General features: G+C 45.2%; 53 protein-coding genes, 4 tRNA genes and 1 pseudogene (2 of these 58 running past the window's edge). 55 read left to right on the forward strand and 3 right to left on the reverse strand.

Features of this window, described 5'->3' with window-relative positions; all coding sequences use genetic code 11:
* The 55 genes and pseudogenes from topA to oxyR form a co-directional block, all read left to right on the forward strand.
* Positions 1 to 221, forward strand: partial view of a type I DNA topoisomerase gene (topA, locus tag DQM57_RS08610; protein WP_111727534.1) — the 3' end only. The gene continues 2,086 nt to the left of window position 1, outside the view; the window shows 221 of its 2,307 coding nt (coding positions 2,087–2,307); its start codon lies beyond the left edge, outside the window; it ends in the stop codon at positions 219 to 221.
* Positions 222 to 329: 108 nt separating this feature from the next.
* The gene (rsmD, locus tag DQM57_RS08615; protein ID WP_107996484.1) at positions 330 to 899 is read left to right on the forward strand and encodes a 16S rRNA (guanine(966)-N(2))-methyltransferase RsmD; all 570 of its coding nucleotides are present in this window, start codon (positions 330 to 332) and stop codon (positions 897 to 899) included.
* A 121-nt stretch (positions 900 to 1,020) separates the two neighbouring features.
* The gene (locus tag DQM57_RS08620; RefSeq protein WP_003677924.1) at positions 1,021 to 1,272 is read left to right on the forward strand and encodes a YfhL family 4Fe-4S dicluster ferredoxin; all 252 of its coding nucleotides are present in this window, start codon (positions 1,021 to 1,023) and stop codon (positions 1,270 to 1,272) included.
* A gap of 101 nt (positions 1,273 to 1,373) precedes the next feature.
* A tRNA-Tyr gene (locus tag DQM57_RS08625) sits at positions 1,374 to 1,457 on the forward strand.
* Positions 1,458 to 1,487: 30 nt separating this feature from the next.
* Positions 1,488 to 1,561, forward strand: a tRNA-Gly gene (locus DQM57_RS08630).
* 9 nt (positions 1,562 to 1,570) lie between these two features.
* A tRNA-Thr gene (locus DQM57_RS08635) sits at positions 1,571 to 1,645 on the forward strand.
* A gap of 48 nt (positions 1,646 to 1,693) precedes the next feature.
* Positions 1,694 to 2,878, forward strand: coding sequence for an elongation factor Tu (tuf, locus tag DQM57_RS08640; protein ID WP_002215366.1), 1,185 nt, complete (start codon positions 1,694 to 1,696; stop codon positions 2,876 to 2,878).
* Between the two features lie 6 nt (positions 2,879 to 2,884).
* Positions 2,885 to 2,960: transfer RNA gene (locus DQM57_RS08645), tRNA-Trp, on the forward strand.
* Positions 2,961 to 3,075: 115 nt separating this feature from the next.
* The gene (gene secE / locus DQM57_RS08650) at positions 3,076 to 3,354 is read left to right on the forward strand and encodes a preprotein translocase subunit SecE (protein WP_003677922.1); all 279 of its coding nucleotides are present in this window, start codon (positions 3,076 to 3,078) and stop codon (positions 3,352 to 3,354) included.
* Between the two features lies 1 nt (position 3,355).
* Entirely contained in the window at positions 3,356 to 3,892 is a 537-nt protein-coding gene (gene nusG / locus DQM57_RS08655; RefSeq protein ID WP_003677920.1) for a transcription termination/antitermination protein NusG, read from the forward strand.
* Positions 3,893 to 3,993: 101 nt separating this feature from the next.
* On the forward strand, positions 3,994 to 4,428 hold the full coding sequence (rplK, locus tag DQM57_RS08660) for a 50S ribosomal protein L11 (protein ID WP_002220151.1): 435 nt from the start codon (positions 3,994 to 3,996) through the stop codon (positions 4,426 to 4,428).
* Positions 4,428 to 5,123: a 50S ribosomal protein L1 gene (gene rplA, locus DQM57_RS08665; protein ID WP_003677918.1), complete on the forward strand. Its 696-nt coding sequence runs from the start codon at positions 4,428 to 4,430 to the stop codon at positions 5,121 to 5,123. The genes rplK and rplA overlap by 1 nt, the downstream gene beginning before the upstream one ends.
* A gap of 223 nt (positions 5,124 to 5,346) precedes the next feature.
* The gene (gene rplJ / locus DQM57_RS08675) at positions 5,347 to 5,847 is read left to right on the forward strand and encodes a 50S ribosomal protein L10 (protein ID WP_003677917.1); all 501 of its coding nucleotides are present in this window, start codon (positions 5,347 to 5,349) and stop codon (positions 5,845 to 5,847) included.
* A 58-nt stretch (positions 5,848 to 5,905) separates the two neighbouring features.
* Positions 5,906 to 6,277, forward strand: a complete 372-nt coding sequence (gene rplL / locus DQM57_RS08680; protein ID WP_003677916.1) for a 50S ribosomal protein L7/L12 — start codon at positions 5,906 to 5,908, stop codon at positions 6,275 to 6,277.
* Between the two features lie 188 nt (positions 6,278 to 6,465).
* On the forward strand, positions 6,466 to 10,644 hold the full coding sequence (gene rpoB / locus DQM57_RS08685) for a DNA-directed RNA polymerase subunit beta (protein ID WP_107960880.1): 4,179 nt from the start codon (positions 6,466 to 6,468) through the stop codon (positions 10,642 to 10,644).
* A gap of 156 nt (positions 10,645 to 10,800) precedes the next feature.
* Positions 10,801 to 14,976 carry a DNA-directed RNA polymerase subunit beta' gene (rpoC, locus tag DQM57_RS08690; protein WP_107859603.1) on the forward strand — a complete coding sequence of 1,392 codons (4,176 nt, stop codon included), beginning with the start codon at positions 10,801 to 10,803 and terminating at the stop codon, positions 14,974 to 14,976.
* 257 nt (positions 14,977 to 15,233) lie between these two features.
* On the forward strand, positions 15,234 to 15,605 hold the full coding sequence (gene rpsL / locus DQM57_RS08700) for a 30S ribosomal protein S12 (RefSeq protein WP_002218431.1): 372 nt from the start codon (positions 15,234 to 15,236) through the stop codon (positions 15,603 to 15,605).
* Positions 15,606 to 15,722: 117 nt separating this feature from the next.
* Complete coding sequence (rpsG, locus tag DQM57_RS08705; RefSeq protein ID WP_002240962.1) at positions 15,723 to 16,193, forward strand: 30S ribosomal protein S7; 471 nt, start codon at positions 15,723 to 15,725, stop codon at positions 16,191 to 16,193.
* Between the two features lie 18 nt (positions 16,194 to 16,211).
* Positions 16,212 to 18,317 carry an elongation factor G gene (gene fusA, locus DQM57_RS08710; protein WP_003677908.1) on the forward strand — a complete coding sequence of 702 codons (2,106 nt, stop codon included), beginning with the start codon at positions 16,212 to 16,214 and terminating at the stop codon, positions 18,315 to 18,317.
* A gap of 85 nt (positions 18,318 to 18,402) precedes the next feature.
* On the forward strand, positions 18,403 to 19,587 hold the full coding sequence (gene tuf, locus DQM57_RS08715) for an elongation factor Tu (protein ID WP_002215366.1): 1,185 nt from the start codon (positions 18,403 to 18,405) through the stop codon (positions 19,585 to 19,587).
* A gap of 17 nt (positions 19,588 to 19,604) precedes the next feature.
* The gene (gene rpsJ / locus DQM57_RS08720; protein WP_003675871.1) at positions 19,605 to 19,916 is read left to right on the forward strand and encodes a 30S ribosomal protein S10; all 312 of its coding nucleotides are present in this window, start codon (positions 19,605 to 19,607) and stop codon (positions 19,914 to 19,916) included.
* A 186-nt stretch (positions 19,917 to 20,102) separates the two neighbouring features.
* Positions 20,103 to 20,263 (forward strand): annotated as a pseudogene (locus DQM57_RS10080) (GTPase family protein); the annotation flags it as partial.
* Between the two features lie 8 nt (positions 20,264 to 20,271).
* Positions 20,272 to 20,406 carry a hypothetical protein gene (locus DQM57_RS10000; protein WP_267894428.1) on the forward strand — a complete coding sequence of 45 codons (135 nt, stop codon included), beginning with the start codon at positions 20,272 to 20,274 and terminating at the stop codon, positions 20,404 to 20,406.
* 263 nt (positions 20,407 to 20,669) lie between these two features.
* Complete coding sequence (rplC, locus tag DQM57_RS08740) at positions 20,670 to 21,314, forward strand: 50S ribosomal protein L3 (protein ID WP_003675875.1); 645 nt, start codon at positions 20,670 to 20,672, stop codon at positions 21,312 to 21,314.
* Positions 21,314 to 21,934 carry a 50S ribosomal protein L4 gene (rplD, locus tag DQM57_RS08745; RefSeq protein WP_002218573.1) on the forward strand — a complete coding sequence of 207 codons (621 nt, stop codon included), beginning with the start codon at positions 21,314 to 21,316 and terminating at the stop codon, positions 21,932 to 21,934. The genes rplC and rplD overlap by 1 nt, the downstream gene beginning before the upstream one ends.
* Entirely contained in the window at positions 21,931 to 22,245 is a 315-nt protein-coding gene (gene rplW / locus DQM57_RS08750; protein ID WP_002231529.1) for a 50S ribosomal protein L23, read from the forward strand. Before rplD ends, rplW begins: the two co-directional genes overlap by 4 nt.
* 5 nt (positions 22,246 to 22,250) lie before the next feature.
* Positions 22,251 to 23,084 carry a 50S ribosomal protein L2 gene (gene rplB / locus DQM57_RS08755; RefSeq protein ID WP_003675876.1) on the forward strand — a complete coding sequence of 278 codons (834 nt, stop codon included), beginning with the start codon at positions 22,251 to 22,253 and terminating at the stop codon, positions 23,082 to 23,084.
* Positions 23,085 to 23,089: 5 nt separating this feature from the next.
* Complete coding sequence (gene rpsS, locus DQM57_RS08760; RefSeq protein ID WP_002215422.1) at positions 23,090 to 23,368, forward strand: 30S ribosomal protein S19; 279 nt, start codon at positions 23,090 to 23,092, stop codon at positions 23,366 to 23,368.
* A gap of 8 nt (positions 23,369 to 23,376) precedes the next feature.
* Positions 23,377 to 23,706, forward strand: a complete 330-nt coding sequence (gene rplV, locus DQM57_RS08765; protein WP_003675877.1) for a 50S ribosomal protein L22 — start codon at positions 23,377 to 23,379, stop codon at positions 23,704 to 23,706.
* Between the two features lie 9 nt (positions 23,707 to 23,715).
* Positions 23,716 to 24,411 (forward strand): 30S ribosomal protein S3, encoded by a 696-nt coding sequence (gene rpsC / locus DQM57_RS08770; protein WP_107996476.1) that lies wholly within the window; start codon positions 23,716 to 23,718, stop codon positions 24,409 to 24,411.
* A complete protein-coding gene (gene rplP / locus DQM57_RS08775) occupies positions 24,395 to 24,811 on the forward strand; it encodes a 50S ribosomal protein L16 (protein ID WP_003675880.1) in 417 nt (138 codons plus the stop codon). Before rpsC ends, rplP begins: the two co-directional genes overlap by 17 nt.
* On the forward strand, positions 24,811 to 25,002 hold the full coding sequence (gene rpmC / locus DQM57_RS08780) for a 50S ribosomal protein L29 (protein ID WP_003675882.1): 192 nt from the start codon (positions 24,811 to 24,813) through the stop codon (positions 25,000 to 25,002). Before rplP ends, rpmC begins: the two co-directional genes overlap by 1 nt.
* Positions 25,002 to 25,265 (forward strand): 30S ribosomal protein S17, encoded by a 264-nt coding sequence (rpsQ, locus tag DQM57_RS08785; RefSeq protein ID WP_003675883.1) that lies wholly within the window; start codon positions 25,002 to 25,004, stop codon positions 25,263 to 25,265. The genes rpmC and rpsQ overlap by 1 nt, the downstream gene beginning before the upstream one ends.
* 221 nt (positions 25,266 to 25,486) lie before the next feature.
* Complete coding sequence (gene rplN / locus DQM57_RS08790) at positions 25,487 to 25,855, forward strand: 50S ribosomal protein L14 (protein WP_002215434.1); 369 nt, start codon at positions 25,487 to 25,489, stop codon at positions 25,853 to 25,855.
* 11 nt (positions 25,856 to 25,866) lie between these two features.
* Positions 25,867 to 26,190 carry a 50S ribosomal protein L24 gene (rplX, locus tag DQM57_RS08795; RefSeq protein WP_107859601.1) on the forward strand — a complete coding sequence of 108 codons (324 nt, stop codon included), beginning with the start codon at positions 25,867 to 25,869 and terminating at the stop codon, positions 26,188 to 26,190.
* A gap of 9 nt (positions 26,191 to 26,199) precedes the next feature.
* Positions 26,200 to 26,739: a 50S ribosomal protein L5 gene (gene rplE, locus DQM57_RS08800; RefSeq protein ID WP_003675887.1), complete on the forward strand. Its 540-nt coding sequence runs from the start codon at positions 26,200 to 26,202 to the stop codon at positions 26,737 to 26,739.
* 2 nt (positions 26,740 to 26,741) lie between these two features.
* Complete coding sequence (gene rpsN, locus DQM57_RS08805; RefSeq protein WP_003675888.1) at positions 26,742 to 27,047, forward strand: 30S ribosomal protein S14; 306 nt, start codon at positions 26,742 to 26,744, stop codon at positions 27,045 to 27,047.
* Between the two features lie 14 nt (positions 27,048 to 27,061).
* Positions 27,062 to 27,454 (forward strand): 30S ribosomal protein S8, encoded by a 393-nt coding sequence (rpsH, locus tag DQM57_RS08810; RefSeq protein ID WP_003675890.1) that lies wholly within the window; start codon positions 27,062 to 27,064, stop codon positions 27,452 to 27,454.
* 13 nt (positions 27,455 to 27,467) lie between these two features.
* On the forward strand, positions 27,468 to 28,001 hold the full coding sequence (gene rplF / locus DQM57_RS08815) for a 50S ribosomal protein L6 (RefSeq protein WP_003675892.1): 534 nt from the start codon (positions 27,468 to 27,470) through the stop codon (positions 27,999 to 28,001).
* A 13-nt stretch (positions 28,002 to 28,014) separates the two neighbouring features.
* Positions 28,015 to 28,368, forward strand: a complete 354-nt coding sequence (gene rplR, locus DQM57_RS08820) for a 50S ribosomal protein L18 (protein WP_003675895.1) — start codon at positions 28,015 to 28,017, stop codon at positions 28,366 to 28,368.
* A 17-nt stretch (positions 28,369 to 28,385) separates the two neighbouring features.
* Positions 28,386 to 28,904: a 30S ribosomal protein S5 gene (gene rpsE, locus DQM57_RS08825; RefSeq protein ID WP_003675898.1), complete on the forward strand. Its 519-nt coding sequence runs from the start codon at positions 28,386 to 28,388 to the stop codon at positions 28,902 to 28,904.
* Positions 28,897 to 29,082 carry a 50S ribosomal protein L30 gene (gene rpmD, locus DQM57_RS08830; RefSeq protein WP_003675900.1) on the forward strand — a complete coding sequence of 62 codons (186 nt, stop codon included), beginning with the start codon at positions 28,897 to 28,899 and terminating at the stop codon, positions 29,080 to 29,082. The genes rpsE and rpmD overlap by 8 nt, the downstream gene beginning before the upstream one ends.
* Position 29,083: 1 nt before the next feature.
* Positions 29,084 to 29,518, forward strand: a complete 435-nt coding sequence (rplO, locus tag DQM57_RS08835; RefSeq protein ID WP_108044371.1) for a 50S ribosomal protein L15 — start codon at positions 29,084 to 29,086, stop codon at positions 29,516 to 29,518.
* A 12-nt stretch (positions 29,519 to 29,530) separates the two neighbouring features.
* Positions 29,531 to 30,841 (forward strand): preprotein translocase subunit SecY, encoded by a 1,311-nt coding sequence (secY, locus tag DQM57_RS08840; RefSeq protein ID WP_108044370.1) that lies wholly within the window; start codon positions 29,531 to 29,533, stop codon positions 30,839 to 30,841.
* A gap of 4 nt (positions 30,842 to 30,845) precedes the next feature.
* The gene (gene infA, locus DQM57_RS08845; protein WP_002215452.1) at positions 30,846 to 31,064 is read left to right on the forward strand and encodes a translation initiation factor IF-1; all 219 of its coding nucleotides are present in this window, start codon (positions 30,846 to 30,848) and stop codon (positions 31,062 to 31,064) included.
* 18 nt (positions 31,065 to 31,082) lie between these two features.
* Positions 31,083 to 31,196 carry a 50S ribosomal protein L36 gene (gene rpmJ / locus DQM57_RS08850; RefSeq protein WP_003697674.1) on the forward strand — a complete coding sequence of 38 codons (114 nt, stop codon included), beginning with the start codon at positions 31,083 to 31,085 and terminating at the stop codon, positions 31,194 to 31,196.
* 65 nt (positions 31,197 to 31,261) lie between these two features.
* Positions 31,262 to 31,624 carry a 30S ribosomal protein S13 gene (rpsM, locus tag DQM57_RS08855; protein ID WP_003675906.1) on the forward strand — a complete coding sequence of 121 codons (363 nt, stop codon included), beginning with the start codon at positions 31,262 to 31,264 and terminating at the stop codon, positions 31,622 to 31,624.
* A gap of 19 nt (positions 31,625 to 31,643) precedes the next feature.
* A complete protein-coding gene (rpsK, locus tag DQM57_RS08860) occupies positions 31,644 to 32,039 on the forward strand; it encodes a 30S ribosomal protein S11 (protein ID WP_002216249.1) in 396 nt (131 codons plus the stop codon).
* A 19-nt stretch (positions 32,040 to 32,058) separates the two neighbouring features.
* A complete protein-coding gene (gene rpsD, locus DQM57_RS08865; RefSeq protein WP_003675917.1) occupies positions 32,059 to 32,679 on the forward strand; it encodes a 30S ribosomal protein S4 in 621 nt (206 codons plus the stop codon).
* A gap of 25 nt (positions 32,680 to 32,704) precedes the next feature.
* A complete protein-coding gene (locus DQM57_RS08870; protein WP_039854078.1) occupies positions 32,705 to 33,691 on the forward strand; it encodes a DNA-directed RNA polymerase subunit alpha in 987 nt (328 codons plus the stop codon).
* A 23-nt stretch (positions 33,692 to 33,714) separates the two neighbouring features.
* The gene (gene rplQ / locus DQM57_RS08875) at positions 33,715 to 34,083 is read left to right on the forward strand and encodes a 50S ribosomal protein L17 (protein WP_081450749.1); all 369 of its coding nucleotides are present in this window, start codon (positions 33,715 to 33,717) and stop codon (positions 34,081 to 34,083) included.
* Positions 34,084 to 34,244: 161 nt separating this feature from the next.
* Positions 34,245 to 34,946, forward strand: a complete 702-nt coding sequence (minC, locus tag DQM57_RS08880) for a septum site-determining protein MinC (RefSeq protein ID WP_003675919.1) — start codon at positions 34,245 to 34,247, stop codon at positions 34,944 to 34,946.
* Positions 34,947 to 34,974: 28 nt separating this feature from the next.
* Positions 34,975 to 35,790, forward strand: a complete 816-nt coding sequence (minD, locus tag DQM57_RS08885) for a septum site-determining protein MinD (protein ID WP_039854081.1) — start codon at positions 34,975 to 34,977, stop codon at positions 35,788 to 35,790.
* A 3-nt stretch (positions 35,791 to 35,793) separates the two neighbouring features.
* The gene (gene minE / locus DQM57_RS08890) at positions 35,794 to 36,057 is read left to right on the forward strand and encodes a cell division topological specificity factor MinE (protein ID WP_003675921.1); all 264 of its coding nucleotides are present in this window, start codon (positions 35,794 to 35,796) and stop codon (positions 36,055 to 36,057) included.
* Between the two features lie 3 nt (positions 36,058 to 36,060).
* A complete protein-coding gene (oxyR, locus tag DQM57_RS08895; RefSeq protein ID WP_003675922.1) occupies positions 36,061 to 36,981 on the forward strand; it encodes a LysR family transcriptional regulator OxyR in 921 nt (306 codons plus the stop codon).
* 329 nt (positions 36,982 to 37,310) lie between these two features.
* On the opposite strand, the gene DQM57_RS09930 is transcribed toward oxyR, so the two are convergent.
* The 3 genes from DQM57_RS09930 to DQM57_RS08910 form a co-directional block, all read right to left on the reverse strand.
* A complete protein-coding gene (locus tag DQM57_RS09930; protein WP_111727535.1) occupies positions 37,311 to 49,064 on the reverse strand; it encodes a YadA-like family protein in 11,754 nt (3,917 codons plus the stop codon).
* Between the two features lie 565 nt (positions 49,065 to 49,629).
* Positions 49,630 to 54,960: a YadA-like family protein gene (locus tag DQM57_RS08905; protein WP_111727536.1), complete on the reverse strand. Its 5,331-nt coding sequence runs from the start codon at positions 54,958 to 54,960 to the stop codon at positions 49,630 to 49,632.
* A 529-nt stretch (positions 54,961 to 55,489) separates the two neighbouring features.
* A protein-coding gene (locus DQM57_RS08910; RefSeq protein WP_111727738.1) for a valine--tRNA ligase crosses the window boundary here: on the reverse strand, positions 55,490 to 57,671 show its 3' portion. It continues 656 nt past the right edge of the window; the window shows 2,182 of its 2,838 coding nt (coding positions 657–2,838); its start codon lies off the right edge, out of view; it ends in the stop codon at positions 55,490 to 55,492.

A 57,671-nucleotide genomic window follows, 5' to 3' on the forward strand; every position in this document is an offset into this window, starting at 1 on the left:
TCGAGCGCAAATCCCGCTACGGCAAACTGTTTTACAGTTGCAGCACCTATCCCGACTGCAACTACGCCACCTGGAACCCTCCCGTCGCCGAAGAATGCCCGAACTGCCATTGGCCGGTTTTAACCATCAAAACCACCAAACGCTGGGGTGTGGAAAAAGTCTGTCCGCAAAAAGAATGTGGCTGGAAAGAACAGATTGAACCGCCTGCACCGAAAGAGTGAAGCGGTTGGGATTGATATGAAAGAAAATGCCGTCTGAAAAAAGTTTTCAGACGGCATTTTCTTTGACAGGTCTTGTATAATACCGTTTGAACTTACAGGTTTTTGATTATGGCGGCAGGCAAACATACCAAACACAGCAACCAGGTACGCATTATCGGCGGGCAATGTCGGGGCAGGAAATTGAGTTTTGCATCCGCCGACGGTCTGCGCCCGACGCCTGACAGCGTGCGTGAAAAACTGTTTAACTGGCTAGGTCAGGATTTGACGGGTAAAACGGTTTTGGATCTCTTCGGAGGCAGCGGCGCGCTCGGTATGGAGGCGGCATCGCGTAATGCAAAACGGGTCGTGATTGCAGACAACAACCGTCAAACGGTACAAACCCTTGAGAAAAACAGCCGCGAACTGCGTTTGGGGCAGGTGCAAATCGTTTGTTCGGACGGCATTGCCTATTTGACAAACCTAAAAGAGAAATTCGATGTCGTCTTCCTTGATCCGCCGTTTGCGTGGCAAAGTTGGGAAAGCCTTTTCAATGCATTGGGCGCACGCCTGAATGACGGTGCATACGTCTATATCGAGGCAGGCAGGCAGCCGGACAAGCCTGCTTGGCTGACGGGATATAGAGAGGGGAAATCAGGGCAGAGTACATTCGAATTAAGGGTTTTCCAAGTGGCTGAATAATATGTGCTTGATTATCATTTTTGGTTTGTAAACATTCGTTTGCGTCAGCATGGTTTAAAAAAGCTTTGTGCTATAATCCGCGCCCGAACGGTTTTGATAATTTAGTGGAAAAGGAAAAGAAATGTCGCTCTTTATTACCGATGAGTGCATCAACTGCGACGTGTGCGAACCGGAATGCCCGAATGATGCAATCTCTCAAGGTGAGGAAATTTACGAAATCAACCCCAGCCTCTGTACGCAGTGCGTCGGACACTACGATGAGCCGCAGTGTCAGCAGGTTTGTCCGGTTGATTGCATCTTGATTGACGAAGAACACCCTGAAACCCATGATGAACTGATGGCGAAATACGAGAAGATAATTCAGTTTAAATAAATTAATTACTTTTAAAAACATAATATTATTTTTGTTTTAAGATAAAGTGAAAAAAAAACTTGACGGGGAAACGAGCCGCTAATAAACTAGCGCTCTCTTTTGGAGGGATTCCCGAGCGGTCAAAGGGGGCAGACTGTAAATCTGTTGCGAAAGCTTCGAAGGTTCGAATCCTTCTCCCTCCACCAAAATTCTTACTTGGGGCAGTAGCGAGTAATGCGGGTGTAGCTCAATGGTAGAGCAGAAGCCTTCCAAGCTTACGGTGAGGGTTCGATTCCCTTCACCCGCTCCAAACAATTAAGCCCATGTAGCTCAGGGGTAGAGCACTCCCTTGGTAAGGGAGAGGTCGGCAGTTCAAATCTGCCCATGGGCACCATCTTACTCAATTATTCATTTCTTTAAAGCTTAGATATAGGAAATTGCCATGGCTAAGGAAAAATTTGAACGTAGCAAACCGCACGTAAACGTTGGCACCATCGGTCACGTTGACCATGGTAAAACCACTCTGACTGCTGCTTTGACTACTATTTTGGCTAAAAAATTCGGTGGTGCTGCAAAAGCTTACGACCAAATCGACAACGCTCCCGAAGAAAAAGCCCGCGGTATTACCATTAATACCTCACACGTAGAATACGAAACCGAAACCCGCCACTACGCACACGTAGACTGCCCGGGTCACGCCGACTACGTTAAAAACATGATTACCGGTGCTGCCCAAATGGACGGTGCGATCTTGGTATGTTCCGCAGCTGACGGTCCTATGCCGCAAACTCGCGAACACATCCTGTTGGCCCGCCAAGTAGGTGTACCTTACATCATCGTGTTCATGAACAAATGCGACATGGTTGACGATGCCGAGCTGTTGGAGCTGGTTGAAATGGAAATCCGTGACTTGCTGTCAAGCTACGACTTCCCAGGTGACGATTGCCCGATCGTACAAGGTTCTGCACTGAAAGCCTTGGAAGGCGACGCTGCTTACGAAGAAAAAATCTTCGAATTGGCTGCTGCTCTGGACAGCTACATCCCAACACCTGAGCGTGCTGTGGACAAACCTTTCTTGTTGCCTATCGAAGATGTATTCTCTATCTCTGGCCGTGGTACAGTAGTAACCGGTCGTGTAGAGCGCGGTATCATCCACGTTGGTGACGAGATCGAAATCGTAGGTCTGAAAGAAACCCAAAAAACCACTTGTACCGGCGTTGAAATGTTCCGCAAACTGCTGGACGAAGGTCAAGCTGGTGACAACGTAGGTGTATTGCTGCGTGGTACTAAACGTGAAGACGTAGAGCGTGGTCAAGTATTGGCTAAACCGGGTACTATCACTCCTCACACCAAGTTCAAAGCAGAAGTATACGTACTGAGCAAAGAAGAGGGTGGTCGTCACACTCCGTTCTTCGCTAACTACCGTCCACAATTCTACTTCCGTACTACCGACGTAACCGGCGCGGTTACTTTGGAAGAAGGTGTAGAAATGGTAATGCCGGGTGAGAACGTAACCATTACTGTAGAACTGATTGCGCCTATCGCTATGGAAGAAGGTCTGCGCTTTGCGATTCGCGAAGGTGGCCGTACCGTAGGTGCCGGCGTGGTTTCTTCTGTAATCGCTTAAGTTTAGAGGCCAATAGCTCAATTGGTAGAGTATCGGTCTCCAAAACCGAGGGTTGGGGGTTCGAGACCCTCTTGGCCTGCCAAATAAAAAAATTAACCGGCCTTGTGCTGGTTAATTTTTTTGTATTTATAATTCGGTAAATTCTCTTGCCATTTGTATGGATCAAGAAAAGTCAGATACTGTAGTGGGTAAATAATATGACAGAACATACGTCTGAGAAAAAGACTGCCAAGGTAGGTCAGTTGGTCGAGGGGAATAAGGAGCCTTCATCCAATATTGGTAGGGAAGGGCTCTTCGCATATTTCTCAAACTCTTGGTTAGAGTTTAAAAAAGTAGTTTGGCCCAAGCGAGAAGATGCTGTCAAAATGACTATGTTTGTTATAGTGTTTGTAGCTGTGCTTTCTATATTTATCTATGCGGCAGATACGGCAATCTCATGGTTATTTTTTGATGTGTTGCTGAGAAGGGAAGGTTAAAATGGCAAAAAAATGGTATGTTGTACAAGCGTATTCAGGATTTGAGAAGAATGTCCAACGAACATTGGAAGAGAGAATTGCCCGTGAGGAGATGGGAGATTATTTCGGACAAATTCTGGTACCTGTAGAGAAAGTTGTTGATATTCGCAATGGTCGTAAGACTATTAGTGAAAGAAAGTCATATCCGGGGTATGTGTTGGTGGAAATGGAAATGACGGATGATTCTTGGTATCTTGTAAAGAGTACGCCTCGTGTTTCCGGATTTATCGGAGGAACGGCTAATAAACCCATGCCTATTAGCCAAAGAGAAGCTGAAATTATTTTGCAGCAGGTTCAAACTGGTGCTGAGAAACCCAAACCAAAAATCGAATTTGAAGTTGGTCAGCAGATACGTGTGAATGAGGGACCGTTTGCCGATTTTAATGGTGTTGTTGATGAAGTTAATTATGAGCGGAACAAGTTGCGTGTATCTGTTCAGATATTTGGTCGTGAAACACCTGTCGAGCTGGAGTTTGGGCAAGTTGAGAAGATTAACTAATTTTATACTTGAAAAATAAGTATTAAAACGATAAAATTAAAAATTAATTTGGGGAGCGGAAATGGTTCCGCGTTATACCCGTTTCTAGGAGTCCTATAAAAGTGGCAAAGAAAATTATCGGCTACATTAAACTGCAAATTCCTGCAGGTAAAGCCAATCCATCTCCCCCAGTTGGTCCTGCTTTGGGTCAACGTGGTTTGAATATCATGGAATTCTGTAAAGCATTTAATGCTGCAACCCAAGGTATGGAACCTGGTTTGCCAATTCCAGTTGTTATTACTGCATTTGCGGATAAATCATTCACTTTTGTGATGAAAACCCCGCCGGCTTCTATCTTGTTGAAAAAAGCTGCCGGTCTGCAAAAAGGTAGTTCTAATCCTCTGACTAACAAAGTGGGTAAACTGACCCGCGCTCAGTTGGAAGAAATTGCTAAAACTAAAGAGCCTGATTTGACTGCTGCTGACTTGGATGCTGCTGTTCGTACTATTGCCGGCTCTGCTCGTTCAATGGGTTTGGATGTGGAGGGTGTTGTATAATGGCTAAAGTATCTAAACGCTTGAAAGCTCTGCGCTCTTCTGTTGAAGCTAACAAACTGTACGCAATCGACGAAGCAATTGCTTTGGTTAAAAAAGCTGCTACTGCTAAATTTGACGAGTCTGTTGACGTGTCTTTCAACCTGGGTGTTGACCCTCGTAAATCTGACCAAGTTATTCGTGGTTCAGTCGTTCTGCCTAAAGGTACCGGTAAAACAACTCGCGTAGCTGTATTTACTCAAGGTGCAAATGCAGATGCTGCTAAAGAAGCTGGTGCAGATATTGTCGGTTTTGAGGATCTGGCAGCTGAAATCAAAGCTGGTAACCTGAACTTTGACGTTGTTATTGCTTCTCCTGATGCAATGCGTATTGTTGGTCAGTTGGGTACCATCTTGGGTCCTCGTGGTCTGATGCCAAACCCCAAAGTAGGTACTGTTACTCCTAACGTTGCTGAAGCAGTTAAAAATGCAAAAGCAGGTCAAGTACAATACCGTACAGATAAAGCCGGTATCGTTCACGCAACTATCGGTCGTGCTTCTTTCGCTGAAGCTGACTTGAAAGAAAACTTCAATGCGTTGTTGGATGCTATCGTCAAAGCTAAACCTGCTGCTGCTAAAGGTCAGTATCTGAAAAAAGTTGCTGTATCCAGCACTATGGGTTTGGGTGTTCGCGTTGATACTGCAAGCGTGAACAACTAAGAAATTTTCAGGTAATCCGGTTTTCTGGATTATCTGAATTTGGGCTACTTAAAATTAAGTAGATGTCCAAGACCGTAGGGATCGTAAGATTTAATCGTAACTGCCCTACGCAGACGGTAGTCCTGAAACACATTGCAAGATTGCTTGTAAGATGTCTTTTTAGGTTACCGCGCTGGTGGGATATCATTTCGGTATCCTGTTTATAAACAGTGGGAGGTAGACCTTGAGTCTCAATATTGAAACCAAGAAAGTGGCCGTAGAGGAAATTAGCGCAGCAATTGCTAACGCTCAAACTCTCGTAGTCGCTGAATATCGCGGTATCAGTGTTTCCAGCATGACTGAGCTTCGTGCGAATGCACGTAAAGAAGGCGTTTACTTGCGCGTTCTGAAAAATACTCTGGCTCGTCGCGCAGTAGAGGGTACTTCATTCGCAGGTTTGGCCGATCAAATGGTTGGTCCGTTAGTTTACGCTGCTTCTGAAGATGCTGTTGCTGCTGCTAAAGTGCTGCACCAATTCGCGAAAAAAGATGACAAAATTGTCGTTAAAGCCGGTTCTTACAATGGTGAAGTAATGAATGCTGCTCAGGTTGCGGAGTTGGCTTCTATTCCAAGTCGCGAAGAGCTGTTGTCCAAACTGTTGTTCGTTATGCAAGCTCCTGTATCAGGCCTTGCGCGTGGTTTGGCTGCTTTGGCAGAGAAAAAAGCTGGCGAAGAAGCCGCTTAATCGATTTTGTTTCATTTAATCAATTATTTTTTAATACAATATTTGGAGTATAAATAGCATGGCTATTACTAAAGAAGACATTTTGGAAGCCGTTGGTTCCTTGACCGTAATGGAATTGAACGACCTGGTTAAAGCTTTTGAAGAAAAATTTGGTGTTTCTGCTGCTGCAGTTGCAGTTGCAGGTCCTGCAGGTGCTGGTGCAGCTGCTGCTGAAGAAAAAACTGAATTTGACGTAGTATTGGCTTCTGCCGGTGATCAAAAAGTTGGCGTGATTAAAGTTGTCCGCGCTATCACTGGTCTGGGTCTGAAAGAAGCTAAAGACATCGTTGACGGTGCACCTAAAACTCTGAAAGAAGGTGTTTCTAAAGCTGAAGCTGAAGACATCCAAAAACAACTGGAAGAAGCCGGCGCTAAAGTCGAAATCAAATAATTTGATGCTTCCTATGAAGGCTGGCAGTTTTCTGCCAGCCTTATTTTGCTTCTTAAAATAAACATCAGCCATTGTTTACATTTATTTGCATGGTCTTTATAAAATCATTGCAAATAAATGTAAATATCAGATTGATGCATACCGTTTTTCAGACGGCCTATTATTTAAAATTGCTTTTCGGAGTGTATATGAGCTATTCGTTTACCGAGAAAAAACGTATCCGTAAGAGTTTTGCAAAGCGAGAGAATGTTTTAGATGTTCCTTTCCTGCTGGCAACCCAAATTGATTCTTATGCGAAATTTTTGCAGCTGGAAAATGCTTTTGACCAACGCACTGATGATGGTCTGCAAGCAGCATTTAATTCTATTTTCCCGATTGTGAGCCATAACGGTTATGCGCGCTTGGAGTTTGTGCATTACACATTGGGCGAGCCTTTGTTCGATATTCCTGAATGCCAATTGCGCGGTATTACTTATGCTGCTCCATTGCGTGCCCGTATCCGTTTGGTAATTTTGGATAAAGAAGCATCTAAGCCGACTGTAAAAGAAGTTCGTGAAAACGAAGTGTATATGGGCGAAATACCATTGATGACGCCAAGTGGCTCTTTTGTTATCAATGGTACGGAGCGCGTGATTGTTTCCCAGCTGCACCGTTCTCCCGGCGTGTTTTTTGAGCATGACCGTGGTAAAACACATTCTTCCGGTAAGCTGTTGTTCTCTGCTCGTATTATTCCTTACCGTGGTTCATGGTTGGATTTCGAATTTGATCCGAAAGATTTGCTGTATTTCCGTATCGACCGCCGTCGTAAAATGCCGGTTACGATTTTGTTGAAAGCTTTAGGCTACAACAATGAACAAATTTTGGATATTTTCTACGACAAAGAAACTTTCTATTTGTCTTCAAACGGTGTTCAAACTGATCTGATTGCAGGCCGTCTGAAAGGTGAAACTGCCAAAGTTGATATCTTGGATAAAGAAGGCAATGTACTGGTTGCCAAAGGTAAACGCATTACTGCGAAAAATATCCGTGATATTACCAATGCAGGCTTGACTCGTCTGGATGTAGAGCCAGAAAGCCTGATAGGCAAAGCATTGGCTGCTGACCTGATTGATCCGGAAACCGGCGAAGTATTGGCTTCTGCTAACGATGAAATTACAGAAGAACTGTTGGCTAAACTTGATATCCATGGCGTAAAAGAAATTACGACCCTTTATATCAATGAATTGGATCAAGGCGGTTACATCTCCAGCACTCTGCGTACAGACGAAACTGCTGATCAGCAAGCTGCACGCGTAGCGATTTACCGCATGATGCGTCCTGGCGAACCGCCTACCGAAGAAGCTGTTGAGCAGCTCTTCAACCGCTTGTTCTTCAGTGAAGACAGCTATGATTTGTCTCGCGTAGGCCGTATGAAATTTAATACGCGTACATACGAGCAAAAACTGTCTGAAGCACAACAAAACTCTTGGTATGGCCGTTTGTTGAACGAAACTTTGGCCGGAGCAGCTGAAAAAGGCGGTTACGTTCTGAGCGTTGAAGACATTGTTGCTTCCATTGCTACATTGGTTGAACTGCGTAACGGTCATGGCGAAGTAGACGATATTGACCACTTGGGTAATCGTCGTGTTCGTTCTGTGGGTGAGTTGACTGAAAACCAATTCCGCAGCGGTTTGGCTCGTGTAGAACGTGCAGTTAAAGAGCGTTTAAACCAAGCAGAATCTGAGAACTTGATGCCGCATGACTTGATCAATGCGAAACCTGTTTCTGCCGCGATTAAAGAATTCTTCGGTTCTAGCCAATTGAGCCAATTTATGGATCAGACCAACCCATTGTCTGAAGTAACCCATAAACGCCGTGTATCTGCATTGGGCCCGGGCGGTTTGACTCGCGAACGTGCAGGCTTTGAGGTGCGAGACGTACATCCGACCCACTATGGCCGTGTATGTCCTATTGAAACACCTGAAGGTCCAAACATTGGTTTGATCAACTCATTGTCCGTTTATGCGCGTACCAATGATTATGGTTTCTTGGAAACTCCTTACCGCCGTGTTGTCGATGGCAAAGTAACTGAAGAAATCGACTATTTGTCTGCTATCGAAGAAGGCCGTTATGTGATTGCACAGGCAAATGCCGATTTGGACAAAGACGGTAATTTGATTGGTGACTTGGTTACTTGTCGTGAAAAAGGCGAAACCATTATGGCAACGCCTGACCGCGTTCAATATATGGACGTGGCAACCGGTCAAGTGGTATCCGTTGCAGCATCTCTGATTCCATTCTTGGAACATGATGACGCGAACCGTGCATTGATGGGTGCCAACATGCAACGTCAGGCTGTACCTTGCCTGCGCCCTGAAAAACCGATGGTTGGTACCGGTATCGAGCGCTCTGTTGCCGTTGACTCTGCAACTGCAATCGTTGCCCGCCGTGGTGGTGTGGTTGAGTATGTAGATGCCAACCGCGTTGTGGTTCGTGTTCATGACGATGAAGCGACTGCAGGTGAAGTGGGTGTCGATATTTATAACTTGGTTAAATTCACCCGTTCCAACCAATCTACCAACATCAACCAACGTCCGGCCGTAAAAGCAGGTGATGTGTTGCAACGTGGTGACTTGGTGGCCGATGGTGCATCTACCGACTTGGGTGAATTGGCTTTGGGTCAAAACATGACCATCGCCTTCATGCCATGGAATGGTTACAACTACGAAGACTCGATTCTGATTTCCGAAAAAGTGGCAGCGGACGATCGTTACACTTCGATTCACATTGAAGAGCTGAACGTTGTTGCACGTGACACTAAATTGGGTGCAGAAGACATTACCCGCGATATTCCGAACTTGTCCGAACGTATGCAAAACCGTTTGGATGAATCCGGTATCGTATATATCGGTGCAGAAGTAGAAGCCGGTGACGTCTTGGTAGGTAAAGTAACACCTAAAGGTGAAACCCAACTGACTCCTGAAGAAAAACTGCTGCGTGCCATCTTCGGCGAAAAAGCATCCGACGTAAAAGATACTTCATTGCGTATGCCTACCGGCATGAGCGGTACCGTTATCGACGTCCAAGTCTTCACTCGTGAAGGTATCCAACGCGATAAACGTGCTCAATCCATTATTGATTCTGAATTGAAACGTTACCGTCAAGATTTGGGCGATCAATTGCGTATTTTCGATAATGACGCATTCGACCGTATCGAGCGTATGATCGTCGGCCAAAAAGCCAATGGTGGTCCGATGAAGCTGGCTAAAGGCAGCGAAATCACTACCGAATATTTGGCAAGCCTGTCCAGCAAACATGATTGGTTTGATATCCGTCTGGCTGACGAAGACTTGGCCAAACAGTTGGAACTGATTAAATTGAGCCTGCAACAAAAACGCGAAGAAGCGGATGAGTTGTATGAGATCAAGAAGAAAAAACTGACCCAAGGCGACGAGCTGCAACCGGGCGTACAAAAAATGGTGAAAGTATTTATCGCCATCAAACGCCGTCTGCAAGCCGGTGACAAAATGGCGGGTCGCCACGGTAACAAAGGTGTGGTATCACGCATTCTGCCAGTTGAAGACATGCCTTACATGGCTGACGGCCGTCCGGTAGACATCGTACTGAACCCGTTGGGCGTACCTTCCCGTATGAACATCGGTCAAATTTTGGAAGTTCACTTGGGTTGGGCGGCAAAAGGTATCGGCGAACGCATCGACCGTATGCTGAAAGAGCAACGCAAAGCCAGCGAGCTGCGTGAGTTCTTGAACAAACTCTACAACGGCAGCGGTAAGAAAGAAGATTTGGACAGCCTGACAGATGAAGAAATCATCGAATTGGCTTCTAACCTGCGCAAAGGTGCATCTTTCGCATCTCCTGTATTCGACGGTGCGAAAGAGTCTGAAATCCGCGAAATGTTGAATTTGGCTTACCCAAGCGAAGATCCTGAGGTTGAGAAACTGGGCTTCAACGACAGTAAAACTCAAATCACGTTGTATGACGGCCGTTCAGGCGAAGCATTTGACCGCAAGGTTACAGTCGGTGTGATGCACTATCTGAAACTGCACCACTTGGTTGACGAAAAAATGCACGCCCGTTCTACCGGTCCATACAGTCTGGTTACCCAGCAGCCTTTGGGCGGTAAAGCTCAGTTCGGTGGCCAACGTTTCGGTGAGATGGAGGTTTGGGCATTGGAAGCATACGGTGCGGCATACACGCTGCAAGAGATGCTGACAGTGAAGTCTGACGACGTGAACGGCCGTACCAAAATGTACGAAAACATCGTCAAAGGCGAACACAAAATCGATGCCGGTATGCCTGAATCCTTCAACGTATTGGTTAAAGAGATTCGCTCACTGGGCTTGGATATCGATTTGGAACGCTACTAAACAGAAGTTTTCAGACGGCCTTTTAAGGTCGTCTGAAAAAGCGGTTTCAGAATAAGAATGAAGCAATCGGCATTTAGGCCGTCTGAAATCAAAAGTATCGTTTCTCAATATCGAAAATCCGCCATGCGGTAAAAATACTTCCTTCAAGGAGCAAAAATGAATTTGTTGAACTTATTTAATCCGTTGCAAACTGCCGGCATGGAAGAAGAGTTTGATGCCATCAAAATCGGTATTGCCTCTCCCGAAACCATCCGCTCATGGTCTTACGGCGAAGTTAAAAAACCTGAAACCATCAACTACCGTACGTTCAAACCTGAGCGCGACGGTTTGTTCTGCGCCAAAATCTTTGGCCCGGTCAAAGACTATGAATGTTTGTGCGGTAAATACAAACGCTTGAAATTTAAAGGCGTAACCTGTGAAAAATGTGGCGTAGAAGTGACCCTGTCCAAAGTACGCCGCGAACGCATGGGCCACATTGAATTGGCTGCACCAGTTGCACACATTTGGTTCTTGAAATCCCTGCCTTCCCGCTTGGGTATGGTACTGGACATGACTTTGCGCGACATCGAACGCGTATTGTACTTTGAAGCATTTGTGGTAACCGATCCCGGCATGACTCCGTTGCAACGTCGTCAATTGTTGACTGAAGACGATTACTACAACAAACTGGACGAATACGGCGATGACTTTGATGCCAAAATGGGTGCAGAAGGTATCCGCGAATTGCTGCGCACCTTGGATATTACCGGTGAAATCGAAATCCTTCGTCAAGAGCTGGAATCTACCGGTTCTGACACCAAAATCAAAAAAATCGCCAAACGTTTGAAAGTATTGGAAGCCTTCCACCGTTCCGGTATGAAACTGGAATGGATGATTATGGACGTGCTGCCGGTATTGCCGCCTGATTTGCGTCCGTTGGTTCCATTAGATGGCGGTCGTTTTGCCACTTCCGATTTGAACGATTTATACCGTCGCGTCATCAACCGTAACAACCGTCTGAAACGACTGCTGGAACTGCACGCTCCTGACATCATTGTTCGCAATGAAAAACGTATGTTGCAAGAAGCGGTTGACTCGCTGTTGGATAACGGCCGTCGCGGTAAAGCCATGACCGGTGCCAACAAGCGTCCACTGAAATCATTGGCAGACATGATTAAAGGTAAGGGCGGTCGTTTCCGCCAAAACCTGCTGGGTAAACGTGTGGACTACTCCGGTCGTTCCGTGATTACCGTAGGTCCATACCTGCGTCTGCACCAATGCGGTCTGCCGAAAAAAATGGCTTTGGAACTGTTCAAGCCGTTCATTTTCCATAAACTGGAAAAACAAGGTTTGGCATCTACCGTTAAAGCAGCGAAAAAATTGGTAGAGCAAGAAGTACCAGAAGTATGGGACATCTTGGAAGAAGTCATTCGCGAACATCCGATTATGCTGAACCGTGCGCCGACCCTGCACCGTTTGGGTATTCAAGCGTTTGAACCTATCCTGATTGAAGGTAAAGCCATTCAGCTGCATCCGTTGGTATGTGCCGCGTTTAACGCCGACTTTGACGGTGACCAAATGGCGGTACATGTTCCATTGAGCTTGGAAGCGCAAATGGAAGCACGCACGCTGATGCTGGCTTCAAATAACGTATTGTCTCCAGCTAACGGCGAACCAATCATCGTACCTTCTCAAGATATCGTATTGGGTCTGTACTACATGACCCGCGACCGTATCAATGCTAAAGGCGAAGGTAGCCTGTTTGCTGATGTGAAAGAAGTGCATCGTGCATACCATACCAAACAGGTTGAACTGGGTACGAAAATTACCGTACGTCTGCGCGAATGGGTGAAAAACGAAGCAGGTGAGTTTGAGCCTGTCGTTAACCGTTATGAAACAACCGTCGGCCGTGCATTGTTGAGCGAAATCTTGCCTAAAGGCCTGCCGTTCGAGTACATCAACAAAGCGCTGAAGAAAAAAGAAATTTCTAAACTAATTAACGCATCATTCCGTCTGTGCGGCTTGCGTGACACAGTTATTTTCGCCGACCACCTGATGTATACCGGTTTCGGTTTTGCGGCTAAAGGCGGTATTTCCATTGCGGTTGACGATATGGAAATTCCGAAAGAAAAAGCAGCCTTGCTGGCCGAGGCTAATGCCGAAGTTAAAGAAATCGAAGACCAATACCGTCAAGGTTTGGTAACCAACGGCGAACGTTACAACAAAGTGGTCGATATTTGGGGTCGTGCCGGCGATAAGATTGCTAAAGCGATGATGGACAACCTGTCCAAACAAAAAGTCATCGACCGTGACGGCAACGAAGTTGATCAAGAGTCCTTCAACTCTATTTACATGATGGCCGACTCTGGTGCCCGTGGTTCTGCGGCTCAGATTAAACAGTTGTCCGGTATGCGTGGTTTGATGGCTAAACCTGACGGCTCGATTATTGAAACGCCGATTACCTCAAACTTCCGCGAAGGTCTGACCGTATTGCAATACTTTATTGCGACCCACGGTGCACGTAAGGGTTTGGCGGATACCGCATTGAAAACCGCGAACTCCGGTTACCTGACCCGTCGTCTGGTAGATGTAACTCAAGACTTGGTCGTTGTTGAAGACGATTGCGGTACTTCAGACGGCTTTGTCATGAAGGCAGTGGTACAAGGCGGTGATGTAATTGAAGCATTGCGCGATCGTATTTTGGGTCGTGTTACCGCGTCTGACGTTGTCGATCCGTCAAGTGGCGAAACATTGGTTGAAGCAGGCACGTTGTTGACTGAAAAACTGGTAGATATGATCGACCAATCCGGTGTCGATGAAGTCAAAGTCCGTACTCCGATTACTTGTAAAACCCGACATGGCTTGTGTGCGCACTGTTATGGTCGCGACTTGGCACGCGGTAAGCTGGTTAACGCCGGTGAGGCAGTTGGTGTGATTGCTGCACAATCCATTGGTGAACCGGGTACCCAGTTGACCATGCGTACGTTCCACATCGGTGGTGCGGCATCCCGTGCGGCAGCAGCCAGCCAAGTTGAAGCCAAATCCAACGGTACGGCACGTTTCAGCAGCCAGATGCGTTACGTTGCCAACAATAAAGGCGAATTGGTTGTCATCGGCCGCTCTTGCGAAGTCGTGATTCACGACGATATCGGTCGCGAACGTGAACGTCACAAAGTACCTTACGGTGCAATCCTGCTGGTACAAGACGGCGCAGCCATTAAAGCCGGCCAAACGTTGGCAACTTGGGATCCGCATACCCGTCCGATGATTACCGAACACGCAGGTTGGGTGAAATTCGAAAACGTGGAAGAGGGTGTAACCGTTGCCAAACAAACTGACGATGTAACCGGTTTGTCCACTTTGGTGGTGATTGACGGTAAACGCCGTTCCAGCAGCGCATCCAAACTGCTGCGTCCGACTGTGAAACTGTTGGATGAAAACGGTCTGGAAATCTGTATCCCGGGTACTTCTACTCCGGTATCCATGGCATTCCCAGTGGGCGCTGTGATTACCGTACGCGAAGGTCAGGAAATCGGTAAAGGTGACGTATTGGCGCGTATTCCGCAAGCCTCTTCCAAAACCCGCGACATTACCGGTGGTCTGCCGCGCGTTGCCGAGCTGTTTGAAGCACGCGTGCCGAAAGATGCAGGTATGCTGGCGGAAATTACCGGTACCGTTTCCTTCGGCAAAGAGACCAAAGGCAAGCAACGTCTGATTATCACTGACGTGGACGGTGTAGCATACGAGACTTTGATTTCCAAAGAGAAACAAATTCTGGTACACGACGGTCAAGTGGTAAACCGCGGTGAAACCATCGTGGACGGAGCTGTTGATCCGCATGATATTCTGCGTCTGCAAGGTATCGAAGCACTGGCACGCTACATTGTTCAAGAGGTGCAAGAGGTTTACCGTCTGCAAGGTGTGAAGATTTCCGATAAACACATCGAAGTCATCATCCGTCAGATGCTGCGCCGTGTGAATATTGTCGATTCAGGAGAAACCGAATTCATTACCGGTGAGCAAGTCGAACGCGGCGATGTGATGACAGCCAATGAAAAAGCGTTGGAGGAAGGTAAAGAGCCGGCACGTTACGAAAACGTATTGTTGGGTATTACCAAAGCCTCCCTGTCTACCGACAGCTTCATTTCTGCTGCATCGTTCCAAGAAACGACCCGCGTTCTGACCGAAGCCGCCATCATGGGCAAACAAGACGAGTTGCGTGGTCTGAAAGAGAACGTAATTGTCGGTCGTTTGATTCCTGCCGGTACTGGTTTGACTTACCACCGCAGCCGTCATCAACAATGGCAAGAGGTGGAGCAGGAGACTGCTGAAACCCAAGTAACGGATGAATAATCTTTGGTGCGTTTATCCAATACAAAACCGCAAGCTTTAAGCTTGCGGTTTTTCTTTCAGACGGCATTTAAATTATTAGTGATTTCCTTTCTGGTAATAGTTGTTTATGAGTATAAGGGACCTAAATGTTTATCTGAAAAAAGAAAAATGATGAATCTTCCTGATCTTGCGCTTGACTGTATGCTTGCAATAAAAATATAATTCCACTCTTGTCGACATGGTGTCGGCAAGTATTTAACTCAACAGGACGAGAAAATATGCCAACTATCAACCAATTGGTACGCAAAGGCCGTCAAAAGCCTGTGTACGTAAACAAAGTGCCTGCACTGGAAGCTTGCCCGCAAAAACGTGGCGTGTGCACCCGTGTATACACAACTACCCCTAAAAAACCTAACTCTGCATTGCGTAAAGTGTGTAAAGTTCGCCTGACCAACGGTTTTGAAGTGATTTCATACATCGGTGGTGAAGGTCATAACCTGCAAGAACACAGCGTTGTACTGATCCGCGGCGGTCGTGTAAAAGACTTGCCAGGTGTACGTTACCACACTGTACGCGGTTCTTTGGATACTGCAGGTGTTAAAGACCGTAAACAAGCCCGTTCTAAATACGGTGCTAAGCGTCCTAAATAATTATCGGGACTCAAATAGGCACGTCGGCCGCCTAAGCTGAACAACGGCCGAGTAAGTGAATACTCAATTGGGTATTCATGGGAATTGACCCAACTGAATAGATTAAAGGAAATTAAAATGCCAAGACGTAGAGAAGTCCCTAAGCGCGACGTACTGCCAGATCCTAAATTCGGCAGCGTTGAGCTGACTAAATTCATGAACGTATTGATGATTGACGGTAAAAAATCTGTTGCAGAACGTATTGTTTACGGTGCGCTGGAACAAATTGAGAAAAAAACCGGCAAAGTAGCAATCGAAGTATTTAACGAAGCCATTGCAAACGCCAAACCTATCGTGGAAGTGAAAAGCCGCCGTGTAGGTGGTGCAAACTACCAAGTTCCTGTTGAAGTTCGTCCTTCACGTCGTCTGGCTTTGGCAATGCGCTGGGTTCGTGACGCGGCCCGTAAACGTGGTGAGAAATCTATGGACCTGCGTTTGGCAGGCGAATTGATTGATGCGGCTGAAGGTCGTGGCGGTGCGTTGAAAAAACGTGAAGAAGTACACCGCATGGCTGAAGCCAACAAAGCATTCTCTCACTTCCGTTTCTAATTTTGAAAGGCTAATAAAATGGCTCGTAAGACCCCGATCAGCCTGTACCGTAATATCGGTATTTCCGCCCATATTGACGCGGGTAAAACCACTACTACAGAACGTATTTTGTTCTATACCGGTTTGACTCACAAGTTGGGCGAGGTACATGATGGCGCGGCTACTACCGACTACATGGAACAAGAGCAAGAGCGTGGTATTACCATTACCTCTGCTGCCGTAACTTCCTACTGGTCCGGTATGGCGAAACAATTCCCTGAACACCGCTTCAACATCATCGATACCCCGGGACACGTTGACTTTACCGTAGAGGTAGAGCGTTCTATGCGTGTATTGGATGGTGCGGTAATGGTTTACTGTGCGGTGGGTGGTGTTCAACCTCAATCCGAAACCGTATGGCGTCAAGCTAACAAATACCAAGTACCACGCTTGGCGTTTGTAAACAAAATGGACCGTCAAGGTGCAAACTTCTTCCGTGTTGTCGAGCAAATGAAAACCCGTTTGCGTGCAAACCCAGTGCCTATTGTTATTCCGGTGGGTGCAGAAGACAGTTTCACCGGTGTTGTTGACCTGCTGAAAATGAAATCCATCATTTGGAATGAGGCCGATAAAGGTACGACCTTTACTTATGGCGACATTCCTGCCGAATTGGTTGAAACTGCCGAGGAATGGCGTCAAAACATGATTGAAGCCGCAGCAGAAGCCAGTGAAGAATTGATGGATAAATACTTGGGTGGCGATGAGCTGACCGAAGAAGAAATCGTAGGTGCATTGCGTCAACGTACTTTGGCAGGTGAAATCCAACCTATGTTGTGTGGTTCTGCATTTAAAAACAAAGGTGTTCAACGTATGTTGGACGCAGTTGTAGAGTTGTTGCCTGCTCCTACCGATATTCCTCCGGTTCAAGGTGTTAACCCTAACACTGAAGAAGCTGACAGCCGTCAAGCCAGCGATGAAGAGAAATTCTCTGCATTGGCGTTCAAAATGTTGAACGACAAATATGTTGGTCAATTGACCTTTATCCGCGTTTACTCTGGCGTTGTGAAATCCGGTGATACCGTATTGAACTCAGTAAAAGGTACTCGTGAACGTATCGGCCGTTTGGTACAAATGACTGCTGCAGACCGTACTGAAATCGAAGAAGTACGCGCTGGTGATATTGCAGCCGCTATCGGTCTGAAAGACGTTACTACCGGTGAAACCCTGTGTGCTGAAAGCGCACCAATTATCTTGGAACGCATGGAATTCCCTGAGCCGGTAATCCATATTGCCGTTGAGCCGAAAACCAAAGCCGACCAAGAGAAAATGGGTATTGCCCTGAACCGTCTGGCTAAAGAAGACCCTTCTTTCCGTGTCCGTACAGACGAGGAATCCGGTCAAACCATTATTTCCGGTATGGGTGAGCTGCACTTGGAAATTATTGTAGACCGTATGAAACGTGAATTCGGTGTGGAAGCGAATATCGGTGCGCCTCAAGTGGCTTACCGTGAAACCATCCGCAAAGAAGTTGAAGCTGAATACAAACACGCCAAACAATCTGGTGGTAAAGGTCAATACGGTCACGTTGTGATCAAAATGGAACCTATGGAACCGGGTGGTGCAGGCTACGAATTTATCGACGAAATTAAAGGTGGTGTGATTCCTCGCGAATTTATTCCGTCTGTCGATAAAGGTATCCGCGATACCCTGCCTAACGGTATCGTTGCAGGTTACCCAGTAGTTGACGTACGCGTACGTTTGATCTTCGGTTCCTCACACGATGTCGACTCCTCTCAACTGGCCTTCGAATTGGCTGCTTCTCAAGCCTTCAAAGAAGGTATGCGTAAAGCCAATCCTGCTCTGCTTGAGCCAATCATGGCAGTTGAAGTGGAAACCCCTGAAGAATACATGGGTGACGTAATGGGTGACTTGAACCGTCGTCGTGGCGTTGTATTGGGTATGGATGATGACGGTATCGGCGGTAAGAAAGTCCGTGCCGAAGTACCTCTGGCAGAAATGTTCGGTTACTCAACCGACCTGCGTTCTGCAACCCAAGGCCGCGCTACTTACTCCATGGAGTTCAAAAAATACGCTGAAGCTCCTGCTCACGTAGCTGCTGCTGTAACTGAAGCCCGCAAAGGCTAATTAGAAAAGGCCGTCTGAAACTGAAAATAAATTTTCAGACGGCCATTGTTCTTTAATCGATCTTTATATGTAAAGGAATTAGCTCATGGCTAAGGAAAAATTTGAACGTAGCAAACCGCACGTAAACGTTGGCACCATCGGTCACGTTGACCATGGTAAAACCACTCTGACTGCTGCTTTGACTACTATTTTGGCTAAAAAATTCGGTGGCGCTGCAAAAGCTTACGACCAAATCGACAACGCTCCCGAAGAAAAAGCCCGCGGTATTACCATTAATACCTCACACGTAGAATACGAAACCGAAACCCGCCACTACGCACACGTAGACTGCCCGGGTCACGCCGACTACGTTAAAAACATGATTACCGGTGCTGCCCAAATGGACGGTGCGATCTTGGTATGTTCCGCAGCTGACGGTCCTATGCCGCAAACTCGCGAACACATCCTGTTGGCCCGCCAAGTAGGTGTACCTTACATCATCGTGTTCATGAACAAATGCGACATGGTTGACGATGCCGAGCTGTTGGAGCTGGTTGAAATGGAAATCCGTGACTTGCTGTCAAGCTACGACTTCCCAGGTGACGATTGCCCGATCGTACAAGGTTCTGCACTGAAAGCCTTGGAAGGCGACGCTGCTTACGAAGAAAAAATCTTCGAATTGGCTGCTGCTCTGGACAGCTACATCCCAACACCTGAGCGTGCTGTGGACAAACCTTTCTTGTTGCCTATCGAAGATGTATTCTCTATCTCTGGCCGTGGTACAGTAGTAACCGGTCGTGTAGAGCGCGGTATCATCCACGTTGGTGACGAGATCGAAATCGTAGGTCTGAAAGAAACCCAAAAAACCACTTGTACCGGCGTTGAAATGTTCCGCAAACTGCTGGACGAAGGTCAAGCTGGTGACAACGTAGGTGTATTGCTGCGTGGTACTAAACGTGAAGACGTAGAGCGTGGTCAAGTATTGGCTAAACCGGGTACTATCACTCCTCACACCAAGTTCAAAGCAGAAGTATACGTACTGAGCAAAGAAGAGGGTGGTCGTCACACTCCGTTCTTCGCTAACTACCGTCCACAATTCTACTTCCGTACTACCGACGTAACCGGCGCGGTTACTTTGGAAGAAGGTGTAGAAATGGTAATGCCGGGTGAGAACGTAACCATTACTGTAGAACTGATTGCGCCTATCGCTATGGAAGAAGGTCTGCGCTTTGCGATTCGCGAAGGTGGCCGTACCGTAGGTGCCGGCGTGGTTTCTTCTGTAATCGCTTAATTGAAGGATATTGATAAATGGCAAACCAAAAAATCCGTATCCGCCTGAAAGCTTATGATTACAGCCTGATCGACCGTTCTGCCCAAGAAATTGTTGAAACTGCAAAACGTACTGGCGCCGTTGTAAAAGGCCCGATTCCGTTGCCGACTAAAATCGAGCGCTTCAACATTCTGCGTTCTCCACACGTGAATAAAACTTCTCGTGAACAATTGGAAATCCGCACCCACTTGCGCCTGATGGACATCGTGGATTGGACTGATAAAACTACTGAAGCACTAATGAAGCTGGACTTACCTGCAGGTGTTGATGTAGAAATCAAAGTTCAATAATTAGGACTACTGAGAATCCCCAAGCAATAAATGCTTGGGGATTTTTTATTTTATGCCGTCTGAAAATATGAGGAGGAATAACAGATTCAAGACAAAACAGTAAAATTAAAAAAGTATGTGCCGGGGAAATTAGCTTATTTTTTACTTCAGAAATTTTCAGACGGCATTACACGATATTTTTTAGTGAACAATATCGGCAGTGCGCTAGAAAAAATATTGGGGCTGCGGGAGATGCAGTTAAAAAAGTTGTTTCAACGATAACGAGCGGCGTCGGGACGCTGATCGGTGGTGCTGCAAAAGCGATTGGAGGGATGATTAGCATGTTTGCCTCTTTGTTTGGCTGGTAGGAGCACATATGCATCGTTACCGTATTTCTGAAATTGGGCAAAAGGTCACAGCAGCCGATTTCCGTCCTTTGGATGTCTTGCTTGTCGGTGCGACAAGTGTCGGCAAGTCTTCAATCTTAAATGTTTTCATCTCAAAGAAATAATGGATGCAGTCATCAACCATATTCCGGTTTGTTGAAGAAAGATGAATACGCTGTGATGATTGGATACAGGCCTTTTGAAAGAGTCCGATCCTATGCCGTCTGAAGATTCAAAACGTTTCAGGCGGCATATTTAGATATTTTTGTTGATATTTCTTTGACTTGTCGGATATAATGTCTGACTTGGTACATTCGTGCCAAGTTTAACTTTGTCTGAAAGACAGGCCAATCGTAGCCTGTCCCTTTACTTTAAAAGGAAAATAATCATGACTTTAGGTCTGGTTGGGCGCAAAGTTGGTATGACCCGCGTGTTCGACGAACAAGGTGTTTCTGTTCCGGTAACCGTTTTGGATATGTCTGCCAACCGCGTTACACAAGTAAAATCCAAAGATGCTGACGGCTATACTGCCGTTCAAGTTACCTTTGGTCAGAAAAAAGCTAACCGTGTCAATAAAGCCGAAGCTGGACACTTTGCAAAAGCAGGTGTTGAAGCCGGTCGCGGTTTGATTGAGTTTGCTTTGACTGAAGAAAAACTGGCTGAATTGAAGGCCGGTGACGAAATTACCGTTTCTATGTTTGAAGTCGGTCAACTGGTTGATGTAACCGGTACCTCTAAAGGTAAAGGTTTCTCTGGTACGATCAAACGTCATAACTTCGGTGCTCAACGTACTTCCCACGGTAACTCCCGTTCTCACCGTGTTCCAGGCTCTATCGGTATGGCGCAAGACCCGGGTCGCGTGTTCCCTGGTAAACGCATGGCCGGTCAATACGGTAACACCAAAGCAACTGTCCAAAAACTGGAAGTTGTACGTGTTGATGCAGAACGCCAACTGCTGTTGGTCAAGGGTGCTGTTCCGGGTGCGGTCAACAGCGATGTTGTAGTTCGTCCTAGCGTGAAAGTAGGTGCGTAATGGAATTGAAAGTAATTGACGCTAAAGGACAAGTTTCAGGCAGTCTGTCTGTTTCTGATGCTTTGTTCGCTCGCGAATACAATGAAGCGTTGGTTCATCAGCTGGTAAATGCCTACCTGGCAAACGCCCGCTCTGGTAACCGCGCTCAAAAAACCCGTGCCGAAGTAAAACACTCAACCAAAAAACCATGGCGTCAAAAAGGTACCGGCCGTGCACGTTCCGGTATGACTTCTTCTCCGCTGTGGCGTAAAGGTGGTCGCGCGTTCCCGAACAAACCTGACGAAAACTTCACTCAAAAAGTAAACCGTAAAATGTACCGTGCTGGTATGGCGACTATTCTGTCCCAATTGGCTCGTGACGAGCGTTTGTTTGCTATCGAAGCGTTGACTGCTGAAACTCCTAAAACCAAAGTTTTTGCTGAACAAGTGAAAAATCTGGGTCTGGAGCAAGTGTTGTTTGTAACCAAACAGCTCGACGAGAATGTTTACTTGGCTTCACGCAACTTGCCAAACGTGTTGGTTTTGGAAGCTCAACAAGTTGATCCTTACAGCTTGCTGCGTTACAAAAAAGTAATCATCACTAAAGATGCGGTTGCACAATTAGAGGAGCAATGGGTATGAATCAACAACGTTTGACTCAAGTGATTTTGGCACCTATCGTTTCTGAAAAAAGCAACGTATTGGCTGAAAAACGCAACCAAATGACGTTTAAAGTCTTGGCAAATGCAACCAAACCTGAAATCAAAGCTGCTGTTGAGCTGCTGTTTGGTGTTCAAGTTGCTTCTGTAACTACCGTTACAACTAAAGGCAAAACTAAGCGTTTTGGTCGTACTTTGGGCCGCCGCAGCGATGTTAAAAAAGCTTATGTAAGCTTGGCAGCCGGTCAAGAGTTGGATTTGGAAGCCGCTGCTGCAGCTGCAGATAAGGAATAAACAAAATGGCAATCGTTAAAATGAAGCCAACTTCTGCAGGCCGTCGCGGCATGGTTCGCGTGGTAACAGAAGGTTTGCACAAAGGTGCGCCTTATGCACCTTTGCTCGAAAAGAAAAATTCTACTGCCGGTCGTAACCATAATGGTCATATCACCACCCGTCATAAAGGCGGCGGTCATAAACACCATTACCGTGTTGTAGACTTTAAACGTAACAAAGACGGTATCCCTGCAAAAGTAGAGCGTATCGAATACGATCCTAACCGCACTGCCTTTATTGCATTGTTGTGCTATGCAGACGGCGAACGTCGCTACATCATCGCTCCTCGCGGTATTCAAGCCGGTGCTGTATTGGTTTCCGGTGCTGAAGCTGCCATCAAAGTAGGTAACACCCTGCCAATCCGCAATATTCCCGTTGGTACGACTATCCACTGTATCGAAATGAAACCTGGTAAAGGTGCACAAATTGCACGTTCTGCCGGTGCTTCTGCGGTATTGCTGGCTAAAGAAGGCGCATACGCTCAAGTCCGTCTGCGCTCTGGCGAAGTTCGTAAAATCAACGTAAATTGCCGTGCAACCATCGGTGAAGTCGGTAACGAAGAGCAAAGCCTGAAGAAAATCGGTAAAGCCGGTGCTAATCGTTGGCGCGGTATTCGTCCGACCGTTCGTGGTGTTGTGATGAACCCTGTCGATCACCCGCATGGTGGTGGTGAAGGTCGTACCGGTGAAGCTCGCGAACCGGTTAGCCCATGGGGTACTCCTGCTAAAGGCTACCGCACTCGTAATAACAAACGCACGGATAACATGATTGTTCGTCGTCGTTACTCAAATAAAGGTTAATTAGTATGGCTCGTTCATTGAAAAAAGGCCCATATGTAGACCTGCATTTGCTGAAAAAAGTAGATGCTGCTCGTGCAAGCAACGATAAGCGCCCGATTAAAACTTGGTCTCGTCGTTCTACCATTCTGCCTGATTTTATCGGTCTGACCATTGCTGTACACAACGGCCGCACTCATGTGCCCGTGTTTATCAGTGATAACATGGTTGGTCATAAATTAGGTGAATTCTCATTGACCCGTACCTTTAAAGGCCACCTGGCTGATAAAAAGGCTAAAAAGAAATAAGGTGAATCATGAGAGTAAATGCACAACATAAAAATGCCCGTATCTCTGCTCAAAAGGCTCGTTTGGTAGCTGATTTGATTCGTGGTAAAGACGTTGCCCAAGCTTTGAATATTTTGACTTTCAGTCCTAAAAAAGGTGCTGAGTTGATTAAAAAAGTATTGGAATCAGCTATTGCTAATGCTGAGCACAATAACGGTGCTGACATTGATGAGTTGAAAGTAGTAACTATCTTTGTTGACAAAGGTCCAAGCTTGAAACGTTTCCAAGCTCGTGCCAAAGGTCGCGGTAACCGCATTGAAAAACAAACTTGTCATATCAATGTGACAGTGGGCAACTAAGGAAAAGCTATGGGACAAAAGATTAACCCTACAGGCTTTCGCCTGGCGGTAACTAAAGACTGGGCTTCAAAATGGTTTGCTAAAAGCACCGACTTTTCTGCTGTTTTGAAACAAGATATTGATGTTCGTAACTACCTGCGTAAAAAATTGGCGAATGCTTCTGTTGGTCGCGTAGTTATTGAACGTCCTGCAAAATCTGCACGTATTACCATCCATTCCGCCCGTCCAGGCGTAGTAATTGGTAAAAAAGGTGAGGATATCGAAGTTCTGAAACGTGATTTGCAAGCCTTGATGGGTGTGCCTGTTCATGTGAATATTGAAGAAATCCGTAAACCTGAATTGGATGCACAAATTATTGCTGATGGTATTGCTCAGCAATTGGAAAAACGCGTTCAATTCCGCCGTGCTATGAAACGTGCTATGCAAAATGCTATGCGTTCAGGAGCAAAAGGTATCAAGATTATGACCTCAGGTCGTCTGAATGGTGCGGATATTGCTCGTAGCGAATGGTATCGTGAAGGTCGTGTACCTCTGCATACTTTGCGTGCAAACGTAGATTATGCGACTAGCGAAGCTCATACCACTTATGGCGTGCTGGGTCTGAAAGTTTGGGTTTATACTGAAGGTAATGTGAAGACTTCAGCTAAATCTGAGCATGAAAAGAAACAAAGAAAGGCAGGTGGACGTAATGCTGCAGCCAACTAGACTGAAATACCGCAAGCAACAAAAAGGTCGCAATACTGGTATTGCTACTCGCGGTAATAAAGTAAGTTTCGGTGAGTTCGGTTTGAAAGCCGTTGGTCGTGGTCGTTTGACTGCCCGCCAGATCGAAGCTGCTCGTCGTACGATGACTCGCCACATTAAACGTGGTGGTCGTATTTGGATTCGTGTATTCCCTGACAAACCAATTACTGAAAAACCTATTCAAGTTCGTATGGGTGGCGGTAAAGGTAACGTGGAATATTACATTGCCGAAATCAAACCAGGCAAAGTGTTGTATGAAATGGACGGTGTTCCAGAGGCTTTGGCTCGTGAAGCATTTGAATTAGCTGCTGCCAAATTGCCTATTCCTACGACCTTTGTAGTAAGACAGGTAGGTCAATAATGAAAGCAAATGAATTGAAAGACAAATCTATTGAGCAATTAAATGCAGATTTGTTGGACTTGTTGAAGGCTCAATTTGGCTTACGTATGCAAAATGCAACTGGTCAGTTGGGTAAACCAAGTGAATTAAAACGTGTACGTCGCGATATTGCTCGTATTAAAACCATTTTAACTGAAAAAGGTGCTAAGTAATGAGCGAAAATAAAAATGTTCGTACTTTGCAAGGCAAAGTGGTAAGCGACAAGATGGACAAAACCGTTACGGTATTGGTTGAACGTAAAGTAAAACATCCTCTGTACGGTAAAATTATCCGTTTATCAACTAAAATCCATGCCCATGATGAAAGCAATCAATATGGGATTGGTGATGTAGTAGTAATTGCGGAGACTCGTCCACTGTCAAAAACCAAATCTTGGGTTGTTAAAGAACTGGTTGAGAAGGCACGTGCTGTTTAGAAATTAAGACAGTTAGCTTTAATAGGAAACGAAGTATTGCGCCAAAGTAAATTTGAGTGTAAACTTCGTTTCTTATCTTTCAGTTTCTTCTGGAAGTTCTCCCCTTCGGGATCCAAGACTGGTTTACTAGAACCTTGATGGTTTCATTTAATAAGCAGCTGTAGTTAGGTGCAAGTTATATGAAAGTGGTAAATTAAGTTGGTTAATTTAAAGGTACTAATATGATTCAAATGCAGACCATCTTAGATGTGGCTGATAACTCTGGTGCACGACGCGTAATGTGTATCAAAGTATTAGGCGGCTCTAAGCGTCGCTACGCTTCTGTTGGCGATATTATTAAAGTTGCAGTTAAAGATGCAGCCCCGCGTGGCCGTGTCAAAAAAGGTGATGTATACAATGCAGTAGTTGTTCGTACTGCTAAGGGTGTGCGTCGTCCAGATGGCGCGTTAATTAAATTTGATAATAACGCTGCTGTATTATTGAATAATAAACTTGAACCCTTGGGTACTCGTATTTTTGGTCCGGTAACCCGTGAATTGCGTACTGAGCGATTTATGAAAATCGTTTCATTGGCGCCTGAAGTATTATAAGGAATAGCGCGATGAATAAAATCATTAAAGGCGATCAGGTTGTAGTAATTGCCGGTAAAGATAAAGGTAAGCAAGGTCAGGTAGTTCGAGTATTGGGTGATAAAGTTGTTGTTGAAGGTGTGAATGTTGTGAAGCGCCATCAAAAACCTAATCCAATGCGTGGCATTGAGGGTGGCATTATTACTAAAGAAATGCCTTTAGATATTTCTAATGTTGCAATCCTGAATCCAGAAACTAATAAAGCAGACCGTGTTGGTATTAAGCTGATTGAAAATGAAGGCAAAGTTAAACGCGTTCGTTTCTTCAAATCAAATGGCTCTATCATTGGAGCATAAGGAGATAACATGGCTCGTTTAAGAGAGTTTTATAAAAATACAGTTGTTCCTGAATTGGTTAAGCAATTTGGTTACAAATCAGTAATGGAAGTTCCGCGTATTGAGAAAATCACCTTAAATATGGGTGTAGGTGAGGCCGTTGCTGATAAAAAAGTCATGGAACATGCTGTTTCAGATTTAGAGAAAATTGCTGGCCAAAAACCGGTTGTTACGGTTGCTCGTAAATCTATCGCAGGTTTTAAAATCCGTGATAACTATCCGGTTGGTTGCAAAGTAACATTGCGTCGTGATCAAATGTTTGAATTCTTAGATCGTTTGATCACTATTGCATTGCCTCGTGTACGTGACTTCCGTGGTGTAAGCGGTAAATCATTTGATGGTCGTGGCAATTACAATATGGGCGTTCGTGAGCAAATTATTTTCCCGGAAATTGAATACGATAAAATTGATGCTTTGCGTGGTTTGAATATTACAATTACAACTACCGCAAAAACTGATGAAGAAGCGAAAGCTTTGTTGTCACTGTTCAAGTTTCCGTTTAAAGGATAATCATGGCTAAGAAAGCACTTATTAATCGTGAGCTGAAACGTCAGGCATTGGCAAAAAAATTTGCAGCTAAACGTGAGGCAATTTTTGCTGTTATTAATGATGCAGATGCGACTGAAGAAGAGCGTTTTGAGGCACGTTTGAAATTTCAATCCATTCCTCGTAATGCAGCACCTGTGCGTCAACGTCGTCGTTGTGCTTTAACAGGTCGTCCTCGTGGCACTTTCCGTAAATTTGGTTTGGGCCGTATTAAAATCCGTGAAATCGCTATGCGTGGCGAGATTCCTGGTGTTGTTAAAGCTAGCTGGTAATAGGAGTATAAATAATGAGTATGCATGATCCTATTTCCGATATGTTGACTCGTGTTCGCAATGCGCAACGTGCTAATAAAGCAACAGTTGCCATGCCTTCCTCAAAATTGAAATGCGCAATTGCAAAAGTTTTGAAAGATGAAGGTTATATCGAGGATTTTACGGTTTCTGCTGATGCAAAACCGGTATTGGAAATTCAATTGAAATACTATGCAGGTCGTCCTGTGATTGAGCAAATCAAACGTGTTTCACGTCCAGGTTTGCGTATTTACAAAGCATCCAGCGAGATCCCTAGTGTAATGAATGGCTTGGGTGTTGCTATTGTTAGTACTTCTAAAGGTGTGATGACTGATCGCAAAGCCCGTTCTGAGGGTGTTGGTGGTGAGTTGTTGTGCATCGTAGCCTAGTGGAGAAAAGTAAATGTCACGCGTCGCAAAAAACCCAGTGACTGTTCCTGCTGGTGTAGAAGTAAAATTCGGAACAGATGCATTGGTAATCAAAGGTAAAAATGGCGAATTGTCTTTTCCTTTGCATTCCGATGTTGCTATTGAATTGAACGATGGTAAATTGACTTTTGCTGCAAAAAATAACAGTAAGCAGGCTAATGCTATGTCTGGTACTGCTCGTGCATTGGTTAATAACATGGTTAAGGGTGTTTCAGAAGGTTTTGAGAAAAAACTTCAATTAATTGGTGTGGGTTATCGTGCCCAAGCTCAAGGTAAAGTTTTAAACTTGTCTTTGGGTTTCTCTCATCCGATCGTGTATGAAATGCCTGAAGGTGTTTCTGTTCAAACACCTAGTCAAACAGAAATTATTTTGACTGGTGCAGATAAACAAGTGGTTGGCCAAGTCGCTGCTGAAATTCGTGCATTCCGTTCTCCTGAACCTTATAAAGGCAAAGGTGTTCGTTATGTAGGTGAAGTAGTAGTGATGAAAGAAGCCAAGAAAAAATAATTGAGGTTCACTAATGGATAAACATGCAACCCGACTCCGTCGTGCACGCAAAACCCGTGCACGTATCGCGGACTTGAAAATGGTAAGATTATGTGTGTTCCGCAGCAATAATCATATTTATGCTCAAGTAATTAGTGCTGAAGGTGATAAAGTATTGGCTCAAGCCTCTACATTGGAAGCTGAAGTACGTAGTAGCCTGAAATCAGGTGGCAACGTTGAAGCAGCAGCTGTAGTTGGTAAGCGTATTGCTGAAAAAGCTAAAGCAGTAGGTGTTGAAAAAGTTGCTTTTGACCGTTCAGGTTTCCAATATCACGGTCGTGTGAAAGCTTTGGCTGAAGCTGCGCGTGAAAATGGTTTAAGCTTCTAATATTTGGAGACTTTCAGATGGCAAAACATGAAATTGAAGAACGCGGTGACGGTCTGATTGAAAAGATGGTCGCAGTTAATCGCGTAACTAAAGTAGTTAAAGGTGGTCGTATTATGGCTTTCTCTGCGCTGACTGTTGTTGGTGATGGAGATGGTCGTATCGGTATGGGTAAGGGTAAATCAAAAGAAGTACCGGTTGCTGTACAAAAAGCAATGGATCAAGCTCGTCGCTCTATGATTAAAGTACCTTTGAGAAATGGTACGATTCATCACGAAGTTATTGGTCGTCATGGTGCTACTAAAGTATTTATGCAACCTGCTAAAGAAGGTAGTGGTGTGAAAGCCGGTGGTCCAATGCGTTTAGTATTTGATGCTATGGGTATCCATAACATTTCAGCTAAAGTACATGGTTCTACTAATCCTTACAATATTGTACGAGCTACATTAGACGGTTTATCTAAACTGTATACCCCTGCTGATATTGCTGCTAAACGCGGGTTGACAGTAGAAGATATTTTGGGAGTAAACCATGAGTGAGCAAAAAAAGATTAAAGTTACTTTGGTTAAGAGCTTGATTGGTACAATTGAATCTCATCGAGCTTGTGCTCGTGGTTTGGGTTTGCGTCGCCGCGAGCATGTAGTGGAGGTTTTGGATACCCCTGAAAACCGTGGTATGATTAATAAAATCAGCTACTTGTTGAAAGTGGAGTCTTGATATGTTTTTGAATACTATTCAACCTGCTGAAGGGTCTACTCACGCTAGTCGTCGTGTAGGTCGTGGTATTGGTAGTGGCTTGGGTAAGACAGCTGGTCGTGGTCATAAAGGTCAAAAAAGCCGTGCTGGTGGTTTCCACAAGGTAGGTTTTGAAGGCGGTCAAATGCCTTTGCAACGTCGTCTGCCAAAACGTGGTTTTAAATCTTTGACTGCTGCTACTAATGCTGAGGTTCGTCTAAGTGAATTGAATCTGATAGCTGTTGATGAAATTGATGTCTTAGCTCTGAAGCAAGCTGGTCTGATTCCCGCAAATGCTTCTAATGTAAAAGTTATTGCTTCTGGTGAAATTTCAAAAGCGGTTACCTTGAAAGGTGTAAAAGCTACTAAAGGTGCTAAGGCCGCAATTGAAGCTATTGGTGGCAAGATTGAGATATAAGGTTTAATTATTGTGGCTAAACAGCAATTGTCATCAGCTTTGTCCAATTTTGGAGATCTTAAGAAACGTCTTTTATTTCTATTTGGGGCGTTAATTGTTTTTCGAATTGGTGCTCATATACCCGTTCCTGGAGTTGATGCTGTTGCTTTAGCCAAGTTATACGAAAGCGCTGGGAACGGTATCCTAGGAATGTTAAATATGTTTTCCGGTGGATCGTTAGAGCGCTTTAGTATATTTGCAATAGGCATTATGCCGTATATTTCTGCATCCATTATTGTTCAGCTGGCTTCAGAAATTTTACCCTCATTAAAGGCACTAAAAAAAGAAGGTGAAGCTGGTAGAAAGTTAATTACGAAATATACTAGATATGGCACTGTATTATTAGCAATACTACAGAGTCTAGGTGTTGCGTCCTTTGTATTTCAGCAGGGAGTTGTTGTAACAAGCTCATTTGAGTTTCATGTTTCCACCATAGTTTCTTTGGTAACAGGAACTATGTTCCTTATGTGGCTTGGTGAGCAGATTACTGAAAGAGGTATTGGGAACGGAATTTCTCTGATTATTACGGCTGGCATAGCTTCAGGCATTCCATCAGGTATTACGAGGATCATTACCTTGACAAATCAAGGTGCCATGAGCATGTTGATGGCATTATTTATTGTTTTTGGTGCCTTGTTATTAATTTATTTGGTTGTATATTTTGAAAGTGCACAGCGTAAGATTCCTATTCATTATGCGAAACGCCAGTTTAATAGCGGGTTGGGTGGTCAGAATACGCACATGCCTTTTAAGTTAAATATGGCTGGTGTTATTCCTCCTATTTTTGCTTCTAGTATTATTCTGTTTCCATCTACTCTTTTGGGTTGGCTTGGTTCAGCTGATCCAAATAATATTTTGCATACAATAGCAGGATTATTGCAGCACGGCCAGATTCTGTACATTGTTTTATTTGCGGTGACAGTAATTTTCTTCTGCTATTTTTATACGGCTTTGGTCTTCAGCCCTAAGGAGATGGCGGAGAATTTGAAGAAGAGTGGTGCTTTTGTCCCTGGGATTAGGCCTGGTGAACAAACTTCTAGATATTTAGAAAAAGTTGTATTGCATTTAACATTGTTTGGGGCACTCTATATTACGATTATTTGTTTAATTCCGGAGCTCTTAACTACGTTTCTAAATGTGCCTTTTTATTTGGGAGGTACTTCTTTGCTGATTCTAGTTGTTGTAACGATGGATTTTAGTACACAGATAAATTCATACAGGCTTACTCAGCAGTATGATAAGTTAATGAGCCGTTCAGACGTGAAGTCATTTTCTCGGAAATAGAATTATGGCAAAAGAAGATACTATTCAAATGCAGGGTGAAATCCTTGAAACTTTACCTAATGCTACTTTTAAAGTAAAACTAGAGAATGACCATATAGTATTAGGTCATATTTCTGGAAAGATGCGGATGCATTACATCCGTATTTCTCCGGGAGATAAGGTTACAGTGGAACTGACGCCTTACGATTTAACTAGGGCTCGAATTGTTTTTAGAGCAAGATAAACCAAAAAGGAAAATATGATGCGTGTACAACCATCCGTTAAGAAAATTTGTCGTAATTGTAAGATTATTCGCCGAAATCGTGTAGTTCGTGTAATTTGCACTGATCCCCGTCATAAACAGCGTCAAGGTTAATAGAATATTTCTTTTAATGTGATTCTGTGATATAGTGACACACTTTGCCCTAAAAAGGAAAAAATATGGCTCGTATTGCAGGGGTAAATATCCCTAATAACGCTCATATCGTGATTGGTCTTCAGGCTATTTACGGTATTGGTGCGACTCGTGCTAAATTGATTTGTGAGGCAGCAAATATTGCTCCTACTACTAAAGCAAAAGATTTGGACGAGGCTCAATTAGACGCTTTGCGTGAACAAGTTGCTAAATATGAAGTTGAAGGTGATTTGCGTCGTGAAGTAACAATGAGCATCAAGCGACTGATTGATATGGGTTGCTATCGTGGCTTCCGTCATCGTCGTGGCTTGCCTTGTCGTGGTCAACGCACTCGCACAAATGCTCGTACCCGTAAAGGTCCGCGCAAAGCGATTGCCGGTAAGAAATAAATTTTAAGGAATTTGATTAATGGCTAAAGCAAACACAGCTTCGCGTGTACGTAAAAAAGTACGTAAAACCGTAAGCGAAGGTATTGTTCACGTTCATGCATCTTTCAACAATACCATCATTACAATCACTGACCGTCAAGGCAATGCATTGTCTTGGGCTACCTCTGGCGGCGCTGGTTTTAAAGGTTCTCGTAAAAGTACACCATTTGCAGCGCAAGTTGCAGCAGAAGCAGCTGGTAAAGTTGCCCAAGAGTATGGCGTTAAAAATTTAGAGGTTCGCATTAAAGGCCCTGGTCCTGGTCGCGAATCATCTGTACGTGCTTTAAACGCTCTTGGTTTCAAGATTACCAGCATTACTGACGTTACCCCGTTGCCTCATAACGGTTGCCGTCCGCCTAAAAAACGTCGTATTTAATATTGGAGTGATTTAAAACATGGCACGTTATATTGGCCCTAAATGTAAATTAGCACGTCGTGAAGGTACAGATTTGTTTTTGAAGAGTGCGCGTCGCTCTTTGGATTCCAAATGTAAAATTGATTCTGCTCCTGGTCAGCATGGTGGAAAAAAACCACGTTTGTCAGACTATGGTTTGCAGTTGCGTGAAAAGCAAAAAATTCGTCGCATTTATGGCGTATTAGAGCGTCAGTTCCGCCGTTATTTCGCGGAAGCAGAGCGTCGCAAAGGATCTACCGGCGAGTTGCTATTGCAGTTGTTAGAGTCTCGTTTGGATAATGTTGTTTATCGTATGGGTTTTGGCTCTACTCGTGCAGAAGCAAGACAACTTGTCTCCCACAAGGCTATAGCTGTTAATGGGCAAGTTGTAAATATTCCCTCTTTCCAAGTGAAGGTTGGTGATGTTGTCTCTATTCGCGAAAAAGCTAAAAAGCAAGTACGTATTCAAGAGGCATTGAGTCTGGCTACTCAAGTTGGTTTGCCTGGTTGGGTTGCTGTGGATGCTAATAAACTTGAGGGTGTATTCAAGAATATGCCAGATCGCGCGGAATTGACCGGTGATATTAATGAACAGCTGGTGGTAGAGTTCTACTCTAAATAATGCTAGCTCAGTGAGGGACAGTTAAATGCAGAATAGCACAACCGAATTTTTGAAGCCTCGTCAAATTGATGTAAATACTTTTTCTGCAACTCATGCAAGAGTATCTATGCAACCATTTGAGCGTGGTTTCGGTCATACTTTAGGTAATGCTTTGCGTCGTATCTTACTGTCATCCATGAATGGTTTTGCTCCTACAGAGGTGGCTATTACCGGTGTTTTGCATGAATATTCTACCCTTGACGGGGTTCAAGAAGATGTTGTTGATATCTTGTTGAATGTTAAGGGTATTGTATTTAAACTCCACGGGCGTAGCCAAGTTCAACTTACGTTGAAGAAGTCAGGTTCTGGTGTGGTATCTGCAGGTGATATTGAATTGCCGCATGATGTAGAAATCCTGAATCCTGACCATATCATTTGTCATTTGGCTGATAATGGTCAAATTGAAATGGAGATTAAAGTAGAGCAAGGTCGTGGTTATCAATCTGTTTCGGGTCGTCAGGTTGTTCGTGATGAGAATCGTCAGATTGGTTCAATCCAGTTGGATGCGAGCTTTTCGCCCATCAGCCGTGTTAGCTTTGAAGTTGAACCTGCACGTGTAGAGCAACGGACAGATCTTGATAAATTGGTTTTAGATATTGAGACTGATGGTTCAATTGATCCTGAGGAAGCTGTGCGCAGTGCGGCACGTATTTTAATTGATCAGATGTCTATTTTTGCTGATTTACAGGGTACACCTGTAGAGGAAGTTGAAGAAAAAGCTCCCCCTATTGACCCTGTTCTCTTGCGTCCTGTAGACGATTTGGAATTGACAGTACGTTCAGCTAATTGTCTGAAAGCTGAAGATATTTATTATATTGGCGATTTGATTCAACGCACTGAAACTGAGCTTCTTAAAACTCCGAATTTAGGGCGAAAATCTTTAAATGAAATTAAAGAAGTATTGGCATCTAAAGGTTTGACACTGGGTTCTAAGTTGGAAGCTTGGCCACCCGTAGGCTTAGAAAAGCCTTAATGAAGAATTAAAGGATAATTAATATGCGTCATCGTAATGGCAATCGCAAATTAAACCGTACAAGTAGCCATCGCGCTGCAATGTTGCGTAATATGGCGAATTCATTGTTGACTCACGAGACTATTGTAACAACTTTGCCTAAAGCAAAGGAATTACGCCGTGTGGTTGAACCATTGATTACATTGGGTAAGAAACCATCTTTGGCTAATCATCGTTTGGCATTTGACCGAACTCGTGATCGTGATGTTGTAGTGAAATTATTTGGTGATTTGGGTCCTCGTTTCTCTACTCGTAATGGTGGTTATGTTCGAGTATTGAAATATGGGTTCCGTAAGGGCGATAATGCCCCATTGGCTTTGGTTGAATTAGTTGATAAACCAGTGGCTGAGTAATTTTAAGCATATAACGCCATCTATTTAGAAATAGATGGCGTTATTTTTACATAATATTTGAAGGTTAATGATTCATTGAGTATTGTGTTTTCAAATATTAATTGAATAGCTAAGGTTTGCGCGGTAAACTTATATCATTAAAAAATTCTATAGTTTTATCTATGATTAATGCCTTCGATATAAAATCGACAAAGATAGATGTATTATCTATTTGTTTGCATACATCAGATTTGCTTGATTTGGAAAATGTTTTAGTCAAATTGGGGAAGAAATTCCAGGAATCTGGTGTCGTTCCTTTTATGTTGGATGTTCAAGAGTTTGATTATCCTGAGTCTTTAGATCTTGCTGCATTGGTTTCACTTTTTTCGAGACATGGTATGCAGATTTTAGGTCTTAAACATCCTGATGAGCGATGGGCTGCCGTGGCAGCGAAGTATCATTTGCTTTTCTGTTCATCTCATCTAGAAAATATTAGAGAACAGGATCAGATTGAGGTGCAAGAAACTGCCGATGAGCTGAAAACGAGGAAAACGGTATTGGTTACAACCTCTGTCCGTACTGGCCAACAGGTTTATGCTGAAGATGGAGATTTAATTGTAACCGGTGCTGTCAGTCAAGGTGCAGAGTTGATTGCAGACGGTAATATACATATTTATGCTCCAATGAGGGGACGGGCCTTAGCTGGTGCAAAAGGTGATACTTCCGCCCGTATATTTATTCATTCTATGCAGGCAGAGTTAGTTTCCATAGCTGGTATTTACCGCAATTTTGAACAAGATTTGCCGGATCATTTGCATAAACAGCCGGTACAGATATTGTTGCAGGATAATCGTTTGGTTATCAGTGCAATTGATTCAGAGTAATTGTTTGATATTTAAAAAAGGAAATATTGTGGCAAAAATTATTGTAGTAACTTCTGGTAAGGGTGGTGTTGGTAAAACGACTACCAGTGCCAGTATTGCAACAGGTTTGGCATTGCGCGGATACAAAACTGCGGTGATTGATTTTGATGTTGGCTTACGTAATCTTGACTTAATTATGGGCTGTGAGCGGCGTGTCGTTTATGACCTCATTAATGTCATTCAAGGTGAGGCGACACTTAATCAGGCATTGATTAAAGATAAAAACTGTGAAAATTTGTTTATTCTGCCTGCTTCCCAAACTCGGGATAAAGATGCTTTGACACGTGAGGGTGTAGAGAAGGTCATGAAAGAGTTGGGTAGTAAGAAAATGGGTTTCGAATATATTATTTGTGATTCTCCTGCCGGTATTGAGCAAGGTGCATTGATGGCATTGTATTTTGCCGATGAAGCCATCGTAACGACCAATCCGGAGGTTTCCAGTGTTCGAGACTCTGACAGAATTTTAGGCATTCTACAAAGTAAATCACGTAAAGCAGAGCAAGGTGGTTCGGTTAAGGAGCATTTGTTGATTACCCGTTATTCGCCTGAACGTGTAGCTAAAGGTGAAATGCTTTCAGTACAGGATATTTGTGACATTTTGCGTATTCCCTTGATTGGTGTGATTCCGGAATCGCAAAACGTTTTGCAGGCCTCTAACTCAGGTGAGCCTGTTATTCATCAAGACAGCGTGGTTGCTTCTGAAGCTTATAAGGACGTAATTGCCCGTCTATTGGGTGAAAATCGTGAAATGCGTTTCTTAGAAGTTGAGAAAAAAGGCTTCTTCAAACGTCTGTTTGGAGGTTAACGTATGTCATTAATTGATCTTTTATTTGGTAGAAAGCAGAAAACGGCAACTGTCGCACGAGATCGTCTTCAAATTATCATTGCCCAAGAGCGTGCTCAAGAAGGTCAGGCTCCCGATTATTTGCCGACTCTGCGTAAAGAATTGATGGAAGTTTTGTCTAAGTATGTGAATGTTTCCTTGGATAATATCCGTATTTCTCAAGAGAAGCAGGATGGTGTGGATGTTCTGGAATTGAACATTACATTACCTGAACAGAAAAAGGTATAGTTCATGACCTTGACCGAATTACGGTACATCGTCGCAGTTGCTCAGGAACGTCACTTCGGTCGCGCTGCACGGCGTTGTTTTGTCAGTCAGCCCACTTTATCCATTGCTATTAAGAAGCTGGAAGAGGAGCTTGCTGTTTCCCTGTTTGACCGGAGTAGTAATGATATTATTACGACGGAGGCGGGGGAACGCATCGTTGCTCAGGCACGTAAAGTGCTTGAGGAGGCGGAGCTTATAAGGCATTTGGCAAATGAAGAGCAGAATGAGCTGGAGGGGGCATTCAAACTTGGATTAATTTTCACAGTTGCTCCCTACCTGTTACCAAAGTTGATTGTTTCTCTGCGTCGTACTGCACCTAAGATGCCTCTGATGTTGGAGGAGAACTATACGCATACGTTGACTGAATCTCTTAAGCGTGGAGATGTTGACGCAATTATCGTAGCAGAGCCGTTTCAGGAACCAGGTATCGTTACCGAACCGTTGTATGACGAACCGTTCTTCGTCATTGTTCCCAAGGGGCATCCGTTTGAAGAGCTTGATGCTGTGTCATCTAAAATGTTGGGAGAAGAACAGGTTTTGTTGCTTACGGAAGGAAATTGTATGCGGGATCAAGTGTTGTCAAGTTGCTCCGAGTTGGCTGCCAAACAACGTATACAGGGCTTGACTAATACATTACAGGGTAGTTCGATTAACACGATTCGCCATATGGTTGCAAGCGGTCTGGCAATCAGTGTATTACCAGCAACTGCACTGACAGAAAATGATCATATGCTTTTCAGTATCATTCCTTTTGAGGGTACTGCACCGAGCCGTCGGGTCGTGTTGGCATACCGTCGTAACTTTGTTCGTCCGAAAGCATTATCTGCAATGAAAACGGCGATTATGCAATCGAGGTTGAGCGGTGTAACGTTCCTTAGAGGGTAATTCAAAAACAATGCCGTCTGAAGATTCAGACGGCATTGTTTTATTCTTTTAGACTGTATTTAATATGCCGTGGATACAACCCTAACAGTTGAATGAAACGCCGTTTATCCAATGGAATAGATTTCCACCTAAATGGGAATCAACTGATTATTTAAACACAGGTTTTTATTTAAATAGGATGTTTTATTTAGCTTTCAGTTTGAGGCAGATAGAGATATCGACTTATTGTTAGTTTGATATATTTGTAGGGATATCATATTTTGCAATCCGCTACAAGCCATATAAAAAACCTCCGTATTGAATACAATACGGAGGTTTTTCAACTTGGTTTACCAGAGGTAGCCGACGCCGACACCACCACCAGTTTTGGCTTTAGTATTGACGTTGACTTGACCTTTAATCAACCATTTTCCATTATCGCTGATACTGGAGTAACCAACAGCCAAAGCACCTTGAGAACCGTAGGTGCCGACTGATGCGGCAACCATAGATTTACCCGGTAGGTAGACCTGAGGCAGGGATGCTGCAGCATTCGAGCCGGCTGCTACACCGTCGATCTTATCTTCAAGATCTTTTGTAACGCCTTTGAGCTGACTTACATTCACAGCATCACCATCTTTTATACCCGGAGCAACATTAGATATACGGACGGGTGCCTGATTACCCTTGCTGCCAAGCCTCAGCGATCCATCTTCATCAGCACTTAAAGTCGGAGCATGTTGCGAGGTTCCGAGAGACAGGCTGTTGAAATTCACATCGTTGGCTGTAGCGTAAGTGACTTTGCCATTTTTGTCTTGGGTAACAGTCAGATTTTTACCAGCCACCATTTCAACGGCTTTGCCCGGGTTGATGATTTCATCATTGCCGGATTCTTTCTTACCGTCGGCAGTTGCAGAAGTTTTCAGCGTAAAGCCGGATGCGTTAATCATATCCGCAACGTTTTGGGCAGTTGCCACTTTGTTCAACGGAGCTGCCGCATCTTGGGCTGCTTTAAGTGCATCTTGGGCAGCTTTTTTCGCTTCCGGAGTTGCCGCTGCATCTTTTGCCAACTCATCAACCGCTTTTTGCGCGTCAGCTACCGCTTTAAGCAAATCTGCAGGTTTTTTGTCGGCAGGAACCGGACCTACAACTTTACCCGTAGCTTTACCGTCTTTGGTTTCCGCAGTAATTTCACCCGCATCCACATCAAACTTCACGGTGCTGGTCAGGTTGTCGGCTGTTTCAACAACTGCTTTTGTGCCTTTGCCGTTGATGAAGTTCACGGTATCGTACGGTTTCACAAAGTCGCGGGCTTCTCCGTTGTTTTGCAGGTTCCAACCCGCATTCAACACGTCGGAAACGGTTGCCGCATTGTTACCGGCTTTATTGGCGATATCCGCAGCTTCTTTGGCTGTAATCGGCGCAGACTTGTTGTCTTTACCGGCAATCGGATTGCCCGCAACATCTTTGGCATTCTTATCTGCGTCATTTACAGACGGCAGATTAGATTTCACATTACCCAATGTTGTTGGTGCGCCAATGACATTCGGTGCCGCCGCTGGATTAACCATGTTAGTTGTTAAATCTGCAGGCTTCACTTCTGTTGCAGTCGGATTGCCTTTATCGTCAACGGTAAAGTATTTGTCGCCCACTTTAGTTACCGGCGTACCGTTCTTATCCGTATATTGGACAGGCAAACCAGTCACATCGACTTTTACCGTCGTTGTGGTTACTTTATTGCCGTCTTTATCAACAGACTCTTTCGTCGCCAACTTAACTTTCGTGTTGTTGCCGTCTGCAAAACGAAGTTCGTCGTCAGGGTTGACTTTCTCATCTTCGTCTTTGAAGTCTGCCGCAGATAGAGCATCTTTCTGCTTACCAACTACAAAGCCTGATTTTTGAATCGCAGCAGCTACCTTATTACCTGTTACGTAACCATCACCCGCATTGGTCGGGGTCGTACCCGTGTCAGGAGTTACCGGGTTTGCATCGGCTTTTGGATTGCCAGTTTTCGGATCAATATCTGCCGTATTGTAATATTGGTCTCCTACTTTGGTTACCGGGGTATCCGTTCCATTGACTTTAGCCGTAAATTGATTCGGTTTGATTACCTCGCCATCTTTAACGCTAATCGTGATTTCACGAACGCCGTCTTTTGTCGTCTCACCTTTGACGGAAATGCCGGTACCGCCTTTGAAGTTCACTTGGTTGGCGTTCTTCACAACATCTTTATAGCCGTTGCCGTCTTTGGTCGATACCACCCAACCCATATTTTGCAGGTCGCCTACGGTTGCAGCAGCGTTTTTATTTACCGGTGCATCTTTGGTACCCACTAAGTCAACCAGGTTAGGACGCGCATCACCCGTTGTTGCCTTACCGTTCGGATTGGTATCCACAGGTTTCACGTTCAGGGTAGAGCCCACACCTGTAATCTGGGTCGGTTTGCCGTCTGAAGAAGAGACATTCAGCGCAGTCGTCGGTTGGTCTTCCGCTTTATTGCCGTTATTCGTTGCAGGTTTGGCTTTCTCAGCCTTCATCGCAACTGGTGCCAGCTTGGTCACTTTACCTTCTTCAATTGGCTGACCTTTAGAATCAGTGTAAGTACCGTCTGCATTTTTGGTTACAGGCTTACCGTCTGCATCGACATAAGTATTGTCACCCACATTTACCGTATTGAATGACACATCATCTTTGGTCGAATAGGTCACTTTACCGTTCGCTTCTTGTTTCACGGTTAAGTTTTTACCTGCAATCATTTCAACCGCTTTGCCCGGGTTGATAACTTCATCACCAGTAGATGTAGCGTCTTTTTCTCCGCCTTCAACTTTAGATGTTTTCAGCGTAAAGCCGGATGCGTTAATCATATCCGCAACGTTTTGGGCAGTTGCCACTTTGTTCAACGGAGCTGCCGCAGCTTGAGCATCTTTCAATGCTTTTTGCGCTTTTGCTTTCTTATCTTCAGTCGCATCCGCAGGCAAATCTTTCACTGCCTGTTCGGCTTTCTTCAGATCATCTGCAAGTTTCTTCGCGTTCTCTGCTGTCGTTGGACCATTTACCGAACCATTTGTATTGCTGGTAATTTCACCCGCATCCACATCAAACTTCACGGTGCTGCTGGCCGCATCGTCTGCAGTTTCCACTACAGCGACGGTACCTTTGCCGTTGATGAAGTTCACAGTATCGTACGGTTTCACAAAGTCACGGGCTTCGCCGTTATTTTGCAGGTTCCAACCCGCATTCAACACGTCAGAAACCGTTGCCGCATTGTTACCGGCGTTATTGACGATATCTGCAGCTTCTTTAGCTGTAATCGGCGCAGACTTGTTGTCTTTACCGGCTTTAGGCGTTGTGCTGTTCGGGTCAAATGCCTGTTTGTTGGTATCGTTCACCGTCGGCAGGTTGCTGCCGATGTTTGCCAACTGCATAGGTTTGTTTGTTTTGTTGTCGCCATTGTTCATGGAGGCAATCACGTCACCGTTCGGTACTTCTTGGGCATTGTCTTTCGGTTTACCGTTTTCAACGTCATCGGCTTTATAGAATTTATCGCCGACTTTAACCAGCTTGTCACCGTCCTTATTGGTATAAACCACCGGAGTTTGTGCCGCTTCAACGGTTTTTTGTGCATCCACGTTCACGGTAATGGTGCGGATACCGTCTTTATCGGTTTCACCCGTAACGGTAGCCAAACCTGTGCCTTTGAAGTCCACTTGGTTAGCGTTCTTCACAACATCGGTATAGCCGTTGCCGTCTTTGGTTGATACAACCCAACCCATATTTTGTAGATCGCCTACGGTTGCAGCAGCGTTTTTATTTACCGGTGCATCTTTGGTACCCACTAAGTCAACCAGGTTAGGACGCGCATCACCCGTTGTTGCCTTACCGTTCGGATTGGTATCCACAGGTTTCACGTTCAGGGTAGAGCCCACACCTGTAATCTGGGTCGGTTTGCCGTCTGAAGAAGAGACATTCAGCGCAGTCGTCGGTTGGTCTTCCGCTTTATTGCCGTTATTCGTTGCAGGTTTGGCTTTCTCAGCCTTCATCGCAACTGGTGCCAGCTTGGTCACTTTACCTTCTTCAATTGGCTGACCTTTAGAATCAGTGTAAGTACCGTCTGCATTTTTGGTTACAGGCTTACCGTCTGCATCGACATAAGTATTGTCACCCACATTTACCGTATTGAATGACACATCATCTTTGGTCGAATAGGTCACTTTACCGTTCGCTTCTTGTTTCACGGTTAAGTTTTTACCTGCAATCATTTCAACCGCTTTGCCCGGGTTGATAACTTCATCACCAGTAGATGTAGCGTCTTTTTCTCCGCCTTCAACTTTAGATGTTTTCAGCGTAAAGCCGGATGCGTTAATCATATCCGCAACGTTTTGGGCAGTTGCCACTTTGTTCAACGGAGCTGCCGCAGCTTGAGCATCTTTCAATGCTTTTTGCGCTTTTGCTTTCTTATCTTCAGTCGCATCCGCAGGCAAATCTTTCACTGCCTGTTCGGCTTTCTTCAGATCATCTGCAAGTTTCTTCGCGTTCTCTGCTGTCGTTGGACCATTTACCGAACCATTTGTATTGCTGGTAATTTCACCCGCATCCACATCAAACTTCACGGTGCTGCTGGCCGCATCGTCTGCAGTTTCCACTACAGCGACGGTACCTTTGCCGTTGATGAAGTTCACAGTATCGTACGGTTTCACAAAGTCACGGGCTTCGCCGTTATTTTGCAGGTTCCAACCCGCATTCAACACGTCAGAAACCGTTGCCGCATTGTTACCGGCGTTATTGACGATATCTGCAGCTTCTTTAGCTGTAATCGGCGCAGACTTGTTGTCTTTACCGGCTTTAGGCGTTGTGCTGTTCGGGTCAAATGCCTGTTTGTTGGTATCGTTCACCGTCGGCAGGTTGCTGCCGATGTTTGCCAACTGCATAGGTTTGTTTGTTTTGTTGTCGCCATTGTTCATGGAGGCAATCACGTCACCGTTCGGTACTTCTTGGGCATTGTCTTTCGGTTTACCGTTTTCAACGTCATCGGCTTTATAGAATTTATCGCCGACTTTAACCAGCTTGTCACCGTCCTTATTGGTATAAACCACCGGAGTTTGTGCCGCTTCAACGGTTTTTTGTGCATCCACGTTCACGGTAATGGTGCGGATACCGTCTTTATCGGTTTCACCCGTAACGGTAGCCAAACCTGTGCCTTTGAAGTCCACTTGGTTAGCGTTCTTCACAACATCGGTATAGCCGTTGCCGTCTTTGGTTGATACAACCCAACCCATATTTTGTAGATCGCCTACGGTTGCAGCAGCGTTTTTATTCACCGGTGCATCTTTGGTACCTACCAAATTAACCAAAGACACATTCGGTTTGTTGGTATTGTCTTTACCTTGTGGTGCAGTAGCGATATCTTGAGTATTCAAGGTTGAACCCACGCCTGTCAATTGCGTTGGTTTCGCGTTGTCACCTTCGCCAGATGTAAAGTTCAATGCTGTTGTTGGTTGATCAGCACCGTTGTTTGTTGCAGGTTTAGCCGCTTCAGTCTTCATATTAACTGGCGCTTTACCATCTTTAGCATCACCTAATTTAACTGTGTTGAACGCCACATCGTCTTTGGTTGCATAGGTCACTTTACCGTTCGCTTCTTGTTTCACGGTTAAGTTTTTACCTGCAATCATTTCAACGGCTTTGCCCGGATTGATGACTTCATCGTCACCTGAAACTTTCTCACCACCATCCACGTTAGAAGTTTTCAGCGTAAAGCCGGATGCGTTAATCATATCCGCAACGTTTTGGGCGGTTGCCACTTTGTTCAACGGAGCTGCCGCATCTTGGGCATTTTTCAATGCTTTTTGCGCTTCTGCTTTCTTATCTTCAGTCGCATCCGCAGGCAAATCTTTCACTGCCTGTTCGGCTTTCTTCAGATCATCTGCCAGTTTCTTAGCTTCATCCGCAGTAACAGGGCCTTTTACCGCACCAGGTTTGGTTTCATCTGCAGTAATTTCGCCCGCATCCACATCAAACTTCACGGTGCTGGTCAGGTTGTCTGCTGTTTCAACAACTGCTGTTGTGCCTTTGCCGTTTACAAAGTTTACGGTGTCGAAAGGTTTCACAAAATCAACCGCTTGTCCGTTACCTTGCAAGTTCCAACCCGCATTCAACACGTCGGAAACGGTTGCCGCATTGTTACCAGCAAATTTATCGCTCTTCGGATTCAACAACTCAGCTGCTTCAGCTGCCGTCATCGGCGCAGACTTGTTGTTTTTGTCAGCTTTTGGCGTTGTGCTGTTCGGGTCAAATGCCTGTTTGTTGGTATCGTTCACCGTCGGCAAGTTGCTACCGATGTTTGACAAGTGCATAGGGTTGTTTGCAGTGTTGTTGTCGCCATTGTTCATGGAGGCAATCACGTCACCGTTCGGTACTTCTGGTGCACCATCTTTCGGTTTGCCGTTTACAACATCACCGGCTTTATAGAATTTATCGCCAACTTTAACCAGCTTGTCACCGTCCTTATTGGTATAAACCACAGGAGTTTGTGCTGCCTCAACGGTAATGGTGCGAACGCCATCGGTGCCAGTTTCGCCTGTCACTGTAATGCCATTTTTACCCACAAAGTCTACTTGGTTTGCATTCTTCACAACATCAGTGTAACCATTGCCGTCTTTCGTTGATACCACCCAACCCATATTTTGTAGATCGCCTACTGTTGCAGCCGCATTTTTGTTTACAGGTGCTTCAGTTGTACCGACTAAATCCACTAAGTTTGGACGAGCAGCTTCCTCTGTTGGTGTACCATTTGGATTCGTACCCACAGGTTTCACGTTCAGAGTAGAACCCACACCTGTAATCTGGGTCGGTTTGCCGTCTGAAGAGACGTTCAACGCCGTTATCGGTGTTTTGTCTGTTCCGTTGTTGCTTGCAGGTTTGGCGGCTTCGGTCGTGAAGTTAACCGGTGCTTTACCGTTTTGGGTATCACCCACTTTCACAGAAGTGAATTCAACGTTGTCTTTGGTTGAATAGGTCACTTTACCGTTAGCTTCTTGTTTCACGGTTAAGTTTTTACCTGCCACCATTTCAACGGCTTTGCCCGGGTTGATGACTTCATCGTCGCCGGATTCTTTCTTACCGTCGGCGGTTGCAGAAGTCTTCAGCGTAAAGCCGGAGTTGTTGATCATATCCGCAACATTTTTAGCCGTAGCAACGCCTTTGTCATCTACTGCCTTATTTAATGCGGTTTCAGCATCTTTAACTTTATTCTTAGCCGCTTCTTTCTGCTCAGGTGTCGCGTCTTTAGGCAATGCAGCTAAAGCATCTTTTGCATCTTTTAATGCTTTTTGAAGCTCAGGATTAGTTGACGGCGCAATAACAGAACCGTCTTTGCTTGAAACCAGCTCGGCTGTTTTAACATCAGGCACTTCTACATCAACAGTAATAGTGCGCACGCCGTTCTCGGTTTTACCCGATACTTTGGCTGCGTTTTTACCGACGAATTTCACTTCGTCCGCATTCTTAACTTGTTCGGAGTAAGCACCATTTCCATCTGTTGTTTTATCAGAAGATACAACCCAACCCATATTACGTAAATCGCCTACAGTAGCTGCTGTAGTATCAGGAACAGTTGGATTTCCTGCAGTTGGTTTGCTTAAGTCTACAAGACCTGCTTTTGGCGTTCCTTCTGCATAATTCGTCAAACCAGATGTAACATTTTTAACTGTTTTTCCACCATTATCTAAGCCATCTTTTGTCAAAGATACTGGTTTTTCTGATGCATTTTTTGGAGTGATTTTTATGCCATCACTGTTGATTACAGTTTTGTCACCAGCTTGGTTTTTAAATTCAGCACTTGTTAGACCAGTTAATTCTTTTTGTAAAGAATAGATAAAGTTTTTACCATCTTGTTTAACGGCTAAATTATCACCAGCTTTGAAAGTTACTGTATTACCTGCTTTGATCAACTCTGTAGCAGCACCAGACACAGTGCCAGAGCCATCTTTATCTGCTGTCGCTTTCCAACCCATTTCTGTTAAGGTATTCACTAATTGATCAGCAGTAACCAATTTGCCATTTGTCGTATCCGCTGTTGGCACGCCATCAGCTCCTGTTGTAAGGGTCGCTGTTTTTGGTTTTAATGTAATCGTATCATCAGCTGCTGTTACCTCTAATAAGTTACCATCGCTAGATTTAACAGTGAACGTAATGCCATTTTCTTTATTTAACTCTTGTTTTTTAGTTTCTGTAGCGGTCTTATCACCTGTTTGGCCTTTTAATTGAATTGTATTATTCGCCAGTTTATGGAATTGACTACCGTTAATAGCATCTTTGGAATCTGCAGAAATATCTCCATCTTTTACATTCGTAACTTTTACTGGATCTGTACCATTAGGACCAGATACTTTCAGATCTCCCGCATCGGATTTACTCAATTTAGGACCTTGATCTCCACCTACTTGTACGGTATTGAATATCACATTTTCTTTCGTAGCAAACGTGAATTTACCCGCCTCTTGGGTAATCTTGATATTTTTATCCGCTTCGAAGGTTACCGTATCGCCTGCTTTAACTGGCTGTACTGTCTTACCGATATTTTCGCCGTTTGCCGTTGCGGCAGAAGTTGCATTCCAAGCAGCTGCTTTAATTGCCTCTGCCACGTTGCCTACTGTAGCGATTTTGTCTTTATCGGCATCGGCTACGGTTGGTACAGATGAGGCAGTGATGTTGCCGGTATTAACTTTTAAACCCTTGTCATCGGTTGTAAGGGTGTTGTCGGCAGCTTTTACTTTAACGCCTTCATTTGTTACTTCTAAAGACTTATCTGCTGCTTTTACCTTGATTTTATTGTCGTTGGTTTTTTCCAAACCATCGCCAAGGTTTGCACTGTATTTGATTGTGCTGGTTTTGCCGTCTGTATTTGTAGTAACAGATACACTTGTGCCGTCTCCGTCAACAAAATTAACGGTGTCATAAGCGGTAACAAAATCTTTTGCCGTACCTTTTTCTTGCAAGTTCCAGCCTGCATTCAACACATCGCCCACGGTTGCAGCGTTGTTTTTAATAGTGTCTGCATTAGCCGGTTTGTCTGCTTTAGTTGTCGGCGCAGTTGTATTTGCTTTTGCACCGTCAAGATTGCCGGCTACATTGGTAATCGGATTACCGCCGTTGTCTAAGCCGTTTTCAGTCAATGAAACGGGTTTCTTACCTGTAGAGGTTTCCGGAGTAATGGTTACGCCTGCATTAGTCAGCTTGGTTGTCGGCGCATTTGCATCTGTGCCTTTAAACTCTGCACTGGTCAGGTTGGTTAATACAGGATTCAGGCTGTAGGCAAAATCGGCTTTTCTGATTTTCTTTTTAACTGTTTTGGTTTTATCAAAATCATCCGGAACATCAATTTCGCCTTCAGTTTCATCACGGTCTAATTTCAAGTTGTTGCCGACTTGGAATTGGACTTTGTCTTCCGAACGGATAGAAGTCTCATAATCGGCTTTTGTAGAGGCGGTATTCGCTTTTTTAGATGTGAATTCGCCTGAAGATCCCGTTACCACATTACCGCTTGTGTTAAAACCTGCTGCAATTTTTTTAGTGATGGAGTTCAACTGGGAGCCGTTGATTGCATCGGTAGAGTCTTCTGCCACGCGACCGGCTGCCACGTTTTTCAATTGACGTTCTGCACCTGAGCTACCGAAGGATACGACGTCGCCTTCAGCGGTATTGGTACCGCCCGCCCATTTAAATGTGTAAGCAATCTTGTCTTTGTCGTTATCGGAAACAATATTGCCGTCGCTGTCGTAGTTCACGCTTAATTGGCGTGTACCCACCAACTCAGTTGTGGAGCCTGTACCGATTGCTACCGCATTTTGTTTAGTCGCATGTGCCCCGGTACCTAATGCCAGAGAACCGATAGCATCAGCCCGTGCACTCGCACCGATGGCCGTTGCCAAATTTCCTTTTGATAATGCATGAACACCCAAAGAAGTTGAAGCATGGCCGTTTTTATTTTTCGCATCAGCAAAGTCAAGGGTGGATACATCCATATTGAGGCCTGTTAGTTCTTTATATGCCTGAGCGATGGTTCCTTGAGTCGTTCTTGTTTCAGCAAAAGTATAATTACGGGTAACGTCTTTACCGTTAATTTTCTCGGTTACGCTTTTAGCGGTTATGCCACCCGTTGCTTCTTCAAACTCTGTTCTTTGACCAGCAGCCGATGAAATATTCGAGCCGCCAATCATAATAGAGGAATCGCCTTGTGCATTGGTACCCAAGCCCATGGCAATTGCACCTTCATTACCTGACGCTTTTGCTCCTTGACCAACTGCGATATCAGCTTCTTTCGTTGCTTGTGCCAACTGACCGACAGCAACAGAAGAGGTTGTCGCCTTAGAACTATCGCCGACAGCTACCGCAGATTTATCAGCATTTGCCTGATAACCTGCAGCCACCGCACTTTCTTGTGCACGGGCAGCCGTACCGGCAGCTACGGCGTAATTGCCCTGAGCTTCCGCGCCCATACCGATGGCGACTGCAGCCTCTGCATTCGCTACTACTGATGCACCGGAACCAATGGCTGTCGCACCAAAAGCACCTTTTCGAACGATGGCGTTTGTACCAATCGCCACGCCCAACGGGGTGGTAGAGTGGGCCTGCATACCGATTACGGTAGAACCATCTTGACCATAGCTGGCACGATAGGCTCTATCTAATTCTGCGCCTACAAGCTCCTTATATTTAGCGGTAATCGTAATAGGCTGACCATTTTTTCCTGTGCCAGGCGTTGTCTCAGCATTAAAATCATTTACGCCTTTGGCATCTCCGCTATTAGGATTCGCGGCTTTAAAATATTTCTTTCCGTCATAGGCTTGAATATCATTACCACCGATAACGATAGAACCTTGACCTGCTACGGATTGCGCACCAATGGCTACCGATTGGTCACCCATAGCACGGGTGTTACGGCCTAGTGCGGTACCTTCATTAATATCTACATTTTGGAAAGAGAAGAATCCTTCTGAATTAGCCTTTCCTGAGTTTTGAAAATAATTTAATGTACTTGTAGTGCCGCCAAAGGCTTTGACCAATACCTTATCGTTATCATCCGCATCCGTACCAACGCCAAGAGGTTTTCCATCAGTATCCACAGAGCGATACCCTACACCCGCGCCGGCACCGAGTGCGACTGAATTGTTAACGGCAGTATTATTTTTATTAAGTCCTGTATAGGCATTCGTACCAATAGCCACGCTACCGTCATCACCCCGTAGCCCTGTACTTTTATCATCTTGTACGAAGCCATTTCTATTACTACCCGCAGTTGCCTTTTGACCGATAGCAATACTACGTCCGCCACCTTCATCGCGGCTTTTTGCGTCCTTACCAAGAATGATATCCCCATTTTTTTTGGCAGTTGCTGAGTTACCGATTGCTATTGTATCGTCTCCAGTTGCAGCTGCTGTCGAGCCTAATGCTATGACTCCTAATTTTTCTGCTTTCGCTAAATTACCTATAGCAATTGTATTTGTAGCAGTAGCTCTAGCCCCATATCCTAAAGCTGTAGCTCCTTCTTGATTAGCAAAAGCTGTTCCGCCGACCGCTGTGGTGTATTTATTCGTTGAGGTTGTATTGCTCCCTAAGGCAACGCTAGATTCATTTGATGCATTTGCATTATTACCGATAGCAACAGTCTCTTTGCCTGTTGCTTTACCTTGATATCCGATTGCTACTGATTTCTCACCGGTCGCTTTAGATGTAACACCGATTGCCTCTGACAAATTCCCTGATGCTTGCGCGTCAATTCCTACTGCAATTGCACTATCCCCTGTGGCTTGTGCTTTTCTACCTAGCGCTACTGCATTATTTCCTGAAGCATTTGACGATGCCCCCCAAGCGACACTGGTATTTTGACCTTCCCCCGCTGTATTGCCTGCTGAGGCAGCATAGACCGAATGGCTGCTTAATAGCGACAATGCGATGGCTGAGTATTTGATTACTTTTCCCGAAAAACCGTCAGCACTTTTTTGTTTATTGGATGAGCTTTGTTTTTTGTGCGCTTTGGTTAACTCGGATACCGCCACCCAAGATTGGGTTGCCTGGCTCCAAATCACGCGGAATACTTTATTCATAATATAACCCTTTAAAATGTGTTTAAGATAGTCAATCCGCTATTCCGAATCGATAGGGGCGGCAGGCGTACCTTTTGGGTACTGAGCGGCTGTATGCGGTTTTTGCATATTCGCCCTTGCTCATACGGTTTGTAAGCTTGGGACAAACCATGTGCTGTGTTTTCGGAAAAAAACGGGAAAAAGTCAACTCTACATTATAACAAAGAGCCGACGGTGTTTTAGAAATTGATGTAATATTGCCTTATTTTACAATGGAGTCTTAGCTCTAGTGTTGTGTGGCGGGGAGTGGGTATGTTGTCTGCCGGTGGAGGTTTCAGACGGCATCGGTTTGGGTGGGCGGGTAGATTTGGCTCGGTTGATATTTAATATCTTGTTTTGTAATGTTTTGTTTTGTACCGCTTGGCTGAGGTTGAAGCGGAGAGGGCATTCGGAGGAGTGGGGTCGAGGCCGGGTTCGGCATACGGGCTGTATATTGTAAGGTTTCTTTGTGTTGCAATTGTGCAAATGTTTTATCTGAAAAAAAGCCCTTCGGAAATCCGAAGGGCTTTGTGTAAGGCTAAACAGATTACCAAAGGTAACCCATGCCTACGCCTACGCCGACATCTGCACGGCTGTTGAGGTTGGCTTGCGCTTTCCAAATCAGTTTGCCGTTGTCGCTGATGCTTGAGTAGCCGACAGCCAGGGCGTTTTGACCCTTGAACGTGCCTGCTGCTGCGGCAACCATGGATTTGCCCGGCAGGTAAACCTGCGGCAGGCTGGCTGCGGCGTTGCTGCCCGCAATACCTGCGCGGTAGTCGCGATCCATGTTGTCCACTTTGTCGCTCAGTCGGGTAACGTTGCCGCCGATGTTGTTGACGGTGTCGCCCAGTCGGTTGATGCTTTGGTTGGTCGCGTGCAGCTGGCCGCCGTTAACCGCATCTTTAGAATCTGCGCTAATGTTTCCGTCTGCGACGTTGGTAATTTTGACCGGAGTTCCGTTACTGCCGGATACTTTCAGATCGTTACCGTTGTTAGTTAATTTAGGACCGTTATCCCCACCAAGCTGTACGCTGTTGAATTGAACATCGTCTTTGGTTGCATAGGTCACTTTACCGTTCGCTTCTTGTTTCACGGTTAAGTTTTTACCTGCCACCATTTCAACAGCTTTGCCCGGGTTGATGACTTCGTCACCGGTTGATGCAGCATCTTTCTTACCATCAGCAGTTGCTGAAGTTTTCAGCGTAAAGCCAGATGCGTTAATCATATCCGCAACGTTTTGAGCAGTTGCCACTTTGTTCAACGGAGCTGCCGCATCTTGGGCTGCTTTAAGGGCATCTTGAGCTTTTTGTTTAGCATCTTCTGTAGCAGATGGATCTTTCGCTAAATCATCTACTGCTTTTTGAGCATCTGCTAAGTTTTTCGCTAATTCTGCCGGGGTTTTTCCTGTTGTGTTAGGACCTTTTACCGCACCAGGCTTGGTTTCATCCGCAGTAATTTCACCCGCATCCACATCAAACTTCACGGTGCTGGTCAGGTTGTCGGCTGTTTCAACAACTGCTTTTGTGCCTTTGCCGTTGACAAAGTTTACCGTATCGTACGGTTTCACAAAGTCGCGGGCTTCGCCGTTGTTTTGCAGATTCCAACCCGCATTCAACACGTCGGAAACGGTTGCCGCATTGTTACCGGCTTTATTGACGATATCGGCAGCTTCTTTGGCCGTAATCGGCGCAGACTTGTTGTCTTTACCGGCTTTAGGCGTTGTGCTGTTCGGGTCGAATGCCTGTTTGTTGGTATCGTTCACCGTCGGCAGGTTGCTGCCGACGTTTGCCAACTGCATAGGTTTGCTTGTGTTGTTGTCGCCATTGCTCATGGAGGCAATCACATCACCGTTCGGTACTGCTTTGGCATTTTCTTGCGGTTTGCCGTTTACAACATCACCGGCTTTATAGAATTTATCGCCGACTTTAACCAGCTTGTTACCATCCTTGTTGGTGTAAACTACCGGAGTTTGTATCGCTTCAACAGCTTTTTGTGCATCCACGTTCACAGTAATGGTGCGGATACCGTCTTTAGTTTCACCTGTAACGGTAGCCAGACCTGTGCCTTTGAACTCCACTTGGTTGGCGTTCTTCACAACGTCTTTATAACCGTTGCCTTTTTCGGTTGATACTACCCAACCCATATTTTGCAGGTCGCCTACGGTTGCAGCAGCGTTTTTGTTTACAGGTGCTTCATCTGTACCGACTAAATCCACTAAGTTTGGACGTTTAGCTTCCGCTGTCGGCGTACCGTTTGTGTTGGTATCCACAGGTTTCACGTTCAGAGTAGAACCTACACCCGTAATCTGGGTCGGTTTGCCGTCTGAAGAAGAGACATTCAGCGCAGTCGTCGGTTGATCTTCCGCTTTATTGCCGTTATTCGTTGCAGGTTTGGCTTTCTCAGCCTTCATCGCAACTGGTGCCAGCTTGGTCACTTTACCTTCTTCAATTGGCTGACCTTTAGAATCAGTGTAAGTACCGTCTGCATTTTTGGTTACAGGCTTACCGTCTGCATCAACATAGGTATTGTCACTACCCACATTAACAGTATTGAATGACACATCGTCTTTGGTTGCATAGGTCACTTTACCGTTCGCTTCTTGTTTCACGGTTAAGTTTTTACCTGCAATCATTTCAACGGTTTTACCCGGGTTGATGATTTCATCGTCGCCGGATTCTTTCTTACCGTCGGCAGTTGCAGAAGTCTTCAGCGTAAAGCCGGATGAGTTAATCATATCCGCAACGTTTTGGGCAGTTGCCACTTTGTTCAACGGAGCTGCCGCAGCTTGGGCATCTTTCAATGCTTTTTGTGCTTCTGCTTTCTTATCTTCAGTTGCATCCGCAGGCAAATCTTTCACTGCCTGTTCAGCTTTCTTCAGATCATCAGCAAGTTTCTTCGCTTCATCTGCCGCAACAGGAGCAGCCACCGAACCGTCGGTATTTTTAGTGATTTTGGCAGTTTCAACAGATGGCGCTTCCACATCAACGGTAATAGTGCGCACGCCGTTCACGGTTTTGCCCGATACTTTGGCTGCGTTTTTGCCGACGAATTGCACTTCGTTAGCGTTTTTCACTACATCTTTATATTCGCCTGTTGCATCGGTTGCTTTATCAGATGAAACTACCCAACCCATATTTTGCAGGTCGCCTACGGTTGCAGCAGCGTTTTTGTTCACCGGTGCGGCGTCTGTACCTACTAAGTCAACCAGTTTAGGTTTGTCTGCATCGGCTGTCGGCGTACCGTTTGTGTTGGTATCCACAGGTTTCACGTTCAGGGTAGAACCCACACCCGTAATCTGGGTCGGTTTGCCGTCTGAAGAAGAAACATTCAACGCGGTTGTCGGTTTATTTGCCGGATCGTTGTTAGAGGCATCTGTTGCTTTCTCTGTTGTGAAGTTCACCGGTTTTTTACCGTCTTTGTCTTCGCCGACTTTCACAGAAGTGAACTCAACATCGTCTTTCATCGAATAGGTCACTTTACCGTTCGCTTCTTGTTTCACGGTTAAGTTTTTACCTGCCACCATTTCAACGGTTTTACCCGGGTTGATGATTTCATCACCGGTTGATGCATCATCTTTCTTACCATCAGCAGTTGCAGAAGTTTTCAGCGTAAAGCCGGATGAGTTAATCATATCCGCAACGTTTTGGGCGTTAGCAACTTTATTGCCGCCAGCTTTATTCACTGCATCTTGTGCAGCTTCTAATGCTTTTTTCGCTTCCTCATCATCGGGATTTTCATCAACTTTTGCTTGAGCTGCATCTAATGCATCTAACAAATCTTGAGAAACCGGACCGTTTACCGAACCATCACTTTCTGGCGTTATTTCTGCCATATCGACATTGAACGTTACGTTTGTGGTATCCACGCCGTTAGCATCACGTGTAGTTACTGCTTTAATCACGGTACCGTTACCGTTTACAAAGTTAACTACATCGTTTGGCGTTACTTTTTCGGTGTCTGATACCTTATCAGAGTCGGTTTTAGCATCTAAAGTAGACTTACCATTTTGCTGAACATAGAAACCAGATTTATTCACAGTTTGATCTAACTGATCTTTATTTACAGCTTGATCTGGTTGTGTAGCCCAGCCCACATTATTTAACTGAACACCATTTTTCCCTGCGGTAATCTCATCCTTAGATTCTGGTTTAGTTTTATCATAACCAGTGGCAGTAATATTGCCGTCCTTATCATAGGTATAGGAATTACCTTTCTCATACGGATTATTCTCCGTATCAGAGTCTGTTAATTTAGCGCCTTTCTTCAGTATTTCTGATGATGGAATTGGTGCAGCGCCCTCTTTAGGATTATTGTCTTCATCCACTTTATCTTTTGGATACCACTTACCATCATTCGCTTTAACTACATCAACTTCATTGCCATCTACTTCGGCTTTTGTGGTTGCGTAGTCAATAGGCGAGTCAGACGAAATGTTTATAGTGCGTACGCCATTTTCTTCATTAACGCCATCTACATCTACATTACCTAAACCAACAAAGTTAACAGTATGTCCAACTGACACATTATTCTTATAGTCATTACCAGATGCAGTAATGTTCCAACCAGCATTAACATAATTATTTAAATTAGTAAGTGCAGTCTTTACATCTCCTGCAGCAGGAGGTGCAGTATAATTGCTACCTTCAGCAACTGTTAATGGTTGTGAGAATTTATTTTTTACAGTTCCATCTTCATTCAAATCTACACCTAAGGTGTCAGCAAGCCCTTCTGCTGCATTACCTAACGTTTTTGCAACGCTATAAAGTTGAGAACCATTTAACGCATCAGTTGAGTCTGCTGTTATTCGGCCAGCGGCGACATGTTTAATTTGGCGCTCATTATCCTCTGAACCAATAGAAACAAAGTTACCTTGCTTATCGCTTGCAGCAGGTTTATTTTTCCCTTTGTTATTCGTTCCGCCCAAATCACCAGCGAAACCAGTATAAGTTAACTTTGATTGATCGCCAATTTTTGCAGAGTGTACCGCAATAACATCTGTATCCTTACCAGCATCACTGCCATGGCCTAACACAACTGCGCCATCACGACCTGCGGGCACTGTTATATTAGAACCTAGAGTCGATACATTTTTACTTGATACATTTGTGCCACTACCAACAGCGACTGTTCCTTCTCCATTTACTTTAGTTTCTGTACCCACGCCGATAGCATTTTTGCCTGAAACAACAGCCGCTTTACCAATTGAAGTTGATGAATGGGAATTAGCTTTAGAATTTACACCAATTGATGTTGCATAAAAACCCAAAGCTTCAGCCGTATTACCCAATGCTGTACCTTGCCACTCAGCCCTTGTACTCGTACCTACCGCTGTTGAGCCATCTCCATTTGCTTTTGCTACTTTACCTAAAGCAGTTGAATTTAATGCATCGGCAACCGAATGAGCCCCTATAGCTGTACCACCTTGACCTGTTGCTAATGAATAAGCACCTAATGCAACAGCCGCATTCTGACCATTTGCGCCACCGGCACTTGCCTGCGCCATTAAACCAATCGCAACATGACCATTCCCACCTGTACCACTTGGCGAACCAGAAACGGCCCCATTACCAATTGCAATACCATCATAAGCATTTACCTTTGCCCCTGCGACATTGTTACTTAAACCAGTTTCATCTTGATATCTTTTATTTCCAAAAAATTGGTTTGTTACTTTATTTGTTGCAATTGATAACTGCCCCAACTCACCTGCTTCACTTACTACATTCGCAGCCTCAACGCCACTAGCAGCAACTAAAAGTGCGGTAGAAATTGCGGCTAATTTTACAGATTTTGATTTACCTTTTACGGACGCTAATTCATCCACAGCAGTCCAAGTTTGGGTTGTATGATTCCAGATGACCTTGAAAATCTTATTCATCGTTAAAGTCCTTGTAGAGGTTAATGAATTGTCATGAAAAACCGTAATATGATACTTGAAAAATATGGGGTTTACATAGAGGGAATTATGCGGGGGGGGGGGTTATTTTATGTAAATTTTGGAGGCTGTGCCATTGGGAGGAAGTTGATTTTTAATGATAGATGCGTTGATATGTCGGGTAATTCGGCTGTAAAGATTTTTTAATCATCAAGATTAACGGATTACAGGTGAGAATCTGTTTGCCGGTGTGGTTTCGGCGTTATAAAACGCCCTGTATCCGGCTGTTGCCTGATCAGCGAAGCCGTTATCTTCCGCCTAAGGTAGGCGCCTTATTTTTGTCCATCTGCAATATGGTGGTTTGATTGGGTGTTCACATGCCGACCATGATACGGGCAAACCGCAAACCGAATAGGAAATCTGCATCAGTGCGGATGAAAGTCGGATGGTTTGATTGAATTTGACGGATTAAAAAAGAAAAATGCCGTCTGAAAAACATTTTTCAGACGGCATTTTGTCTATTCAATCAAAATCAGTCTTTCAACTTTGCCAACTGAGTTTGAACTTTCGCCATTTTGTCTTCCAATTCCGCCAAATCGGCTTTGTCTTTTTCCACCAGATGCGTGGGGGCTTTTTCGGTGTAGCCGGGTTTGGAGAGTTTGGCGTTGAGTTTGTCCAAGGCTTTTTGCAGCTTCTCGGCTTCTTTGCTCAAACGGGCGGTTTCGGCGGCTTTGTCGATTTCGACTTTCAGCATCAGGCGCGCGCCGTTGCAGACGGCGACGGGCGCGTCTTCGCTTTCGGGCAGGGCGGCGACTTGCTGCGCTTCGGTCAGGCGGGTCATCATCGGCAGGTATTTGAGGTAGTCTGCCAAGTCGTCCGCGCTTTCGACAAACAGCGGGGCTTTGACATTAGGCTGGATGCCCATTTCGCCGCGCAGGTTGCGGACGGCGCCAATCAAATCCTGCAACACGGTCATTTGCTCGAATGCCGTCTGAACAATATCGCCGCCGTCGGCTTCGGGGAAGCGGGCGAGCATGATGCTGTCGGCGGTTTTGGCGTCGCACATGGGGGCGACGGTTTGCCACAATTCTTCGGTGATGAACGGGATAATCGGATGCAGCAGGCGCAGGGCGGCTTCGAGTACGCGCAATAAGGTATGGCGTGTGGCGCGTTGGCGGCTGGCGCAGCCGGTTTGAAGCTGCACTTTGGCAAGTTCCAGATACCAGTCGCAATAGTCGTTCCACACGAAGCTGTATAGGGTTTCCGCCGCCAAATCAAAGCGGTAGGTTTCGTAGGCTTGCGTAACCTGTTCGATGGTCTGATTCAGACGGCCTATGATCCACATATCGGGGAAGGAGTAGCCGCGCGGCTCAGTGGCGGTTGCGCCGTAGCCGCAGTCTTGGTTTTCGGTGTTCATCAAGACGAAGTTGGTGGCATTCCAGATTTTGTTGCAGAAGTTGCGGTAGCCTTCGGCGCGTTTGAAGTCGAAGTTGACCGAACGCCCCAAGCTGGCGTAGCTCGCCATGGTGAAGCGCAATGCGTCCGCGCCCATGCTGGGGATGCCTTCGGGGAAGAGTTTTTTGGTTGCTTCTTCCACTTTCGGCGCGGTTTCGGGTTTGCGCAGGCCGGTGGTGCGTTTCACCAGCAGCTTGTCCAAGTCGATGCCGTCGATCAAATCCACAGGGTCGATGACGTTGCCTTCGGATTTGGACATTTTTTTGCCTTCGTGGTCGCGCACGATGCCGTGGATGTACACGTCTTTAAACGGTACTTTGCCGGTGAAGTGGGTGGTCATCATAATCATGCGCGCCACCCAGAAGAAGATGATTTCGTAACCTGTTACCAAGACATTGGACGGCAGGAAGGCTTTGAGTTCGTCGGTTTCAGACGGCCAGCCGAGTGTGGAAAACGGTACGAGCGCGGAGGAGAACCATGTATCCAATACGTCTTCTTCGCGGGTCAAGCCTGTTTTGCCGGCTTGTTTTTCGGCTTCTTCCTGATTGCGGGCAACGTAAACATTGCCTGCTTCGTCGTACCACGCGGGGATTTGATGCCCCCACCACAGTTGGCGCGAGATGCACCAGTCTTGGATGTTGTTCATCCATTGGTTGTAGGTGTTGACCCAGTTTTCAGGGATAAAGTGTACCGCGCCGCTGTCGACGGCTTTTTTGGCTTTATCGGCAAGGCTTAAGCCTTTGAACTCGCTGTCAGGCTCGCCGCCGTTTGGCGTGGCGGACATGGCGACAAACCATTGGCTGGTCAGCATCGGCTCAATCACTGAGCCGGTTCGGTCGCCTTTCGGCGTCATCAGCGTGTGCGGTTTGATTTCGACCAAGAAGCCTTGTTCCTGTAAATCGGCAACCATTTGTTTGCGCGCGGCAAAGCGGTCCAAGCCTGCGTATTTTTCAGGCAGGGCAAAGCCTGGTTGCGCTTCGCCTTTGAAGTTGAACACTTCGGCGTTTGCCAACACTTTGGCTTCCAAATCGAACACATTAATCAGGCGCGTGTCGTGGCGTTTGCCGACTTCGTAGTCGTTGAAGTCGTGCGCAGGCGTGATTTTCACGCAGCCGGTGCCGAAGTCTTTTTCAACGTATTCGTCGGCAATCACGGGGATGGTGCGGCCGGTCAGCGGCAGGATTAATTCTTTGCCGATTAAGTGGGTGTAACGTTCGTCTTCAGGATTGACGGCTACGGCCACGTCGCCCAGCAGCGTT

The organism is Neisseria cinerea (assembly GCF_900475315.1).
Taxonomy (GTDB): Bacteria; Pseudomonadota; Gammaproteobacteria; order Burkholderiales; family Neisseriaceae; genus Neisseria; species Neisseria cinerea.

Bases quoted from the DNA above. Each gene is read 5' to 3' on its own strand.
- rsmD (WP_107996484.1), top strand. From the start codon at position 330: ATGGCGGCAGGCAAACATACCAAACACAGCAACCAGGTACGCATTATC.
- DQM57_RS08620 (WP_003677924.1), top strand. From the start codon at position 1,021: ATGTCGCTCTTTATTACCGATGAGTGCATCAACTGCGACGTGTGCGAA.
- tuf (WP_002215366.1), top strand. From the start codon at position 1,694: ATGGCTAAGGAAAAATTTGAACGTAGCAAACCGCACGTAAACGTTGGC.
- secE (WP_003677922.1), top strand. From the start codon at position 3,076: ATGACAGAACATACGTCTGAGAAAAAGACTGCCAAGGTAGGTCAGTTG.
- nusG (WP_003677920.1), top strand. From the start codon at position 3,356: ATGGCAAAAAAATGGTATGTTGTACAAGCGTATTCAGGATTTGAGAAG.
- rplA (WP_003677918.1), top strand. From the start codon at position 4,428: ATGGCTAAAGTATCTAAACGCTTGAAAGCTCTGCGCTCTTCTGTTGAA.
- rplL (WP_003677916.1), top strand. From the start codon at position 5,906: ATGGCTATTACTAAAGAAGACATTTTGGAAGCCGTTGGTTCCTTGACC.
- rpoB (WP_107960880.1), top strand. From the start codon at position 6,466: ATGAGCTATTCGTTTACCGAGAAAAAACGTATCCGTAAGAGTTTTGCA.
- rpoC (WP_107859603.1), top strand. From the start codon at position 10,801: ATGAATTTGTTGAACTTATTTAATCCGTTGCAAACTGCCGGCATGGAA.
- rpsL (WP_002218431.1), top strand. From the start codon at position 15,234: ATGCCAACTATCAACCAATTGGTACGCAAAGGCCGTCAAAAGCCTGTG.
- rpsG (WP_002240962.1), top strand. From the start codon at position 15,723: ATGCCAAGACGTAGAGAAGTCCCTAAGCGCGACGTACTGCCAGATCCT.
- fusA (WP_003677908.1), top strand. From the start codon at position 16,212: ATGGCTCGTAAGACCCCGATCAGCCTGTACCGTAATATCGGTATTTCC.
- tuf (WP_002215366.1), top strand. From the start codon at position 18,403: ATGGCTAAGGAAAAATTTGAACGTAGCAAACCGCACGTAAACGTTGGC.
- rpsJ (WP_003675871.1), top strand. From the start codon at position 19,605: ATGGCAAACCAAAAAATCCGTATCCGCCTGAAAGCTTATGATTACAGC.
- DQM57_RS10000 (WP_267894428.1), top strand. From the start codon at position 20,272: ATGCATCGTTACCGTATTTCTGAAATTGGGCAAAAGGTCACAGCAGCC.
- rplC (WP_003675875.1), top strand. From the start codon at position 20,670: ATGACTTTAGGTCTGGTTGGGCGCAAAGTTGGTATGACCCGCGTGTTC.
- rplD (WP_002218573.1), top strand. From the start codon at position 21,314: ATGGAATTGAAAGTAATTGACGCTAAAGGACAAGTTTCAGGCAGTCTG.
- rplW (WP_002231529.1), top strand. From the start codon at position 21,931: ATGAATCAACAACGTTTGACTCAAGTGATTTTGGCACCTATCGTTTCT.
- rplB (WP_003675876.1), top strand. From the start codon at position 22,251: ATGGCAATCGTTAAAATGAAGCCAACTTCTGCAGGCCGTCGCGGCATG.
- rpsS (WP_002215422.1), top strand. From the start codon at position 23,090: ATGGCTCGTTCATTGAAAAAAGGCCCATATGTAGACCTGCATTTGCTG.
- rplV (WP_003675877.1), top strand. From the start codon at position 23,377: ATGAGAGTAAATGCACAACATAAAAATGCCCGTATCTCTGCTCAAAAG.
- rpsC (WP_107996476.1), top strand. From the start codon at position 23,716: ATGGGACAAAAGATTAACCCTACAGGCTTTCGCCTGGCGGTAACTAAA.
- rplP (WP_003675880.1), top strand. From the start codon at position 24,395: ATGCTGCAGCCAACTAGACTGAAATACCGCAAGCAACAAAAAGGTCGC.
- rpmC (WP_003675882.1), top strand. From the start codon at position 24,811: ATGAAAGCAAATGAATTGAAAGACAAATCTATTGAGCAATTAAATGCA.
- rpsQ (WP_003675883.1), top strand. From the start codon at position 25,002: ATGAGCGAAAATAAAAATGTTCGTACTTTGCAAGGCAAAGTGGTAAGC.
- rplN (WP_002215434.1), top strand. From the start codon at position 25,487: ATGATTCAAATGCAGACCATCTTAGATGTGGCTGATAACTCTGGTGCA.
- rplX (WP_107859601.1), top strand. From the start codon at position 25,867: ATGAATAAAATCATTAAAGGCGATCAGGTTGTAGTAATTGCCGGTAAA.
- rplE (WP_003675887.1), top strand. From the start codon at position 26,200: ATGGCTCGTTTAAGAGAGTTTTATAAAAATACAGTTGTTCCTGAATTG.
- rpsN (WP_003675888.1), top strand. From the start codon at position 26,742: ATGGCTAAGAAAGCACTTATTAATCGTGAGCTGAAACGTCAGGCATTG.
- rpsH (WP_003675890.1), top strand. From the start codon at position 27,062: ATGAGTATGCATGATCCTATTTCCGATATGTTGACTCGTGTTCGCAAT.
- rplF (WP_003675892.1), top strand. From the start codon at position 27,468: ATGTCACGCGTCGCAAAAAACCCAGTGACTGTTCCTGCTGGTGTAGAA.
- rplR (WP_003675895.1), top strand. From the start codon at position 28,015: ATGGATAAACATGCAACCCGACTCCGTCGTGCACGCAAAACCCGTGCA.
- rpsE (WP_003675898.1), top strand. From the start codon at position 28,386: ATGGCAAAACATGAAATTGAAGAACGCGGTGACGGTCTGATTGAAAAG.
- rpmD (WP_003675900.1), top strand. From the start codon at position 28,897: ATGAGTGAGCAAAAAAAGATTAAAGTTACTTTGGTTAAGAGCTTGATT.
- rplO (WP_108044371.1), top strand. From the start codon at position 29,084: ATGTTTTTGAATACTATTCAACCTGCTGAAGGGTCTACTCACGCTAGT.
- infA (WP_002215452.1), top strand. From the start codon at position 30,846: ATGGCAAAAGAAGATACTATTCAAATGCAGGGTGAAATCCTTGAAACT.
- rpmJ (WP_003697674.1), top strand. From the start codon at position 31,083: ATGCGTGTACAACCATCCGTTAAGAAAATTTGTCGTAATTGTAAGATT.
- rpsM (WP_003675906.1), top strand. From the start codon at position 31,262: ATGGCTCGTATTGCAGGGGTAAATATCCCTAATAACGCTCATATCGTG.
- rpsK (WP_002216249.1), top strand. From the start codon at position 31,644: ATGGCTAAAGCAAACACAGCTTCGCGTGTACGTAAAAAAGTACGTAAA.
- rpsD (WP_003675917.1), top strand. From the start codon at position 32,059: ATGGCACGTTATATTGGCCCTAAATGTAAATTAGCACGTCGTGAAGGT.
- DQM57_RS08870 (WP_039854078.1), top strand. From the start codon at position 32,705: ATGCAGAATAGCACAACCGAATTTTTGAAGCCTCGTCAAATTGATGTA.
- rplQ (WP_081450749.1), top strand. From the start codon at position 33,715: ATGCGTCATCGTAATGGCAATCGCAAATTAAACCGTACAAGTAGCCAT.
- minC (WP_003675919.1), top strand. From the start codon at position 34,245: ATGATTAATGCCTTCGATATAAAATCGACAAAGATAGATGTATTATCT.
- minE (WP_003675921.1), top strand. From the start codon at position 35,794: ATGTCATTAATTGATCTTTTATTTGGTAGAAAGCAGAAAACGGCAACT.
- oxyR (WP_003675922.1), top strand. From the start codon at position 36,061: ATGACCTTGACCGAATTACGGTACATCGTCGCAGTTGCTCAGGAACGT.
- DQM57_RS09930 (WP_111727535.1), bottom strand. From the start codon at position 49,064: ATGAATAAAGTATTCCGCGTGATTTGGAGCCAGGCAACCCAATCTTGG.
- DQM57_RS08905 (WP_111727536.1), bottom strand. From the start codon at position 54,960: ATGAATAAGATTTTCAAGGTCATCTGGAATCATACAACCCAAACTTGG.